Origin of the sequence: Tsukamurella spumae, assembly GCF_012396015.1 — a bacterium.
Lineage (GTDB): Bacteria > Actinomycetota > Actinomycetes > Mycobacteriales > Mycobacteriaceae > Tsukamurella > Tsukamurella spumae.
The window spans coordinates 112967-167853 of record NZ_JAAXOQ010000008.1 but is presented as its reverse complement, the minus strand read 5'-3'; the positions used below and the strand labels follow the sequence as shown (position 1 = coordinate 167853).

Here is a 54887-nt window from a genome sequence, read left to right as displayed (position 1 = left end):
GACCGCACCCGAGGCCTTCAACGCGGCCGCCACATCCGCGGTCGACTCCGCCGACCGCAACCGATCCGCCAGCCCATCCGCGGTCGCCGCAGCAGCCTCAGGCAACTCCTGCTCCACCGTCTCTACCAAGTCCGTCATGCCCTGTGATCCTTCCGTGAGGAGGGCTTACACAGACCATTTGACACGCCCTCGACCAGGTCGTCGTGCACCGGCGGGCCCGGTTTCTTCCCGCCCCGGCCGGGCTTCTTACCGAAGCTCGACCACCAGCCATTGGCGCAGCAGATCCGCCATGCCGTGCGCGCACTCATTGTTTGACCTGCGGCTTCGGCTTCATCGGCGAGGAATCGGTACCCGAACTCCGGGTCATCGCGATGCGCGTCGAACAGGGCATTCGCCCGCTGCGCTTCGACCCGATCGGCGGTGGTGACCGCATCTTTGAGCCAGCGGTAATAGGGCTGACGGGAGAGCTTAAGTACCCGGCACGACACCGCCACGGGGATCCCGTCAGCGGCGAGCTCCTTCACGAGCGGGTAGAACCTTTTCCCGGCAGATTCGCCTGCGACAGATACGCCGCCGCACGTCGCAGAACCTCATTCTCCTGCTCCAGCAAACGGATTCGCTTGTTCGCCTCCCTCAACTCCACGGACTGCCCGCTCGTCATGCCAGGCTTGCTGCCGTCGTCGATGTCGGCGCGACGCATCCACTTCTGCAAGGTCATCGGGTGCACCCCGAAATCCTTCGCGATCTGCTCGATCGTCACACCGCTCTCACGATCCCGGGCAACCCGGACCACATCATCGCGGAACTCTTTCGGATAGGGCTTAGGCACGATGGCCATCCTTCCAGGCTCACCCTCCCAGGCAAGCCAGATCAGATGTCACCTACCCGTGCAGCAGTCCCGAGGATGTTGCAGGGGGCTTCTTGCACCCTGGATACAATCGAACGAACATCCTGGGGAGGAACGAAGATGCGGAGACAGCTGCTGCCGCGCGTGGGAACAGCCGTGGTACTGGCGTCACTGACCGCGTGTGGTGGCACCGTCGATGGATCGCCGCAAGCCGACCCGACAGCAACAGCCGCGAAACTGGACGCCGGAAACTACAAGACCTCCCCCACCGAGGTGAAGGCAGTTGCCCCCGCCGACGCCTGGCAGCAGGAGGCGTTCCTGCTGGCGGACAGCGTTCCTGCGCCCTGGGAGATTGATCCGGCGTTCAGCAAGAGCACGCCCAAGAGTGGATCAACGCCAGTGCTATCGACCGCCCGAACTGGCGGCATGCTGGACACCACCGCAGGAGACAAGCTGACCCTCGCGCCTCAGACCGGATTCGTCGCAACCGCCAGCAGCATCGAAGGCGGCAGGCTCGCAGTCGGTGCGTTCCGGTACGCCACCGAGGATGAAGCCCGCCGTGCCGTCGACCTCATCGCGATCCGAGCGAGCAACGTCGGTGCACCAGACGGATCACCTGACAACACCGAGGTCGTGGTGCTCGGGAACGTCGAGAACCGGCGCTGGACAACGCTTGCAACGGTGCGCGGCAACATGGTGCTACTTGGAGCTGCCGAAGTTGTCGGGGTCGGTGAGTCCTCCAGACTTTCAGCGAAAGCCATTGCCGCACAAGTAGAGAAGATCAAGAACTACAAGCCAACACCGAAGAGCGCGGCTGTCGCAGTGCCAGAGGTGCCGATGGACACCGCCGATTCGATGATGAAATACACGCTGAGCGTTGATCCCGGCGTTGATCGGTCCGTATTGGGGCTTTCTGCCCATGTCGGGTACGGCGACGGCTACCTCAGCCCCCACACCTTCTCCCTGATGATCATGCAGGACAGCACCGAACGAACCAACAAATACGGGATCGAGCAGTACGCCGTGAGGCAAGGCGCAACACTCACCCGCCTGAAATCGGAGCAGACAGCCCGGTTCTACTTCGATGATTTTGTTGCACCGACGACCGACACCAAGGCGACAGTTCCCGGCATCGCCCGCGAGAACGCGCGGTGCTCCGAGCTGACCAGTGGTGGCTTCAGGTGCGGTGTCTGGACGGGCGGGCGGTACACCGCGTCTGTCAGCGGTAAGAACCTTCAGCAGGCGCAGCAGGCAGCCTCAGCGCAGTACCTCATCATGAAGCAGATGCCCTCTTAACCTGCACTTTTCCCACAGCCCAAGGCTCAGTTAAGCGCCATAGGTGAAGCTCTACCCATCACCAGGGAACGACCTGGACACACCACAGGAGAACGAAGTGAAGAAGCTACTCGCAGGTGCCATGATAGCCGGTTCGCTCGCCACCGGAGCCGCAGTCGTCGGCAGCGGAGCTGCCAGCGCGGCACCCGCCTACGAGTGGGTGAGGATCGGACCGTACAGCTCAACATGGACCTGCGAACAGGCGCGCGACAACTACCCGGCGAACTCCCGCAAGTGCTTCACTGCTTCCAATGGCAAGGCGTACTTCTACGGCATCCGTCAGGCGCGTCGCTGACGTTAATCCCCACAGACACCCCCATTCGCCACATCGGCGGATGGGGGTTTCTGTGTGCCCGCTGCAATCCCAGCAAGTCCGCTGTGAGTCCTTTGCCCTCAGCAGATGCCCTCTCAGGCAAAGAAAAACCGGCTCTCACCTGGTGTTTCAGGTGAGAACCGGTCCGTGGAGCCGCCGGGAATTGAACCCGGGTCCTCCGCTATTTCTACGGGGCTTCTCCGTGCGCAGTCCGCTGTGTCTCTACTCGGATCTCCTCGTCTCACGGACGAGCGAGGATGACGATCCCAGTCGCTGTTTGATGTCCCCCGCGATGCCGCGACCGCACCGCGAGGTGAATCCCTCTAGCTGATGCCAGTACCCGGGCCGAGGGCGAACCCGGACTGACAGACTCGCCTGGCTGCTTAGGCAGCGAGAGCGAAGTCGCGCTGATTGGAATCGGCGCTTAATTGGTTGCCGCGACGCTTACGGTGGTCTCCAGCCTGCACCGGCACGCTTCCCCCGCGTCAACAAACGAAGTCGAAACCGATCGGCCCCTCATCGCCGCTTCCGCGGTGCCCACCCCTTGCGGAGTGGAAGCTCCATACTACCGCACCGTCACCGTCGGGTGTCCAACGATCATTCAGACGGTGCGCAGGCGCACGCCTGCGGCGGACGCGTTCATGTTGACCAGCACGGTGAGCAGCACCGCGCCGACCCGATGCGCCAGCGAAACGACCTTCGCCCCGTTCTCGACACTCATGAATCCGCTCCTTCACTCGAGTCCCACAAGTCACATCAGTAACTCGTGCCCCCAGTGAACGCCCGTGACTCGACCGACTCAACGCGCCACGCCGCGCACCGTCGAAAAGAAGCTAGCCGCGCATGCCCTTGACGCGCCGGCCCAGCTCCCGGACCAACTCGCGCTCGGCGGTGCGCCGGGCGATGTCCTGCCGCTTGTCGTAGTCCTGCTTGCCCTTGGCGAGCGCCAGCTCGACCTTGACGCGGCCGTCGTTGAAGTACATCGACAAGGGCACCAGCGTCTGGTTGCCCTCGCGGATCTTCCCGGTCAGCGAGTCGATCTCGCGCCGGTGCATGAGCAGCTTGCGGGTGCGGCGCGGCATGTGATTGGTCCACGACCCGCTGCCGTACTCGGGGATGTGCAGGCCGCGCAACCAGACCTCACCGTCGTCGATGGTCGCGTAGGCGTCCACCAGGGAGGCCTTGCCCTCGCGCAGCGCCTTCACCTCGGTACCGACCAGCACCACGCCGGCCTCGAAGGTGTCGAGGATGGCGTAGTTGTGGCGCGCCTTGCGATTGCTCGCGATCACCGAGCGCCCCTTCTCCTTCGCCATCGCCTGATCCCTTCCTGTACGCCGTGACCGAGTGCCGGTCACGCTGGACAACCACTCCATCGTACGGGGATCCGACGGTGTGCGGAAAGCGACTTATCGCGGGGCTACTCACGCACGTAGAACCGCAGGGTGAGGTAGGCGGTGACGGCGGCGAACCCGGCGCCCACGAGGATCAGCCAGGGCGAGACGAGCAGCACATCGGTACTGGTGATCCTGGCCAGGATGTTCACCCCGTACATCTCCCGGAGAGCCCGGTCGAAGAACAGGGTCTTGCCGGCGAACAGGCCGCCGATCGCGAGCACCGCGCCGATCAGCGCGGCGAGCACCGCCTCCAGCAGGAAGGGCAGCTGCGTGTACCAGCGGGTGGCGCCGACCAGCCGCATGATCGACACCTCCGTCCGCCGGGTGTACGCGGCCACCTGGACCATGTTCGCGATCAGCAGGATCGCGGCCACGGCCTGGATCAGCGCCACGAAGAAGGCCGCGTTGCGCGCGCCGTTCAGCACCGAGAACACCCGCTCCACGAGCTCGCGCTGGTCCTGCACGCCGGACACGCCGGGCTGCCCCTTGACCGCGTCGATCACCGCGGCGAACTTCTTGTCGTCGCCGACCCGCACCTTGAAGGAGGCGGGCAGCACGCCGGGGCGCACCAACTCGGCGAGCTCGGGCTGACCGGCGAAGGTCTTGGTCTTCGCGGTCTCGAGCGCCTTGTCCTGCGAGATGTAGTCGAGCGAGTCCACGCCCGGCTGCGCCTTGATCTTCGATTCGATCGCCTGGCACACGGCCTTCTGGCAGTCCGGATCGTCCGCGGCGACCTTGTCGTCGACGAACACCTGGATCTCGACGCGCTGCAGGAAGATGTCCTGGCTCTTGTCGGCCATCCGCACCACGAGCAGGCCGCCTCCGAACAGGGCGAGCGAGATCGCGGTGGTGAGGATCATGGCGATCGTCATGCTCACGTTCCGGCGCAGGCCGGTGAAGACCTCGCTGGTGATGAAACTGGCACGCACGTGGATTCAGTCCTTCGGTTTCGTTCGTCGGTGGGCGGGCGCGGCGGACGCCGTCAGCGGCCCAGCCCGTACACGCCGGTCGCGTCGTCGCGCACCATCTCGCCCATCCGGAACTCGATCACCCGGCGGCGCATCGAGTCGACGATGTGGCGGTCGTGCGTTGCCATCACCACGGTGGTGCCCGCCCGGTTGATCCGGTCGAGCACGTCCACGATCTCCGCCGAGGTGTCGGGATCGAGGTTGCCGGTCGGCTCGTCGGCGAGCAGCAGCAGCGGGCGGTTCGCGATCGCGCGGGCGATCGCCACGCGCTGCTTCTCGCCGCCGGACAGCTCACTCGGCATGCGGTTCGCCTTGCCACCGAGGTCCACGTAGTCCAGCACCTGCGGCACCGTCCGGTCGATCACGTTCCGCGGCTTGCCGATCACCTCGAGCGCGAAGGCCACGTTCTCGGCCACCGTCTTCTGCTGCAGGAGCCGGAAGTCCTGGAAGACGCAGCCGAGCGACTGCCGCAGCTGGGGCACGCGCCGGCTCGAGAGCTTGTTCACGTGGTAGTCGCCCACGTACACATCGCCCGTCGTCGGCTTGTCCTCCTTGAGGAGGAGCCGGAAGAACGTCGACTTGCCCGAACCCGACGGCCCGATCAGGAAGGCGAACTCGCCCTTGCCGATCTCGACCGACAGGTCATCGAGCGCCGGCCTGGCGGACGCTTTGTACTTCATCGTGACGTTCTGGAGCGTGATCACGGTCGCCCAGTGTACTGACGTCGAGGCTCAGCTCGCGGGAACCGTGGTCGTCGGTGCGCCGCCACTGGTCGGGGCCTCGGGATTCTGCCCGCCCGGCACCGGGAGCGGCACCGTCGCACCGCCGGGCAGGACGATCCCGCCGGGCGTCGTCCCGCCCACCGTCGTACCCCCCGACGGTGCCGCCCCGGGCGCGACGGAGCCGCCGGCCACCGTCGTCGACGGTGCGCCGGAGGCCGGGGGCTGCCCGGAACTGCTCTCCGGAACGGACGACGGTGCGGCCGACGACGGCACCCGCCGCTCCGAGGTGAGCGGAGGCGTGTAGGCGGGCTCGGTGTAGGCGGGTGCGGTCGTCGTCGCGACGGGCTGGCGGCCCTGCTGGACGTCCTTCGGCACGAACTCGTCGTACAACGTGAGATACCACCACATCAGGCCGATGAACAGCACCGAGAAGATCACGGTGCTGGTGCGGGCGCGGGTGTGCGGGATCGTCTTCGGCAAGCGGTCCCAGAAGGGCGGCGCGATGATCTTGGGGGCCGGCTGCGGCTCGGAACCGGCGGGCTCGTCGGGCGTGGACTCCCTCGGGGTCTGGTCGGTCACGTCGGCTCCTTGTCGTCCTCGACGGCGTCCGCGACCGGGTCGACGGCGATCCCCGCTGTCGCCAGGCTGCGAACGATCCGCTCGCGGAGGTTACGACCCACCTCGAACTGCTTGCCCGGCAGTGTCCGCGCGACCATGCGGACGTTCACCTGATCGAGGTCGATGGACTCGACCCCCATCAGCGAGGGCTCGTCGAGCAGCAGCGCCGACATCACCGGGTCGTGGTAAGCCCGCTCGCCCACCCGGTGCAGCAGCGCGTTGACCTTGCCCATGTCCACGTTCTTCGGCAGCGGGATGTCGACGACCGCGCGCGCCCAGTCCTTCGAGAGGTTGGTGGCCTTGACGATCTGCCCGTTCGGCACCGTGATGACCTCGCCGTCGGTGTTGCGCAGCTTGGTCACGCGCAGGGTCACGTCGGAGACGGTGCCCTCCGCCGTGGAGCCGCCCGTGAGCGAGAGGCTGACCACGTCGCCGAAGCCGTACTGCCGCTCGGTGATGAGGAAGAAGCCCGCCAGCAGGTCCTGGACCACGCGCTGGGCGCCGAAGCCCAGCGCGGCGCCGATGACGGTGGCCGGGGCTACCAGGGCGTTGATGGGCACGCCGAGGGCCTTGATCACCTGGTACGCGGCGAACAAGTAGATGGCCGCGATCGCCACCCAGCTCACCACCTGGATCAGGGCGTGCTGGTGCTTCGCGGACTCCGAGCGCACGAGTGAGTCGCTGTTGCGGAACTGGGAATCGATCCGCACGGTCACCCGCGCGGAGGACCAGTTGACGAACCGGTTGGCCAGGATCGCGGCGATGGTCCACAGCGCGATCGGGAGCACGCGCTCGAACAGGAAGAAGCGCCAGCCGGACGATCCCGGCAGGAAGGAGACCGCGTACAGGGCGCTACTCGTCATCGCCACGCATCCGCCAGCGGATGCCGGCCTCGATGAAGCCGTCCAGGTCACCGTCGAGCACCGCCGACGGGTTGTTCACCTCGTAGTTCGTGCGCAGGTCCTTGACCATCTGGTACGGGTGCAGCACGTAGGAACGCATCTGGTTGCCCCAGGACGCGCCCTCGGTCGTGCTGAGCGCATCCATAGCGGCGCGCTCCTCCTGCCGCTTGCGCTCGAGCAGCTTCGCGGACAGCACCTTCATGGCCGCGACCTTGTTCTGCAACTGGCTCTTCTCGTTCTGACAGGTCACGACGATGCCGGTGGGGATGTGCGTGAGCCGCACCGCGGAGTCGGTGGTGTTGACGGACTGCCCACCGGGACCGGAGGAGCGGTAGACGTCCACCCGGACGTCGTTCTCGTTGACGTCGATGTGGTCGGTGGTCTCGACCACCGGCAGGACCTCGACCTCGGCGAAGGAGGTCTGCCGCCGCCCCTGGTTGTCGAACGGGCTGATCCGGACCAGCCGGTGCGTGCCCATCTCCACCGACAACGTGCCGTACGCGTAGTCGGTCTTGACGGTGAACGTGGCGGACTTCAGGCCCGCCTCCTCCGCGTAGCTGGTGTCGTAGACCTCCACGCCGTAGCCGTGCTTCTCGGCCCAGCGGATGTACATGCGCATGAGCATCTCGGCCCAGTCCGCCGCGTCGACGCCGCCGGCGCCCGCACGGATGTTGATCAGCGCATCGCGCGAGTCGTACTCGCCCGACAGCATGGTCTTGACCTCCATGGCCTCGATATCGGCGCGCAGCCGGGCACGGTCCCCGTCGGCGTCCTCGAGTGCGGCGGCGAGGTCCTCGCCCTCCTCGGCCTCGGCGAGCTCGTAGAGGACCGGCAGGTCGTCGAGCCGCTGCCGCAGATCGGTGAGGCGACGCAACTCGGCCTGCGCGTGGGAGAGCTGGCTGGTGACCTGCTGCGCGTTGGCCTGGTCGTTCCAGAGCTCGGGGTCGGAGGCCTTGTGTTCGAGTTCGTCGACGCGCCGACGCAGCTCGTCGAGGTCGATCACCTTCTCCACCGTCTGCAGGGTGGTGGCGAGGCTCTCGATGTCTGCGGCTACGTCAGGATGCACAGTCACTCAGGATACTGGCCGGGCGCGCCGTAGGAGTCCGGTGGCGGGGTTAGGCTGCCCAACTGCCACGAGCTGTCGATCTTCCCCACCTTGTAGTACACCGGCAGCCTGTCGCCCACCTCCGGCCAGCGCTCCGCGAAGTCGACGACGAGCCGCCGGTACACGTGCGTGGGCGCCGTGGTCGGGCCCACGATCGAACCGGAGACCGTGACGAAGGCCTGCCCCTTCTGATCCGCCTCGAGCGGCCGCGGGCTGACCCCGCTGAGCGTGAGCGTCCCGTCCTCCATTCCCGGGCCCGCGGGCGCGGCGCCGAGCGTCCCGCGCTTGGAGCGCTGCCACATGACGACGAGCGCACCCAGCATCGCGGCGAGCATGAGCACCCAGATCCATTCCATATGTCCAGATTACCGACGGGGACCACCCCGCGCCCGTAGTACGACTCCGCTACCGTTCTCGCATGTCGAGCGCACCGTCGAACTCCCCGGATCCCGCCCTGAACCCCGACCTGACGCTGGCCCTGGCGCTGGCGGACGCCGCCGACGCGCTGACCATGGCACGGTTCGGCGCGCTGGATCTGCGGGTGGACGCCAAGCCCGACCTGACGCCCGTCTCGGACGCCGATCTCGCCACCGAGACGCTCATCCGCGAGCGGCTCGCCGCGGAGCGCCCGGGCGACGCGGTGCTCGGCGAGGAGTTCGGCGGCGAGCCGGTCTTCGAGGGCCGGCAGTGGGTGGTCGACCCCATCGACGGCACCAAGAACTACGTGCGCGCGGTCCCGGTGTGGTCCACGCTGATCGCGCTACTCGAGGACGGAGTACCCGTGGTCGGCGTGGTCTCCGCGCCCGCGCTCAAGCGCAGGTGGTTCGCCTCGGCGGGCGCCGGCGCGTTCGTCTCCTTCGACGGTGCCGCGCCCCGCCGGATCTCCGTCTCGGGCGTCCGCGAGATCGCGGACTCGTCGATCTCCTTCTCCGACCTGTCGTACTTCCCCGATGCCGGATCGCGCGAGCGCTTCCTGGCGCTCGCCGCCGATGCCTGGCGACTGCGCGGTTACGGCGACTTCTGGAGCTACTGCATGGTGGCCGAGGGCTCGGTGGACATCGCCGTGGAGCCCGAGGTCTCCCTCTGGGACCTGGCCGCGGTCGAGATCGTCGTCCGGGAGGCCGGGGGCCTGTTCACGGGCACCGACGGTACGCCCGGACCGCACGCGGGCTCGGCCGTCGCGGCGAACCCGGTCCTGCATCCGCAGGTGCTCCGCCGGCTCACCGACTGACACAGCAACACGGCTTTCGTCCCACCCCTTGGCACATATCTTACTGAGGAGTAAGGTCTCATCTGACTGATGAGTAAGTTGGCGGCCAGGGCGCCGGGAACAGCCCCTCGACCTGCGCCGCCACGACGACGAGATGGTGGAGATGAGCACGTCAACCGATCCCCGGGACACCAGCGCCATCGGGAAGAACCCGATCCGGCGGAACCCCACCGGGCAGCTGATCCGCGCCCTGATGGCCGTGGTCCAGACGCCCTTCGTACAGAACCGTGGTCTCCAGGACCTGGTGAACCGCGTCGCCTATGAGGGCACGAGGACCGGTTTCAAGGCGCTGGGCGCCGCGAACCGCACCTTCAAGGTGGTCACCGGCACCGGCAAGCCCCGGCGCCTGACCTCGAGCACCAAGTCGAACTACGACCTCACGCCGGACGACGAGCAGCAGATGATCGCCGACACGGTCAAGGACTTCGCGGCCGAGATCGTCCGGCCCGCGGCCTTCGACGCGGACGCGGCCACCCAGGCCCCCGAGTCGCTGCTCGAGCGCGCCACCGAACTCGGCATCACGATGATCAACGTGCCGGAGGAGCTCGACGGTGCCGGCGCCGAGCGCGGAGTGGTGACCAACGCGCTGGTGGCGGAGGCCCTCGCCTACGGCGACATGGGACTGGCCCTGCCGATCCTCGCCCCGAGCGGCGTGGCGGTCGCGCTCTCGCAGTTCGGCTCCGACGGCCAGCAGCAGACCTACCTCAAGGAGTACGCGGGCGAATCCGTGCCGCAGTCCTCCGTGGTGATCTGCGAGCCGGGCGCACTGTTCGACCCGTTCGCGCTGGGCACCCAGGCGACCCGCACTTCGGGCGGCTACGTCCTGAGCGGCGTGAAGTCGATGGTCCCGCAGGCCGCTACCGCCGAGCTGTTCGTCGTCGGCGCGGAGCTCGACGGTAAGCCCGCGCTGTTCATCGTGGAGTCCGGTACCGACGGGGTCATCGTCGAGGGCGACCCGAGCATGGGCCTGCGCGCCGCGTCGTTGGGCCGGCTCAACCTCAACAACGTCAAGGTCCCGTCCACCGCGTTGCTCGGCGAGGTCGACCTCGACACCGCCGCGCAGAACTACACCGACGTGGTCCGGCTGGCCCGCCTCGGTTGGTCGGCGCTCGCGCTCGGCACCTCGCGCGCCGTGCTCGACTACGTGACCCCCTACGTCAAGGAGCGGGAGGCCTTCGGCGAGCCGATCGCCTACCGTCAGGCCGTCGCGTTCTCGGTCGCGGACATGGCGACCGAGGTCGAGGGCCTGCAGCTGCTCGTCTGGCGCGGTGCCGCGCGCGCGGAGCAGGGCCTGTCCTTCGCGCGTGAGGCCGCGCTGGCGCGGAAGTTCGCCACCGACAAGGGCATGCGCATCGGCCTCGACGGCGTGCAGTTGCTCGGCGGGCACGGCTTCACCAAGGAGCATCCGGTGGAGCGTTGGTACCGCGACCTGCGCGCAGTGGGCATCGCCGAGGGCGTCGTCGTCCTCTAGACGACCTGAACTTCTGACACGAAAGAACCATCATGGCAATCAATCTGGAACTTCCCAAGAAGCTCAAGGCGTCGGCCGAGATGTCGCACCAGGCCGCGGCCGAGATCTTCCGTCCCATCTCGCGCAAGTACGACCTCGCCGAGCACGAGTACCCCAAGGAGCTCGACACCATCGCGGCGCTCTACGACGGGCTCGCCGATGCGGGGCAGGCCCCCTCGGCCGCCTCGGGCGACCGGAAGAAGGGCGAGGACGAGGACAAGCCCAAGCCCGCCGTGGACGTCACCGCGGGCAGCCGCAACGGCGGAACCATGGAGTCGATCGTCAACGCGATCGAGATGTGCTGGGGCGACACGGGCTTGATGCTCGCGTTCCCGTACCAGGGCCTCGGCAACGCCGCCATCGCGGCGGTGGCGACCGACGAGCAGCTCGAGCGATTCGGCAAGGTGTGGGCCTCGATGGCCATCACCGAGCCCTCCTTCGGTTCGGACTCGGCGGCGGTCACCGCCACCGCGGTCCGCGACGGCGACGAGTGGGTCCTCAACGGCACCAAGATCTTCGTCACCTCCGGCTCGCGTGCCGACCACATCGTGGTGTGGGCGACCGTGGACAAGAGCGCCGGCCGCGCCGCGATCAAGTCCTTCGTGGTGCCCCGCGAGCACCCGGGCGTCACCGTCGCCCGACTCGAGCACAAGCTCGGCATCCGTGCCTCCGATACAGCGGAGATCCGCTTCGAGGACTGCCGCATCCCGTTCGAGAACATCCTGGGCAGCCCGGAAGTGAACGTGGAGAAGGGCTTCGCCGGGGTCATGCAGACCTTCGACAACACCCGCCCCCTGGTGGCCGCCATGGCCATCGGCTGCGCGCGGGCCTCGCTCGAGGAGCTGCGCACCGTGCTGGAGAACGCCGGGATCGTCATCGACTACGACGCGCCTGTGAACACGCTGCCGTACGCGGCCGCGGAGTTCATCCGGCTCGAGTCCGATTGGGAGGCCGCGTATCAGCTCACGCTGAAGTCCGGCTGGATGGCGGACAACAAGCTGCCGAACTCGATGAACGCGTCGATGGCGAAGGCCAAGGCCGGCCGGGTCGGCTCGGACGTGACGCTCAAGGCGGTCGAACTGGCTGGCGCTCTGGGTTACTCGGAGCGGACGCTGCTCGAGAAGTGGGCGCGCGACTCGAAGATCCTCGACATCTTCGAGGGTACGCAGCAGATCCAGCAGCTGATCATCGCGCGGCGCCACCTGGACCTGACGAGCTCGCAGCTCAAGTAGACCGGGGGAGGTTCGACGGGGCGTCGTCGCGGCAGGTCCGCGGCGGCGCCCCGCTCGCGTCCCGACGGCGCGCACCTGGACTACCTGGGGTACGCGAGCCGTCGGAGCAGCCATTCTGCGGGGCCGCGGCGGCCCACTAGTTCCAGCCTGGTGGCGAGGAACACGCTCAGGGCCCAGACCGCGACGGCGTACAGCGCGGCGGACCAGCTCGACAGGTGCGCACCGAGGCCCAGACCCCACGCGGCGAGGATCGGCGAGAACGCGACGGATTGGAACATGTAGCCGCTCATCGACCTCTTGCCGAGAGCCTGTACGGCCCAGGGGAAGGAGCCCGCTCGGAGCTTGTCCCGGTGGTTCTCGAGGTGGGCTGCGATCAGGCCGAAGGCCGCCACGTAGCCGAGGCCCCCGAGGAGACCGCCGAGTGTGTGGAGCGGCAGCAGGATCCAGCTCTCGTCGCGGTTGATCCCGAGGGCGTCGAGGTTGAGCAGGGCCAGTGGCAACGCGGTCAGCACGCCGACGGTGATGCCGACGGATGCGACGCGCTTGAGGAGGGGGATGTGATTCCTCGGTCGGTCGAGGACCTGGTGCCGTGCTGCGAGCATGCCGAGGAGGATGGCGGGAAGGATGATGAATCCGAGCAGTGCCGCGGGGAGGATGTAGACGGCCCAGCCTTCGATCCGGGCGAGAACCGCGTCGAGGTATCCGGCGGTCTCGTTGACTCGTTCGGGTCCGGCCGCCGCCCCGGTGCCCGTGCTGGGCGGCGCCGAGTACCCGAGGAGCCCGGCGGTGAGTGATCCGACGGTCAGCAGCGCGGGGATCGAGACGAAGACGCCGATCCAGATCTTCACGGTGCGGTCCGGCCGATCGAGGAAGAGCCACACCAGGAGCAGGCCGGCGATGCCGTAGGCGCCGATGATGTCGCCGAACCAGAGCAGTGCGGCGTGGACGAAGCCGAAGGCGATCATCCACAAATGGCGGCGCCGTAATAGGCGGCGGGCGTCCGTGGGGGTCGTGCCCGAGGCGAGTTGGCGTGTGTACATCTGGACGATGCCGTAGCCGAAGAGGAACGCGAACATCGGGTAGACGCGGCTGTCGATCCCGATGATCGCCAGGGTCTGCGCGATCCGATCGGCCCACGACCCCTCCGCGGCGTGCGCGGCGACGCCGTGCGGACGGTGGAGCACGAAGTAGGGCACGTTCGCCACCGCGATCAGTACCAGCATCAGGCCGCGGGCGAAATCGGGTGCGATGCTGCGCGTGGCTCGTACCGATGTGGGTGCCGCGACGACCTGCCCGGAGGTCTCCGTCTGCCGATTCTCTGTGGACATGCAAGGGAAGGTAAAGCGTGCCCTGGGGGCACGGTCAAGCCCCGACACGTCGATGGCCCCGCAACCGCTGTCTCGACTTGACCGTGCCCCTGGGGCATCGTTTCTACTGGCGCCAGTCAACGCACCGGCCTCAGCGGGAGATCGGGTGCTGCACACGCGGAGGAATTCATGGCGTCGTTTCTGTATCGGATAGGTCGGTTCTCCTACCGACGGTGGTGGGCGGTACTGGGGGTGTGGATCCTCGCCGCCATCGCGCTCAGTGCGGTGGGAGGGGCGATCTCGAAGCCGTTCCAGGACAGCTTCGAGATCCCGGGCAGCGCTGCCGTCACTGCGCAGGAGAAGCTGGTCGAGCGATTCCCCGATCAGGCCGGGCAGCCCGGTGTGCCCGCCACGATCGTCGTGCAGTCCACCGACGGACAACGGCTGGATCAGGGCGCCGGCAACGCCGCGGTGCAGAAGGTGATTGCGAAGCTGCGCCAGATTCCGCAGCTGACCGACGAGACGCGCGCCGCGATCGTCGATCCCACCAGAGGCCCCGCCGCCGCTGAGGGACTGAGCCCCGATGGCACGGTCGCACTGATCAAACTGACCCTGGACGCCAAGCCCAGTGGTGCGGACAACGGTGTCACGCAGGCATCGATCGACACCGTCACCGAGGCCAAGGAGATCGGTCGTGCGGCGGGTCTGACGGTCGAGAGCGCGGGCGGCGCCAACGAGAAGGTCGCCGAGCCGCCCGCCGAGTTGATCGGCGTGGTCGTGGCGATCGTGGTCATGATCATCACCTTCGCTTCGCTGCTCGCCGCCGCGATGCCACTGGTCGCCGCGATCGTGGGAATCATGTTGTCGACATCGGTGATCGCGATCGGCACCGCGTTCATGACACTGGGGACCTCGACCACCGGCCTCGCGACGATGATCGGGCTCGCCGTCGGTATCGACTACTCGCTGTTCGTCATCTCCCGGTACCGGTACGAGGCGACGAGGACCACCGATCGCGCGCACGCCGCCGGTGTGGCGGTCGGTACAGCGGGCTCCGCGGTGGTCTTCGCCGGCGCCACCGTCGTCATCGCACTGGTGGCGCTGAACCTGACCGGCATGTCCTTCCTGGCGCAGATGGGTCTCGGCGCCGCGGTGACCGTGGTGATGGCAGTGCTGGTGGCGCTGACCGTGCTACCGGCGCTGCTGGGGCTGTTCAAGTCGTTCGCGTTCACGCCGCGCCTGCCGCTGCTCTGGACGCCGGAACGTTCGTCCGGCCCGACCATCGGACACCGGGTCGGGGTGGAGCTGACGAAACGTCCACTGCCGTACCTGATCGTCGCCGCGCTCGCGCTGATCCTCGCCGCACTACCGATCTCGCAGCTGCAGCTGGGCCTGGACGCGACGACGCAGTCCGACAAGGCCGCCGCGAAGATCGAGCGGGACGCGTTCGGCGCCGGGAAGTCGTCGCCGCTGCTGGTGGTGATCGCGGCCGATGATGCCGCGGGCATGGCGAAGGCGTCGGTGCTGGTCAAGGATCGTCTGGCCACGATGGATCACATCTCCGATCACGGCGTCATCGGCCCCGTGCCCAACGCCGCGCAGGACGCCGCACAGTTCATCGTCATCCCGGACCACGGCCCCGCGAGCCGCGAGACGGGCGATCTGCTCGCGCAGATGCGATCGATGGCGAGCGATATCGAGTCGTCGACGCATTCCTACGTGGGCATCGGCGGTGCGGCCGCGATCAACGCGGACTTCTCCAGCGCGCTGACCGGCAAGCTGCCGCTCTATCTGATCGTGGTGGTCGGCCTGGCTTTCATCCTGCTGATGATCGTCTTCCGCTCCGTGATCATTCCGTTGATCGCATCGCTCGGCTTCCTGCTGTCGATCGCCGCCACCTTCGGCGCCACCGTGGGGTTCTTCCAGAACGGCTGGCTTGGCTGGATCAAACCCGAGGACCAGGGCCCGATCATGGTGTTCATGCCGATCTTCCTCATCGGCATCGTCTTCGGCCTCGCCATGGACTATCAGGTCTTCCTCGTCAGTCGCATGCGCGAGGAGTACCACCACGGCGCCGCGCCGCTCGATGCGATCCGTACCGGCTACGGCGCCGGTGCCCGCGTGATCACCGCCGCCGCGCTGATCATGATCTCCGTCTTCGCCGGCTTCACGCTCTCGAACGAGACCTTCCTCAAGCTGATGGGCTTCTCGATGGCCGCGGCGATCATCTTCGACGCCTTCCTCGTGCGCATGGTGATCATGCCCACCGCGATGGCCCTGCTGGGCGACCGCGCCTGGTGGATGCCGGGATGGCTCGAGCGGATACTGCCCCGGATCGACGTCGAGGGTGAGAACCTGCGCACCGAGCCCGCCGATGCCGCAGCGGAGTACCCAGGGCACTGAGGGATCCATATGCTTGAACCCGGGTCCGGCACGAGTCCACCGGGCGGACCCGGGGCGGCAGTCCACGCAACCGATAGAGTCGAGGTATCGAGATGGGTTGGAGCACACGGCAGCTCGCCGAACTGTCCGGAACCACGGTGAAGGCGATCCGCCACTACCACGGGATCGGCCTGCTCGATGAGCCGGACCGTGCGCCGAACGGATACAAGCAGTACGGCACCGCCCATCTCGTGCGGGTGCTGCAGATCGCACGCATGAAGGAGCTCGGCGTTCCGCTCGCACAGATCGCCACCATGGAACGAGCGGACGAGAACCCCGCGGCGGCGATCGAGGTCCTCGATGCCGAACTGGCCGCCACGATCGAAAGGCTGCAGAAGGTCCGCGCGGAGCTCGCGATCGTCCTCGAATACCGTGCGCCCCTTGACACACCGTCGCCGTTCCAACAGGTCGCCGAACGGCTCTCCGAGCGAGACCGCAACCTGATCACCGTGCTCGCGCGGGTTTTCGAGCCGGAGGCGCTGGAGGATTTCAACACGCTCCTGAGCGAGGACAATGCCACCGACGAGATGTTCAACGCCCTCACTCCGGAGGCCGAGGACGATCAGATCGACGAGGTCGCGCGCCGCCTCGCCCACGACATCGCGCGCGACCAGAAGCGGTTGCCCTGGATGAAGGACTCACTCACCCAGTCCAAGGGCAGCCCGGGCCTGGCTTCCGCCGCCCTTCGGACCGCGATCATCGAGCTGTACAACCCCGCTCAGGTCAGAGCGCTCGTGGCAGCCTTCGAACTGTCGCAATCCGATTCGGCCTCGACCGAGGTGAGCCGCGACGGATCCGCGTGAGGCGTCAGGATCCGCATCGCCGCCCGCGGCGCCGTTCCGGGGCCGCCATCGTGTGACCGGCGCCACATTCGCCGTGTGATTACGGTCACTTCCCGCAGGTCATTGCCTATGCGAGCTATCGCAGGCGATTCCCATCATGACCTGGACCTACCTTCTTCACAGGCTACCGTGACCGAAGCGTTACCAAACCGCGACCGTCCCGAGGCGGGGGTGACACCGCGCCGATAGCGCCCTAGTGTTCATCTCGACCCGGTCACCGGGACAAAACTGAATCCACGAACCACAGCGTATGTGTGGGCCCGCCGCCGAAACGAGAGCATAGTCCTCGGGCGCCGGACCGCTTCCAGCGCGACGCACCACGTCGCCGAAGCCGGTTGAGTGATCTGCCTCAGCCCACTGCCGTGCCCGACAGAGAAGGCGCGGTCCATGTCTTTCCCCGACACCTCCGCCCCAATCGGGCTGTGTCCTGGCATGCGCACGGCGAAAGGAACCCCTTGAAGAACATCCGCAAGACCCTGGGCATGATGGCCGTCACCGGCGCGATCGTCGCCGCTCCCGTTGCCTTCGGCACCGGTGCAGCGAACGCCGGCAGCGTGAACTGGGACGCCATCGCGGCCTGCGAGTCGGGTGGCAACTGGAGCACCAACACCGGCAACGGCTACTACGGCGGTCTGCAGTTCTCGCCGTCGACGTGGCGTGCCAACGGCGGTTCGGGCATGCCCCACACCGCTTCGCGCAGCGAGCAGATCCGCGTGGCCGAGAACGTTCTCGCCTCGCAGGGCATCGGCGCGTGGCCGAGCTGCGGTGGCCGCGGCTAACCGCTCCCCTTACTGATAGCGCCTGTGGCGGTCGATCCCGATGGGATCGACCGCCACAGGCGTTTTCCGCGTTCGCGCCCTCTGCGATGATCGTGTGCGTGCGAACGCGCGTGCTCCTACTGCTGACGGGCCTGTACTTCGCCCAGGGTCTGCCCTTCGGCTTCTTCACCCAGGCGATCCCCGTCCTCCTCCGGGACGCGGGCCTGTCGCTGACCGCCATCAGCCTCACCTCCGTTCTCTACCTGCCCTGGGGCGTCAAGTTCCTCTGGGCGCCCGCGGTGGACCGGATCGGCACCCGCAGGCAGTGGCTCCTCGCGACGCAGTTGGGCTCCGCCGGCGTCGCCTTCGCCCTCGCCGCCACGGACCTCACCGGATCGCTGCGTTGGTTGTTCGTCGCCATCGCGGCGATCAACCTCCTCTCCGCGACCCAGGACGTGGCCACCGACGGCCTGGCGGTCCACCTGCTCGGCCCCCGCGAGCGCGGCCTCGGCAACGGCATCCAGACGGGTGCGTACCGCCTCGGCATGATCGCCGGTGGCGGCGGGCTGCTCTGGATCTACGCCGACGGCGGCTGGCGGGTCCTCCTGCTCACCCTGGGCGGCCTCATCCTCCTGTGCACGGTCCCCGTCGTATTCCTGGCCCGGGAGGGGGTGCCCGACGGTGCGCCGCCCACCGTCGAGTCCGTGCCCACCGTCGAGCCCGTGCCCACCGTCGAGCCCGTGCCCACCGTCGAGGCCGTGCCCACCGTCGAGGCCGTGCCCGCAGGAGGGCTGAGCGTCGCGTGGTGGCACCGTCTGCGGCGCCCCGGGGTGATCGGCCTGATCGCGCTCCTCGCGGCCTACAAGTTCGGCAACGCCATGGTCTCCGCGATCGCAGGGCCCTTCCTGCACGACGCCGGCCTCGGCCTCAAGGAGATCGCGCTGGTAGCCGGCGCGCTGAGCTCCGCGGGCGCACTGTTGGGCTCGGCGCTCGGGGCGTGGTGGGCGTTCCACTACGGACGTCGCGCCGCGCTGCTCGTCGGCGGAATCGCGCAGACCGTCACGATCGGGCTGTACGTCACGGCGGCGCTCGGTGTGGGCGGGTTCCCGATGGTGGTGGCGGCGAACCTCACCGAGCACGTCTTCGGCGGCGCCGCGACGGTCGCGCTGTTCACCCTGATGATGGACGCCAGCGAGCGGGCGCACGCGGGCGCCGACTACACCCTGCTCGCGTGCGCCGTGGTGGCCGCACAGGGAGTGGCGGGATTCGCCGGCGGCGCGGCGGGTGATCTCCTGGGCTACGCGGCGACCTTCGGGATCGGGATGGTCCTGTCCGGCATCGGCTGTTGGATCCTCGTCCGCGCCCTGGACCGGGGTGCCGGGCCGCGGTCCCTCACGACGTGGTCGCGGAGTCCGGCTCCCACACCATGAGTTCATCCGCCGCCCGGAAACCGTTGCGGTGGAACAGTCCGGCGGCCATGTCACTCGGCGCGACCACGAGGCGGCGGTAGCCGCGCTCGCGCGCCTCCTGCTGTACCGCGTCGATCAGTGCGCGGCCGTATCCCTCCCGCCGCACCGCCGGGAACACGAACAGGTGCCCGACATAGCCCCAGGAACTGGAATCGGCACCGGGCGTGGGCATCCGCCGGTACTCGTGCAACGAGATCATGCCCGAGACGCCGCCGCCCGTGAGCGAGTACTCACCCGCGAGGAACACCGTGCGACGGTCGTACTCCCACCACTCGCGGATCCGGTCCGTGAGGGTGTCGTCGTCGGGCACCGGCCCCTCCCCCGACGTGGCCGACCATGCGGTCCGCAGTGCCGCGACACGCGACGCGTCTCGCGCGGGGTCACCGATCCACACGTCCATGCGCCCACCGTACGGGCATCGCGGGATGCACGTGTGGAGGATCAGGCCGGCACGGGCGCCTTCGCATCCTCGCCGGCACTCGCGTTGCGGGCGGCGAGCTCGCCGATGGAGTCCACCGACTCGAGCACCGCGTCGCGTCGGTACTGCACGAAGGAGTAGGCGAAGGCCGCGATCCACCCCGCCACGATGAGGATGTAGACCGCGCGCTGCACACCGGGGTCCAGGCCCAGGGCGCTCTTGCCCATCAGGGTGCGCGCGTTGGTGAGCACGATCAGTCCGCCGACCGAGGCGCCGAGCAGGCGCGGCGGGAAGTGCCGTACCAGCCAGGCCGCGACCGGCGCGGCGATCACCCCGCCGAGCAGGATGGCTCCCGCATAGGCGAAGTTGACGCCCGCACCACCGAGGTTGGCGAGAAAACCGAGCGATGCGGCGAGCGCGATGAGGAACTCGCTGGTGTCGATCGTGCCGACCACCTTGCGCGGCTCCATCCGGCCCGATGCCAGTAGCGCCGGCGTCCCGACGGGGCCCCAGCCACCGCCTCCGGTGGCATCGACGAAGCCGCCGAACAGGCCCAGCGGCGCGAGGAACCGCGACTTGAGCGGCTTGCCGAGGTTCTTGGTGTCGATGCCGCGGAAGGTGAAGCGCAACAGCACGTACAGGCCGAGCAGCAGCAGGATCACGGCCATCAACGGCTTGGCGATCTCCGTCGACAGGTTGGACAACACCGTCGCGCCGGCGAACGCGCCGATCGCGCCCGGAATTCCGATGCGCCGCACCACCTTCCAGTCGACATTGCCGAACCGCCAGTGCGAGGCGCCGGACACCGCGCTGGTACCGATCTCGGCGAGATGGATCGTCGCGCTGATCGCGGCGGGCGAGAGCGTCGTGAGGGCGACCAGGAAGGTCGTCGCGGTGACGCCGAAGGCCATGCCGAGACTGCCGTCGACGAGCTGACCGAGCAGCCCCACGAGGGCGACGATGACGAGGGTGGGCATGGGAGGGTCTCCTGTGGGCCTGGCGGACGGGCTGTGACGAGTCACTCTGCCGCCGCCGGGCATTCGGCGGAACGGTCCCACTCACGATGATCACAATGGCGACCGGGCGGTGAACGGGACCTGAACGCGAATCCGCAGCCGACCGTGCCTGATATCGTCCGATTCGTTCCTTTACACCGTTGCAGAAGGTCGACCGAACATGCGCGCCCTGACCCGAATCGTCCTCGCCACCACTGCGCTCGCCGCCGCCACCGTCACCGTCACCCCGATGGCCTCCGCCGCGATCGAGCTCAACGGACACGACCAGGTCCGTACCCTGGCGTGCAACGACGACGTGAGGCTCATCGGCACGGACAACTCGATCGTGTTCACGTCGAACTGCAAGCGGGTCGAGGTCAGCGGCCACGACAACACCCTCACCTTCCGCGATGTGACGCGCCTGAAGCTGATCGGCAGCGGCAACTCGATCAAGCTGGGATCGGCCTCGTCCGTCGAGGTGAGCGGTCACGACAATACGATCACCTGCACCGGCGCCCGCAAGCCCACCGTGAAGTCGATCGGCGCGGACAACTCGTACCAGTGCTGACGCCGCGAGCGCGGGGCCACTAGTGCCCGTCGGTCCGCTCACCGAGGAGGAACCACGTCCTTAGGTCCGGCTTGCCCTTGACCGCGATGACGCCGCGCTCCTCGAACGCGAACTCCCCCGCGAGGCGCTCGTGTACGGACGCCGTGACCTGTATCCGGTCGACCACCCCGGTCGACTCCATCCGGGACGCGACGTTGACCGCGTCGCCCCAGACGTCGAAGAAGAACTTCTTCGACCCGACGATCCCGGCCACGACGGGACCGTCGGCGAGCCCGATCCGCAGCGGCGTCGCCCTGCCGTCGGCGTTCGGCACACCGGCCGCAGCGCCCTGCAGCGCCATCGCGAACCGGGCGAGTTCCTGGAGATGATCGGGGCGCGGCTCGGGCACTCCGCTGACCACCATGTAGGAATCGCCCGTGGTCTTGATCTTCTCGAGCCCGTGCCGCTCCACGAGCGCGTCGAGGGTCGTGTACAGCCGGTCGAGGTAGCGCACCACGTCCGCGGGCGCGGTGTGGCTGGACATCTCCGTGAATCCGGCGATGTCGGCGAACAGCACCGACGCATCGTCGTAGGAGTCCGCGACCTCCACGTGGTCCGGCTGCTTGAGCCGCTCCGCGACCGAGCGCGGCAGGATGTTGTTCAGGAGCGCTTCCGACCTGCGCAGCTCCTCCGCGAGCGCCGTCTCCGCGCGCTCGGTCTGGAACAGCCCGGAACCGACGATCGCCACCGCCAGAACCGCGGCCGCGATCACGTTGACGACGAATCCGGTGACGGCGAACCAGTGCGGCACGAGGCCCGTGTCGTCGGGCACGGTGAAGTGCAGGTAGATCATGGCGCCGAGGCACACGACCACGACCACGGCAGCGGCGACGAGCCGCCGGACACCCACGATCATCGGGACGCCCACCGCCATGACCAGGTAGTAGTACAGCAGCCCGACCCCCTCGCCGAGGATCGTGCACAGGGTCCACAGCGTGATCACGGCGACGACGAAGAAGCTCGCGTGCGGCACCCACCGACCGAAGCGGCGCAGGGCCGGGACGACGGCGAGCGCTGCGCCGGAGACGAGGTTGACGATCGTCACCTCGTGCGGACCGCCGAAGACGAACCCGATCACGGCGAACCCGAAGCTCACCGCCGCGGAGGCGTACGCCGCGAGCGACACCAGGCGTAGGCCGCGGCGGTCCCGCTCGGGGATCGACCGCTGGTCGTATCCTCCCGCGGCGCACCACGACCGGAACTCTGCACTGGCCGGCACACGCCGAGCGTAGCCAGGTCGCGCCGTGCACGGCGCCGATCCGCGCGGATGGCCGGTATCGCCGCCGGGCCCGCGGTCGGAGCCTAGGCTCGTCCCATGGACTACTTGCGCCCCGTCGAGTTCGGACTCTTCGTCACCCCGGCCACCGCCGCGCTGGACAACTGCTTCGCATTGGCCGATCTCGCCGACGGCAAGATCGAATTCCTCGGCATCCAGGACCACCCGTACCAGAAGGACTTCGTCGACACCTTCACGCTGATCGGCGCGCTGCTCGACCGCACGGAGGAGGTCCGTGTCTTCCCCGACGTGGCCAACCTCCCGCTGCGCCCACCCGCCGTCATGGCGCAGGCCGCGGCGACGCTGGATCTGTTGTCCGAGGGCCGGTTCGAGCTCGGCCTCGGGGCCGGCGCGGTCTGGCCCGCGATCGCGGCGATGGGCGGGCCGGAGCGCACACCCGGCGAGGCCGCCGGCGCGCTCAAGGACGCCGTCGAGGTCATCCGGCTGATGTGGTCCGGCGAGCGGTCCGTGCGCTTCGCCGGCGAGCACTACCGTCTCGACGGGGTGCACCCCGGCCCGCGCCCCGCCCACGACATCGGTATCTGGTTGGGCGTCGGCGGCCCGAAGCTGCTGCGGTACCTGGGCGGCCACGCGGACGGGTGGGCACCGTCGAACTCCTTCTTCCCGCCCCCGGCCCTGCCCGAACGGCAGGAGGCCATCGACGACGGTGCGCGTGACGCGGGCCGGGACCCCGCGTCGATCCGGCGGCTCTACAACATCTTCGGGTCGATCGACGATGCTCCGTCGGACGAGATGTTCCACGGCACCGTCGACCAGTGGACCGACTGGCTGACCGGCCTCGTCGTGGATACCGGGATGGACACCTTCGTCTTCGGCGCCGAGGACGACGACTACGAACAGTGCCGCCGTTTCGTCGAGGAGGTCGCTCCCGCCGTGCGGCAGCGGGTGGCCGAAGTGCGCGCGTCCCGCTGACCCCGGCGTCACCAGGGAATGCGAAAGGCCCCCGGATTTCTCCGGGGGCCTTTCGACTAGTAGCGGGGACAGGATTTGAACCTGCGACCTCTGGGTTATGAGCCCAGCGAGCTACCGAGCTGCTCCACCCCGCGTCGGTGTGAACACAACGTTACTGGAAGGCTGTCGCGATATGCAAATCGTTTGAACGTGACGTGAGTCTCCCGGGCCGGGCGGGCACCGTCGCACCCGGCCCGGGAGCGGAGATCACTTGCCGCCCCGCGCCTTCGACTCGGCGTCCTGCAGCTTGGTGATGGCGTCACCGAGCTGCTTCATCGCGGTGCCGACGGCGACCTGATCGCCGGAGCGCTGCGCGGACAGCACCGAGCCCCAGGCGTCACCGACGGCCTTCACCGCGGCCTGAACCTCCGGGGTGTCGCCGCCGGGCGTCGTCGCCGCGGCGGGCGGCTGGGCGCCGTTACCGGGCTGCGTGGGCCCGGGCACCGTCTGGCCCTGTGTGGGGCCCGAGACCGTGGGGCCCGAGACGCCCGTCGCGGCGCTGGCGAGCGCCTCGTCCACGCCCCGGTACCCGGCGTCGGACAGCGACGCCGCGACCGTGGTCCGGTAGCCCGCGCCACCCGTGACCGGGTTCAGGCTGAGCACCTTGATCAGCTTCGGCGCGGTGCTCCCACCCTGGCCCTGGGCGTACATCGGCCAGACATAGGTCAGCCCGCCGTTCGCCAGGCTGATCGCCTGCAGGTTGCCGAACTTGGGGCTCAGTGCCTGGATGTTCGCCTTGTCGTTCGCGACCGATTGGGAGCCATTGATCAGGTCGACCGCCCACACCGGGCCGGGCGTCTGCTTGCCGGGCAGCCCGCGGACATCGCGCACCACGAGCCGGCCCGCATCCTCACCGTCCGACGCCACCGACACGTAGGCCGCCATGTACGCCTGATCCTTCTGCTGCAGGATCGACGACAACTGGAACTGTGCGGCCCCGCCGCCCGGCGCCGCCGCCACCGAGTAGTACGGCGACTGGAGGTCGTCCTTATCGGGCGTCTCCTTCGGCGCCGCGGCGATCTGCCACAGGTCGTTCTGCTGGCGGAAGGTGTTCGCATCCGTCGTGTGGTACTTCTGCAGCAGGAACCGCTGCACCTCGAACAGATCCTGGGGGTAGCGGAACTGCTGCGCCACCTCGGTCGGGATCGTGCTCTTCGGCTCGATCACCCCCGGGAAGACGCTCTTCCACGCGTTGAGCACCGGGTCCTTCTCGTCGACCTGGTACAGGTGCACCGTGCCGTCGTAGGCGTCGACGGTGGCCTTGACCGAGTTGCGGATGTAGCCCACCTTCTCGTCGACCTGGCGGCGCTGCGTCTGCTGGCCCGGCGCGACCTGCTGGCGGCTGCCCGTGGCGTCCGACAGCGAGGTCTGCTGCGCGTACGGATACTTGGGCAGCGTGGTGTAGCCGTCCACCATCCACAGGATGCGGCCGGTGCGCGAGTCGACCACCGGGTAGGTCTTGGTGTCCACGGTGAGGAAGGGCGCGAGCTGCTTGACGCGGTCGCGCGGATCGCGCTGGTAGATGATCTTCGAGTCCGGACCGATGTTGCCGTTGAGCAGGATGTTCCGCTCGGTGAACTTGATGGCGTAGGCCAAGCGGGTGAACCAGTTGCCGATCCGCACGCCGCCGGAGCCCTCGTACCGCGAGCGCTCGGAATCGCTGTCCAGCTCACGCGCGTCACCGGTGCTGCCGACCACGGAGTAGAAGTCCGGGTCCGAACCGATGATCTCGCCGAAGTAGATGCGCGGCTGCGTCACGGTGGCCTTGCCCGCGATCCCGTTGCGGGTGAACACTGGCTGGCCGCCGGCGTTCGCGACCGCGTCGCGGCCGCTCTCGCTGACGACCTGGTCGACCTGGCCGGCGGGCGCGGTGATCAGCCCGTTGCCGTGCGTGTAGACCATGTGCCGCGAGGTCCAGTCGGTCGGCGTCTTCCCCGGGTTCAGCTCGATCGGCGCGAGCAGCACGTTGGTGAGGCTGCCGCCCACGTCGTAGCGGTCCACCGACAGCTTGTCGGTGAGCTTGTAGTAGTCCTTGAGCTTGCCGAAGTTGGAGAACGCCGGCGAGACCACGTTCGGGTCGAGCAGACGCACGTTCTGCAAGGACGGCGCGTCCTTGGCCGTGAGGGTCTGCAGCGCCTCGGGTGAGACCTTCGCATCGGCGGTCTCGTACTTCGCGTTCGCCAGCCCGTAGGCCTCGCGGGTGGCCGCGATGTTCCGTGCGATGTAGGGCAGCTCCTTCTCCGCGTTGGGCCCCACGGAGAAGGTCTGGATCGCGGTGGGCCAACCGACGCCGACGACCAGCGAGGAGAACAGCATGAGCACCGTCGCGATGGCGGGCACCCGCAGGTCGCGCAGGACGATGCCGAAGAAGAAGGCCGCGGCGCAGATGATCGCGATGCCCGTGAGGATCGCCTTCGCCGGCAGCATGGCGTGGATGTCGGTGTAGCTGGCGCCGGTGAACATCGGCGACCGGTTCGAGTACACGAGCGCATACCGGTCGAACCAGTAGGCGACGGCCTTGGCGACCAGGAACACCCCGGCGATCGCGGCCAGCTGGATCCGAGCGCCGCGCGAGAGCGAGCCGTCGCGACCCGCGAGCCGGATACCACCGAACACGTAGTGCGAGACGAGGTTCGCCAGGAACATCAGGATCAGGCCCGCGAACAGGAAGCCCAGCACCAATTCGATGAAGGGCAGCGTGAACGCGTAGAAGCCGATGTCCATGCCGAACTCGGCGTCGGTGCTGCCGAAGGGCTGCCGGTTGAAGAAGAGCAGCACCTGCTGCCACGACGCCTGCCCGAAGATGCCCGCGATCAGGCCGATGAGCAGCGCCGGAACGATCGCGAAGGTCTTGAGCCTGCTCGTGACCACGGCGCGATAGCGGACCACCGGATCGTCGGTGGGCGAGGGCAGGAACGCCGGCCGCACCCGATACGCCAGCCACATCCCGGCGAACGTGAACAGGGCGAGGATCAGGCCCGTCACCACGAACAGCGCGAGCCGCGAGAGCAGGACGGTGCGCAGCACCCCCGCGTGGCCCAGCGAACCGAACCACAGGAACGCGGTGTACAGGTCCACCACGCGCGGTCCGATGAGAAGCAGAGCGAGGAGGCCCACGGCGACTGCGATGAGGATCTTTGCCCGGCGGGACAGCGAGGGGATGCCCGCGGCACGAGGTGTCGTCACGACAACCACTGTACGGATTGCCCGAGATCGGACTCACCCGTGCTCGCCGACGACGCCGAGGATGCGATCATGGGGCCGTGAGCTACGACGAGCCCGAGCAGGTCTTCGATGAGGCGGCCCTGGGCCGCGCCGCCCGCGAGGCGATCGAATTCGTCGAACCCCAGGGCTGGGGCCAGCCGCCCCAGCTGTTCGGTCTCGTCCCCACCTCGCTGCTGGCCACCAGCCAGCCGGACTGGGCCGACATCCTCAACGACGGTGCCTCGCTCACGGTGATCGAGCAGGAGCCGCTCCCCGGCGATCCGCGGGGCGGCAGCGCCGAGCTGGACCACGTTCTCGCGACCACGACCTGGCCCGACGAGGTCGTCGGCTGCGCGCTCGTGCAGGAGATCATCGTGCTCCCGCCGAACGCGGAGGCCGACCTCGACGGTGCCCTCGAGCCGCACCTCGCCGACGCGGACGCCGCGGATCGAGCCGGCCGCGCGGCCGCGGAGAACCACCCGGAGCGCAAGGTGGCGCGGATGGTCGCGGCGGTGCTGCGCGACGGCCACCGGATCACGCTGCTCTCGCTCCAGCCCGACGACGAGGACGATCCCTTCGCCGATGCCGAGTTGCTCCGCGCGGATCAGCTCGCGCCCGGGCTGATCCAGGGCCTGCTCGCCACCTTCGACGACGAGGACTAGGACGGGGCACCGTCGGGTACGACGGGCCGGCGCCCGTCAGCACGACGGTGCGGGGCGCCCCTCGCGGACATCGGCGAGCGCCTTGACGGCCCCGTCGAGGTTCTCGACCTTGACCAGCTGGAGGCCCTTCGGCGGGTCGTTCTTGGCCTCCGAGCAGTTGGGCGCGGGCACCAGGAACACGGAGGCACCGTCGCGCTTGGCGCCCTGCAGCTTGTGCGCGATACCGCCGATCGGCCCGACCTCGCCGGTCGCGGCGATCTCGCCGGTCCCCGCCACGTTCTTGCCGCCCGTGAGGTCGCCGGGCTCGACCAGGTCGATGATGCCGAGCGTGAGCATGAGGCCCGCCGAGGGCCCGCCGACCTGCTGCACCCCGAACCCGATGCGGACCTTCGGGTCGGCGGGCACCTGCCCGACGGAGATGCCCAGCCGAGGCTTCCCGTCCGAGTCCCGCAGCGCGACCGGGACCTGCGCGGTGCCATCGGCACGGCGCACGGCGACGGTGACCACATCGCCCTGCTTCTTCCCCTCGAGCGCCTTGGCCACCTGGTCGGCCGCGGTCACGGGCGTACCGTCGACGGACTCCAGGACGTCACCCTCGCGCAGCTTGCCCTCCGACGGTCCGCCGGTGCTCAGTCCGACGACGCCGATCGCCGTGGGGATCTTGAGGTAGTGCAGCGCAGCGATCGTGGCCGCCGACTCGGAGCCGGTGAACTGCTCGCGGTTGCCCTGCTCGATCTGCTCGCGGGTGGCGCCCGGCTGGTAGTAGGCGTCGCGGGGCGCGATCTGATCTCCGGAGATCCACTTCGCGAGGGCGCCGTAGAGGTTGAGGCCGTCGGTCACGGAGATGGTGGTGAACCGCAGCTGTCCGGCCGGCTGGTGCACCGGCAGCCCCTCGATCGTGATGACCTTGCGGTTGTGCGGCTTACCGTTCTTGTCCTTCTCGGTGTACGTGGTCAGGGTGTCGGCCGTGTCGCCCGGGCCGACGGCCACATAGGGCACCGTCACGAACATCCCGAGCAGCGCCAGCACCACCAGGGGCAGCAGCGCGGCGAGTACGGTCGTGATCCTGCGTTCCGTCACGGGCCACAGCGTAGTCGTCGCCCGGCGCACGGCTGTTCGCCCAGAGCGTGACGGACGCGGCGGACGTGCCCCGACCGGGGCAGTACCGTGGAGTCATGAACGACATGCCCTTCGGATTCTCCGCGTCGAACGACGACGGGGACGACAACAACGGGCGCCGTGGGGACCAGCCGTTCGGCGCCGGCCAGCCCTTCGACATGTCGCAGCTCGGCGACATGCTCAGCCAGCTCGGCCAGATGATCTCCGGGATGGGGACGGGCATGACCGCGCCCGGCGGCGCCACCGGCGATCCCGTCAACTACACCGTCGCCGCGCAGCTCGCCCGGCAGACCCTCGGCAAGCACGAGCCCGTCACCGAGGGCCAGCGCAAGGCGGTCGAGGAGTCGACCCACCTCGCGCAGCTGTGGCTCGACGGTGCCACGGTGCTCCCGGCGGGCCCGCAGAAGATCGCCGCCTGGACGCCCGTGGACTGGCAGGAGAAGACCCTGCCCACCTGGAAGCGGCTGGTGAACCCCGTCGCGGAGAAGATCTCCGGGTCGTGGCTGCAGAACATGCCCGAGGAGGCGCGCGAGATGGCGGCCCCGATGATGGGCATGTTCACCCAGCTCGGGTCGATGTCCTTCGGCACGCAGCTCGGCCAGGCGCTCGGCTCCCTGTCCAAGGAGGTGCTCACCAGCACGGACATCGGGATCCCGCTGGGCCCGGACGACACGGCGGCGCTGCTGCCCGCGGCCGTCGAGGCCTTCAGCAAGGATCTCGAGCAGAAGGACCAGGAGATCCTCGTCTTCCTCGCCGCCCGCGAGGCCGCGCACCAGCGCCTGTTCTCGCACGTGCCGTGGCTGCGGTCTCGCCTGCTGGACACGGTCGAGCAGTACGCGCGCGGCATCACGATCGACATGTCCGGCATCGAGGAGCTCGCCCAGGGGCTGGACCCGTCGGCCCTGGCCGACCCGGCCAAGCTCGAGGAGCTGATGGCCGCGCAGGGTGCCGCGCTGCAGCCCAAGGCCACGCCCGAGCAGAAGGCCGCGCTCGATCGGCTCGAGACGCTGCTCGCCCTGATCGAGGGCTGGGTGGAGACGGTGGTGCACGCGGCGATCGCGGAGCGGCTGCCCAGTGCGGCGGCGCTGCGCGAGACCATGCGCCGCCGGCGCGCGTCGGGCGGCCCTGCCGAGCAGACCTTCGCCACGCTGGTCGGCCTCGAGCTGCGCCCGCGCAAGGTCCGCGAGGCCGCCGATCTGTGGGAACGCCTGCTGACGGCAACCTCGATGGAGCAGCGCGACGGCGTGTGGGCCCACCCGGACCTGATCCCGGATGCCTCCGATCTCGACAATCCCGCGGGCTTCATCGACCGCTTCCTCGGCGATGCGACCGGTACGGATCTGTCCGATCTGGACGATCCGATCGCGGCGATCGAGCGCGAGATGCGGCGCGAGTCGGGGACGGACGAGAACTGATCCGTCCGGCGGCACATCGCCGCTGCTCAGCACCGGTTTCACCCTGTGGATAACGGGCCCGTGCGGCGGTGTGCACGCGGCGCGACGTGATCGACTGGGCGCATGCGGCACCGTCTGAGCCCGTTCCTGACCGTCGTGGTGCGTCCGCCCACGCTCGTCCAGCTGGGCGCCGCCGCGACCGGCGCGCCCGTGCTCCAGCCGCCTCCGTGGCTCGCGCCGGACGCCGCGGCTGACCTGCTGCGGTGGTTGCAGAGCTTCCGCAGCGCGCGCGAGCTGGAACGCCGCGCCGCGGACCTCGGCATGACCCCGGCCGATGTCGCCGACCTGCTCGACGCTCTGCGCGACCACGGCCTGTTGGAGGCCGAACCGCCGCGCTCGCCGCTCCGCGTCCACCTGCACGGGCGCGGACCGGTCGCCGACGCCGTGCTCGGCGAGCTCGCCGCCCTCGACGCGGTCCGGGTGAGTGCGGGAACCGCGCGCAGTTGGTCGCCGACGGGCCGCGATGTCGATCTGGTGCTGCTCACGGACCAGCTCTCCCCCGACCCGGCGCTGGTGGCGCGGCTCATGCGCGAGCGCGTGCCGCATCTTCCGGTCGTCCTGCGCGACGGTGCCGGGGTGATCGGCCCGCTGGTCCTCCCCGGCGCGGGGCCCTGCCTGCGCTGCCTGGACCGCAGCCGCTCCGATGCCGACCCCGGCTGGCCGACGCTGGCGTGTCAGCTCTTCGGCAGGTCGGGGCGTGCGTCACCGCAGGTACTGCGGATGACGGCCGCCGTCGCGGCCCAGCAGGTCGACGCAGTGGCCTCCGGGCGATGGGACTGCGCTCCACCGCCGGATGTCCTCAGCTGTACGTTGGAGATCGAGGGCAGCGCTATCGCCGTCCGACGATGGTTCATGCACCCCGGGTGCGGATGCGGGGTCTCCATTCCCTCCGCTGCCGAGGCTGCTGGTTGACTCCAGGGGGCCCGATGTCCGAGATCACCCGCGGTGGCGCGAAGCGCACCGCGAAGTTGGCCGGTCTGCCGCTGGGCATGGCCGGGCGCACAGCGGTGGGCTGGGGCAAGCGACTCGCCGGCGCGGACAAGGACGAGGTCAACGCCGAACTGCAGGCCAAGGCGGCGGAGCAGCTGTTCGAGGTGCTGGGCCAGCTCAAGGGTGGCGCCATGAAGCTCGGGCAGGCGATGAGCGTGATGGAGGCGGCCGTGCCGCCCGAGTACGCCGCGCCGTACCGCGACGCACTCGCGAAGCTGCAGAACGAGGCGCCGCCGATGCCCGCCGCCACCGTGCACAAGGTCCTCGACCAGCAGCTCGGCACGGGCTGGCGCGATCGATTCAGCTCCTTCGACGACGATGCCGCAGCGTCCGCGTCGATCGGGCAGGTGCACCACGGCGTCTGGGCGGACGGTCGGGAGGTGGCCGTCAAGGTGCAGTACCCCGGCGCCGACGAGGCCCTGCGCGCCGACCTCAAGGCCCTGGGGCGGCTCAGTTCCGTGCTCAAGCCGCTCACGCCCGGCGCCGACGTGAAGTCACTGGTGCAGGAGCTCACCGACCGCACCGAGGCGGAACTGGACTACCGGTACGAGGCCACCAACCAGCGCAAGTTCGCGAAGGCCTTCGACGGTGACCCGAACGTCAAGGTGCCCAAGGTGTTCGCGAGCGCCCCCACGGTGATCATCAGCGAATGGGTGAACGGCCGCCCGCTGCGCGAGGTGATCAGCGGTGGTTCGCAGGAGGAGCGGAACGACGCCGCGTCCAAGCTCACCGAGTTCGAGGTGTCCGCGCCGGCGCGCACCGGTCTGCTGCACGGCGACCCGCACCCGGGCAATTTCATGATCGCCCCCGACGGACGGCTCATCGCGCTCGATTTCGGCGCCGTGGCCGAGTACCCGGGCGGCATCCCGCCCGCCGTCGGGAAGATCCTGCGGCTCGCCCGCGACGAGGACTACGACGCCCTGTTCCCGCTGCTGCGCAGCCAGGGCTTCATCCCCCCGCGCCTGGAGATCACGCCCGAGGACATCCGCAGCTACCTCGCGCCCTATGTCGATCCGTTGCGGTCGGAGAGCTTCCACTTCACCCGCAAGTGGCTGATGCAGGCCGCCTACACCGCCACCGACGTGCGCGGCGAGCAGTTCCAGACCGGCCGCAAACTGTCGCTCCCCGCCGAGTACGTGATGCTCTTCCGGGTGCTGCTCGGCATGGTCGGGATCTGCTCGCAGATGGAGGCGGAGGCGCCGTACCGGTCGATCGTCGAGCATTGGATCCCGCTGCTCGACGGCGACGACTAGAACACCTCCCCCGAAAACGAGTGAGCCCCGATCCTCTCGGATCGGGGCTCACTGCGCTCAGGCCGCATTCTTCCGCGGCCGGCCGCGCGGGCGCTTGCGGGCGATCACGACCCCCTGGTCGAAGATCTGCCCGCCCCACACGCCCCAGGGCTCGGCGCGGTCCAGCGCGGCAGCCAGGCAGGCGCGCTGCAGGGGGCAGCTCTCGCACAGGGTCTTGGCCCGTTCGAGGTCCGACGGGGCCTCGGCGAACCACAGGTCGGGATCGCCGGCGCGACAGGGCACGCGGCTCTCGATGCTGATACTGACGGAATCGATGCTGCGGACGTTCCCCTCCATGGGGCGTTCGTCCAGGATGGTCGGCACTTCTGGTCACCTTTCCACCTGTGGTTCAGGTGGCCTCGGTAGCGGCGCCGGGCAGGCGCACGGGATGTTTCTTCCGGGTGAGTGCGCGAACCGTGTGGCGGTCCTCGATCCCCGACGGTGCGGGGTGGACGAGAGACCGTGAATCCACGGGTTCCGCGCGGCTGCGGGTCCCGTGGTGAGTGTGCGGAGGTGGGTCGTAGGACCTAACCTCGTTGCACGGAACACACGGGGCGCGTAAGCGGTTCGTGATCGACGTCGCGAATCGGCGTCTGCGGGCGTAGGCGCCAGGAACTGGGCGACATGCCGTGCAGGCCGGGGGAGACACCGTCACGAACCGCTACTGCTGCGAACACTCCACCCTCTGCTGCGGTGAACTGCTTGGCTGCGTAGATAACTGCGTTGTTCATTTCGTATGCCTCCTTTCGCGTGCTGGTCAATCACGTTCCGGCGGGCGAGGACGTACCTCGCGCGTCATCCCGTGCGGTCGAGATACACAGTATGCGGACGAAACTATCCGCACAAGTTATTTTTGACCTGCGCTTATGCGGTCAGGCGTGCTCGGAGACGATGGCGAGGACCTCGTCGCCGTACTTGTCGATCTTGGTGGACCCGATGCCGTTGATCCGCATCAACTGGGCCCGCGTGCGCGGTTCGTGCTCCGCGATCGCGAACAGCGTGGCGTTGGAGAAGATCGTGTAGGGCGGGATCTGCTGATCGCGAGCCTGCCCGGTGCGCCAGATCTTCAGCGCCTCGACCAGGGCGTCATTGAGGTCGGACGGGCAGTCCTCGCAGCGCGAGCGCAGCTTCTCCTCGCGGGTGTCGAGGATGCCGCCGCACACGCGGCACATATCGGAGCTGCGGCGCTTGCCCTTCGACGGTCCGCTCTCGGCCGCGCGGGGCCTGCCGGCGTCGGCCTGGCCGGCCACGACATCGAGGAAGCGGGTGCGCTTGCGCGTCTTGCGGCCGCCCTCGTTGCGGGCCAGCGCCCACGACAGGTGCAGGTGCTCGCGCGCGCGGGTGACGCCCACGTACAGCAAGCGCCGCTCCTCCTCGATCGGCTCCGGATCGCCCTTGGCGATGGCCTGCGAGATCGGCACCGACCCCTCGGTGAGTCCGACGAGGAACACCGCGTCCCACTCCAGGCCCTTCGCGGCGTGCAACGACGACAGCGTGACGCCCTGCATCGTGGGCGGATGTTTGGCCTCGGCGCGGGCGCGCAGCTCGCCGATGAGCTCGGCCAGGGTGAGGCCCGGCCGCTCCGTGGACAGGTTCTTCGTGAGGTCGACCAGCGCGTCGAGGGCCTGCCACCGTTCGAGGGCACGGGCACCGTCGGGCTGCGCTTCCGTGAGGCCCAGCGGCTCGAGCGCGCCCCGCACCAGGGACAGCAGCTCCTCCCCCGCGACACCGCCGAACTGGCCGGCGCGATCCATCAGCGCGCGGACGGCCTGGCCGATCTCGGGCCGCTCGAAGAAGGCGCTGCCGCCGCGCACCTGGTAGGGGATGCCCGCCTCGGTGAGCGCGGCTTCGTGCACGGCTGACTGCGCGTTGATCCGGTAGAGGATCGCGATCTCGCTGGCGGGGACGCCCCTGGCCAGCAGCTCCCGGATCCGCTTGGCGACGAGTTTCGCTTCCGCCGGTTCGTCGTCGACCTCGGCGTAGATCGGGGCCGGGCCCTCCGGGCGCTGCCCGATGAGCTCGAGGCGCGTCCCGGCGACCCTGCCCTGGGCCGCGCCGATCACCTTATTGGCCAGCGCCACGACCTGCGGCGTAGAGCGGTAGTCGCGCTGCAGCCGTACGATCGTTGCGTCCTCGAAGCGGCGCGTGAAGTCGAGCAGGTAGCCCGGGGTCGCGCCGGTGAAGGAGTAGATGGTCTGGTTCGCGTCGCCGACCACCGTGAGGTCGTCGCGGTCACCGAGCCAGGCGTTGAGGAGTTGCTGCTGCAGCGGCGTGACGTCCTGGTACTCGTCGACGACGAAACTGCGGTACCGGTCGCGGAACTCTTCCGCGATCATGTGGTTGTCCTCGAGGATCGCGGCCGTGACCAGGATCAGGTCGTCGAAGTCGAGCAGGCGGTTGCCGTCCTGATCGGTCTTGCGCCGCTCGTACGCCGCGTACACATCGGCGACGGTGCCCGGCGCCATCGGGGCGGTGCGCCCCGTCTCCTCGACGGCTTTCGCGTAGGTCTCCGGGGTGACCAGTGAGGCCTTGGCCCAGTCGATCTCGCTGAGCAGGTCGCGGATCGTGTCGGTCTCCGGGCGCAGGTCGCAATCCCGGGCGGCGCGGCCGATCACGGGGAATTTGTTGTCGAGCAGCTCCCAGCGCGTGTCGCCGATCGCGCGGGGCCAGAAGTAGCGCAGCTGCCGCATCGCGGCGGCGTGGAAGGTGACGGCCTGCACGCCCGGCTGCCCGTCTCCCCCGCCGATCCCGAGCCCGCGCAGCCGCGCCCGCATCTCCCCCGCCGCGCGCGAGGTGAACGTGACGGCCAGTACCTGGCCCGCGGCGACGTGCCCCGTGGACACCTGGTGCGCGATGCGGTGGGTGATGGTGCGGGTCTTGCCCGTGCCCGCGCCCGCCAGCACGCACACCGGTCCGCGCGGCGCGAGAACCGCCTCCTGCTGCTCCGGGTCCAGTGCTTCGATCACAGAGTCGAGTATTCCAGTCCGGGCTGACAGGTCCGGGGTCGACGGTGCCCGGCCCGGCACCCCGGTCCCGTTACTCGGGGTCGACGGTGCGCCAACCGGAATCCCCTCGCAACCCACGCGCCTTCATCAGTTGAGGGCATCCGGGTCGAGCCGCAGGATCAGTTTTCCGAGTTTGGTGTACGCCGAGTTCATGTCTGCAGCGGCATCGAGGATCGCCAGCGACGGCGGTGGTGCTTCACCGCCTGCACTCGATGTCGCGCCTTCGCCCGCCGCAGCATCCCGATACACCGTCATCAGGCGGTTGTGGGCGTCGACCGCCTGATTGAGAATCTCTTTGAGTCCAGCAGCCAATTCACTCATAGCATCCCTCCGTAACTGACCTGGTAGTTGAGCTGGGCCCAAGCAGCGTCTCACGCCCGTCGCATCCGACTCCGCTGAACGGCCCCAGCCCACGCGACGTGCAGGAGAAGCGCGGGAAGAACCAGCATGGCGGCGTGGTTGAGTTGTCTTATGAGCCAGCTGACTATGTACACGACCACGTGGTGCGGATACTGCAACCGCCTCAAGACGGGCCTCAAGGCCAACGGGATCTCCTGGACCGAGATCAACATCGAGGAGGATCCCACCGCGGCGGCCTTCGTCGAGGGCGTCAACGGCGGCAACCAGACGGTCCCCACCGTGAAGTACGAGGACGGCAGCACCGCCACGAACCCTTCGCTCGCCGACGTCAAGCGCAAGCTCGGCGTCTGACCCCCGGCCGGCCGCCGAAAGTCCGGTCATTCGTCTCAAGGATCCTCGAGACGAATGACCGGACTGTCTTCATTCTCCGCGCACGGCCCGCGCCGCGGTGGCCGTCTTCATCACCAGTCGCCCGGGCCGCCCGCGTACCGGGACGAATCCGTACCGCCGGTAGAACTCGTGCGCGGCATCGTCGATCGCGTCCACGACGATCACGCGTCCGCCACTGATCTCCGAGGCCTCCACGGCCTTCTCCAGCGCGTCCAGAAGCAGTTGCCCGCCAAGGCCACGCCCCTGGTGATCCCGGCTCACCGCCAGCCGCGCGAGCAGGTATCCCGGGATCCGCGACACACCACCGGCGATCGGCGACGGCACACCGTCCGCGGCGCGGTCCACCTCGGTCGGGCAGAGCGCGTAGTAGGCCACCACTCGCCTGTCACCCGGCGCGGTCCACACGTACGTCCGCGCGATCCCCGTGGAATCCGCCCGTCGCGCGAACGCATGGAGCCAGGAATCCAACCATGTGTTGCCCGAGTCGAATTCCTCCACCTCGTGCGTCTCGTTCAGGCGCTCCGAATCGAACATCAGGGCCGGCGGTAAGCCCGGGGCCGCCGTGCCAGCTCCGCCAACGCCGGTGCCTCGTCCGCACGATCGAGGCCATCGAGCAGTTCGTCGAATTGATCTGCGGGCATCGACGTGGTCAGCGCGTCTTGGAGCACCTCCTCCGCGCGGGACAACGCGGCCTTGCGCACGAACTCGGACGCGGGCTCAGCAACGATGCTCGCCGCGCGGTTGATCCGCGCAACGGTCTCCTCGTCGACTCGTACTTCCAACCTGCGGGTCTTCGCAGCAGTCATGGTCGGTCACCTCTCCTACGGCCAGTGTACGGACACTGTCCGTACACTGGCCAGAGGATTCTGCCTCGGTCTTACGCCGCTGCGAGCGCGGCCCGCCGCTCCCCGATCCGGGCGACGTAGGTCTTCGTGAACAGCGCCGGCACCGCGAACGCCGCGACCTGCACCGCGATCCGCACCGGCTCCGACTCGCCCGTCGCGACGCACACCGCGCCGAGCAGCGCCGCCGCCGCGAAGGACACTGTCCACACCGCGGTGATCACCATGTTGACGTGCAGGAACATCGGATGCCGCGCGGTCTCCTCGTCGACGGAGCGGCGCGCGATGGCCAGCGTGAACGGCCGGCCCGTCGCCAGCCCCACACCCGCGATCACCGCGAGCCACCCGGAGGAGAGGGCACCGTCGTACGCCTCGAGGGGCGAGTGCGGCGCCGCGAAGGCGAGCACGGCCAGCGCGGCGAAGTACACGGCGCCGCCGAACTCGAGGGCACCGGCCCGAATGCCCGCACGCCGATCGAGATGCAGCACCACCGCGGTCGTGGCCAGCGCGCCGAGCGCGCCCCACTGCCAGCCGACGGTCGACGACGCGACCGCCAGGACGATCCAGGGAAGGAAACCTCGTACGTAGCTCACGGGAAGAAAACTACGAGCATTTCGCGCGGGAGCCCTCGTCCCGCGGGTGGAGATCCGGGTGGAGACCTACTGCGCCGCCCACGCCTCCGTGATCGCGCGGGCGATGGAGATGGAGTTGGGCAGCAGGAGTGGCGCCTCCGGGGCGTCGGTGCTCCAATCCCCCGCCTCCAGCGCCTCCCGGACCTGCGTCCGACTGAACCAGTGCGCCTCGGCGATCTCGCCGTCACGGAAGTCGAGCACCGCATCCCGCGACGCGCGGGCCGTGAAGCCCAGCATCAGCGACCGCGGGAAGGGCCAGGGCTGGCTCGCGACATAGGTGATCTCGTCGACCGCGATCCCCGCCTCCTCGTGCAGCTCGCGCGCGACGCACTGCTCCAGCGACTCCCCCGGCTCCACGAACCCCGCGAACAACGAGAACAACCGCTCGGGCCACTGATGCTGCCGGCCCAGCAGGACGTGGTCGCCGCCGTCGTGGACCAGCGTGATCATCGCGCCGTCGGTGCGCGGGAACTCCTCGCGCCCGTCGGCGGTGGTGCGTACCCAACCCGCCTTCCCGGGGACGGTCGGCGCACCGTCGACCGGCGAGAACCCTGCCGTGGCATGCCAATTGAGGATGCCGAGGGCCTCGCCGAGCAGCGCGGAGTCGACCGGGGACAGCAGGTGGCCGCGCATCCGGAGGTCGGCACCGTCGAAGTGCTCGACGCGCAGCGCGAAGACCGGCACACCGTCGACCCGGCCCAGCAGCACCGCGTCCGCCGGGCGCGACGACGCGACCTCGTGGCCGCGCGCGAAGACGAGGTCGGTGCCGTCGAGGTCGAAGCGGCCGCGCGGGTCGATGCGCAGCACCTTCGCGGTCGCCCAGGCGGCGTCGAGCGCGGATTCGTCGGCGCGCAGTTCGTCGGCGCGGTCGACGTGGAAGCGCGACAGGAGCGGGGGCACGGTCAGACTGAGCTTCGCCACACTCATCATCGTAGGCTGACGACATGATCGAACCGTTCGTGGACGCCGCCTGGGTGCGGGCCAACCCCGGCGTGATCCTCGCCGACACCCGGTGCTACCTCGACGGGCGCTCCACCCGCGAGGCCTACGACGCCGGACACCTCCCCGGCGCGGTGTACGTGGACCTCGACGGATACCTCGCCGCGCCGGCGACCCCGGAGGCGGGCCGACACCCTCTCCCGACGCCGGAGGCCTTCGCCGCCGGACTCTCCGCGGCCGGCATCGGCGACGGCGCGACGGTCGTGGCCTACGACGACGCCGGCGGCGTCATGGCGGCGCGACTCGTCTGGCTGCTCCGGTCGATCGGCGAGTCGGCCGCGCTGCTCGACGGTCCGCTCGGCCCCCTCGACGACACCGGCACCGTCGTGCCCGCGCCCGCGACCTTCACGCCCAGGCCCTGGCCGGCGGACCGTCTGGCGACGATCGACGAGGCCGCCGCGGGCGCCGTCCCCGTCATCGACGCGCGCCCCGCGGACCGGTTCCGCGGCGAGAACGAGACCATCGACCCTCGCGCCGGGCACATCCCCGGGGCCGTCAGCGTGCCGTGCCGGGACAATGTGTCCGACGGTGCGCTGCTCCCCGTCCCGGAGCTCCGGGCCCGGTTCGAGGCGGCCGGCCTACGGGCCGGCGAGGACTTCGTCGCCTACTGCGGTTCCGGCGTCTCCGCGTGCCACAACCTGCTCACCGCTGAGCACGCCGGTTTCGACGGCGGCCGTCTCTACCCCGGCAGTTGGTCGCAGTACGCCTCCACCGACCGCCCCGCGGCGACCTCGATCTGACCTGCAAGGGCCGGAGATATCCATAGCTCAGGTGTGGATAAATCCACACATGACCTATGGATTTATCCACACATGATGTTGTCATTACTCCAGACGTGGACTACCGTCAGAGAATGAGTTCGTACCTTCCGCGCGTCGTCGACGAGGTACTCGAGCGGCGTTTACGCACGTCGGGCGGACTCCTGATCCGCGGCCCGAGGGCGTGCGGGAAGACCGAATCGGCACGAAGACTAGCCCGCTCGGAGATCCGCCTCGACTCCTCGTCACCGGAGGTCGCGCTCGCGCGAACCGATCCGATGCTGGCGCTCGTCGGCGCTACTCCGCGTCTTCTCGACGAGTGGCAGGAGATTCCGGAGATCTGGAACGCCGTCCGGCACGAGATCGACGATCGACGCGAGCGCGGCCAATTCATCTTGACGGGTTCGGCGACGCCACCCGACGATGCGCGCCGCCATCCCGGCGCGGGCCGCATCTCGTCCGTCGCGATGCGCACGATGACCTTGGGCGAACGCCGCGCTCCGGGCGCGGATGCGTCACTGGCAGCACTGTTCGACGGCACCCTGCTAGCCAACAGTGGAACGTCCGCGAGCGTCGCCGACTACGCCGACTGGCTGGTGTCGGGCGGCTGGCCGGGCTGGATCGACTTGCCTGCAAGCGACGCCCGGACCAATGTCCGGTCGTACATCGAGGAGATCAGCGAGCACGACTATCCGGAAGTCGCCGGCGCTCGCCGCGACCCGCGCCGGATGATCGCGTTCCTCACCGCCTATGCAGGCGTGATCGGGCAACCTGCCTCGTACGCCGCCATTGCGCGCCGGATCGGCGAGATCAGTGGCGTCGAACCGTCGGCTGCGCTCGTCCCCGTGCTCCACGACTTCGCAGCCCGACTGTTCCTCATCGAGGACCAACCGGCATGGGCCACACGGTTACGATCCCGGACCTCCTTGCTCCAGACACCGAAGCGGCACCTCGCGGACCCGTCGCTCGCTCTGTCGCTCCTCGGCGCCACGCCCGGCCGGCTCCTGATGGACCTGGAGACGCTCGGGATCGCGTTCGAATCTCAGGCCGTGCACGATCTGCGCGTGGTCGCGGACGCGATGGGCGCACGCGGCGTGTTCCACCTCCGCGATACGAAGGGGCGCGACGAGATCGATGTCGTCGTCGAGGCCGAGGACGGCGCGTGGGCGGGTTTCGAGGTCAAGCTCTCGCACCGGCACCTCGACGCCGCCGCGGCCAACTTGATCCGGGTCGCGGCCAAGGTGGAGCGCCCACCGACCGCTCTGGCCGTCATCATTCCCACAGGCCCCGTCGCGCGTCGTCCGGACGGCGTCTGGGTGATCCCGCTCGCATGCCTGCGCCCCTGACCCACGGACCAACCGAAGGCCATCGGACGCGGATCAGCGCGCGGACGTCAGTTCGGGACCTTGGCGTCCGCGTTGCGGACGAACAGCAGGCGATCGCCGGCCTCGACCACGGCGACGGCGGGCGAGTCGACGCGGTAGAGATGGCCCTTGCGGACCACGCCCAGCACGATGTTCGGCAGGTGCCGTGGCGAGCGGCCCACCTCGACGCGGGTGACCTCGCGCTCGGCGATGTTGAAGCCGTCGCCGGGTGAGAGCAGGTCCTCGATCATCTCCACCACCGATGGGGTGGTGGTGGCCATCCCGAGCAGCCGGCCCGCCGTCTCCGAGGAGACGACCACCGAGTCCGCGCCGGACTGGCGCAGCAGATGCGTGTTCTCGGACTCGCGGATCGACGCGACGATCTTGGCGCGCGGCGCGAGCTCGCGGGCGGTCAGTGTGACCATCACCGCGGCGTCGTCGCGGTTGGCGCCGATGATGATCGACGCGGCGCGCGGCGCGCCCGCGAGCCGCAGCACGTCGGCCTTCGTGGCATCGCCGCGGACCGTCACCAGCCCGTCGATCTCGGCGAGCTCCAGTGCGGCCTGGTCCGTGTCGACGACGACGATCTTGCCCGGCTCCATGCCGTCGTTGATCATCGCGCTCACCGCGGTCCGGCCCTTCGTGCCGTAGCCCACGACGATCGTGTGGTTGTGCACAGCTGACCTCCAGCGTTGGATCTTGAACGCCTGGCGGGACCGCTCCGTGAGCACCTGGAGCGTGGTTCCGACCAAGACGATGAGGAAGAGGATGCGCAGTGGTGTGATCAGCAGGACGTTGATCAGGCGCGCGGATTGGGTCACCGGCGTGATATCACCGTAGCCCGTGGTCGAGAGGGAGACCGTCGCGTAGTACAGGCAGTCGAGGAAGCTCAGCTGCGTCTCGTCGCTGTACTTGCCCTCGATCGCGGCGTCACGGTAGCCGCCGCGCTCGAGATAGACGACGAACACGGCGACGAACAGCGCGCCGAGCGCGACCAGGATGCGAACACCGATGGCGCGCCACGGGTTCGTCGAGTCCCCCGCGGGTATGCGCAGGACGCTGACGAGCGCGTGGTCGGGGAGATCCGTCAGCTCGGATTTGCTCCGACGGCGGAACTTGCTGCGTGCAGTCATACCTGTCCTGGACGATCCTTCGCACGAACGCTGGTCAATACCCGTCCGGTCTAGCACGTCGCCGGAGCCGACGTGCAATCTGCCACAATCTTGAGATGGTGTCCACAGACCATCCCGCCCGTCGCACCGATAAGGCCGCGAAGGGCATGGCGCTCTCCCTGGCGGGGATGGGCGTCGCGCATTTCGTCGCGCCGAAGCCCTTCGACGCGATCGTTCCGCCGAACCTGCCGCTGGGCCTGTCACCCCGTCGGGCCACCCGGCTCTCCGGCGTCGCGGAGCTGACCACCGCTGCGCTCCTGGCATCCCCGACGACGCGCCGGCTCGGCGGCGTTGCGGCCGCCGCCCTGTTCACGGCGGTGTTCCCGGCGAACGTCTACATGGCGCAGCAGTGGTCCGACAAGCCCCTGCCGCTGAAGCTGGGCGCCTACGCCCGGCTCCCCCTGCAACTTCCGATGGTCGTCACGGCCGTCAGGATCGCGCGCGACAGCGGCGGGCCCGCCTGACCTTCAGCGCTCCCCGGCGCTCGTGATCAGGTCTGCGAGACCGGCGTGGTCCAGCAGGTCCGACGGTGCCACCGTCTCCGCCGAGCGCACGTAGAAGAACGCCGCCCGCACATCGTCGACGGGTACGTCCCGCAGCCGCGCCCAGGCCAGGCGGTACGCCGCCAGCTGCACGGCGGCCGCCCGCTCGTCGGCGGGCTCGGTGGGCCGTACTCCCGTCTTCCAATCGACCACCGTGAACCCGCCGCCGGGGTCGCGGAACACCGCGTCCATCCGGCCGCGGACGACGGTGCCGGCCGCGGCGATCTCGAAGGGCACCTCGATATCGACGGGGGTGCGCGCCGCCCACTCGCTCTCCTCGAACCGCCGCTGCAGCAGGGCGAGGTTCTCGTCCGCGCCCGCGTCACCGTCTGCGGCGCCGGGCAGCTCGTCGAGGTCGAGCAGCCGTGATGCCCCGTACCGGCGCTCGAGCCACGCGTGGAACGCGGTGCCGCGCCGCGCGTACGGATTCGGCTTGAAGGGCACCGGGCGCCGCAGCCGGCTCGCGAACGTGGCGGGGCTGCGCCGCAGCTCGACGAGCTGGCTCACCGACACCTCGCGCGGCACCGCTACCTCGAGCTCCGCCTCCGCCTGCCGCGCGCGCTCGGCGAGCAGCGCGGTCACCTCGGCCGCCCAGCCGTACGGGTCGTCCTCGTCCGGACCGGGCTCGGCGGGCGCCTGCGCGAGCGCCGCCAGGACGCGCTCGGCCCCGGCGTCGATCGCCGGACGGTGCGCCGCCAGGAAGTCGCGCGGCCACGGTGCCTGCACCGGCTCCGCCTCGAGCGGATTGGGCGCGTCCTCGAGCGGCTCGCCGGCCCACTCCCGCACCGCGTCGGGCGCGTGATCGCGGGCCGCCACGAGGAACCTCGACGGAGCCTTCGGCGTCTTCACGTCCTCGCTCCAGTAGTGACCGGAGAGCAGGAGCACCGACTGCGTGCGTGTCACGGCGACGTAGAACAGCCGCTCGTCCTCGTGCATGTTCATCGCCTTGAGTGCCTTGCGGTGCGCCTCCAGCGCGTCCTCGAGGTCCTTGCGGTTGTTGCAGTCGGACAGGTCCGGTCGCGGCACTCCATCCGTCTCTCCCGGCTCCGCGACGTCCCCGCGCAAGGTGGGCGGCAGTTCTGCCGCGCTGGAGAGCCAGGTGGGCATCGCGCGGCCCGACGGGAAGATGCCCTCCGACAGGTGCGGCACCGCGACGACGTCCCATTCCAGGCCCTTCGCCGAGTGCACCGTCAGCACCTGGACGCGGTCGGTGGCGACCTCCACGTCCCCCGGCGTCAGGCCGCCCTCGACCCGTTCCGCGGCGGCGAGGAAGCCGAGCAGGCCCGGCAGCGTCGCGGTCGGCCGCTCGGCGTAGGAGACGACCACGTCCGCGAAGGCATCGAGGTGCTCGCGGCCGGTGGCGCGCCCGCCGAGCTGACGCGCGGCGCGGATCCGGGTCTCGATGCTCACGCCCAGCACCCGCTCGGCCTCCGCGACGACCTCCGGCAGCGGGTGGCCGAGCCGCTCGCGGACGTGCCGGACCTCCCGGTCCAGCGAGCGGATCTTCGCCAGTCCCGCGGGCGAGTAGTTCGCGTCGGGGCCCGGGTCGGCGATCGCGTCGCCGAGGCCCGCCGCATCGAGGGACTCGGACGGCAGCGTCGCGTCCAGCGCGGCGTCGAGTTGATCCGACGTGGAGACCAGGCCCGTGGCCGCGCGGCCCGTGGTGTGCGCGATCCGCCGCGCACGGTCCCACAGCGCGCGCAGATCGGCCGCGCCGAGCTGCCAGCGCGGCCCCGTGAGCAGGCGCATGGCGGCCGTGCCGGCCAGCGGCTCGACCGCGAGCCGCAGCAGCGCGACCACGTCCTGCACCTCCGGGGTGTGCAGCAGGCCGCCGAGGCCCACGACCTCGACGGGCACGCCCCGCTCGCCGAGCGCGGCGGCGAGCCCGGCGGAGTCCGCGTTGCGACGGACGAGCACGGCCACCGTCGGCGGCTCCTCCCCCGCCTCGATCCGGCCGCGCCACTGCTCCGCGATCGCGTCGGCGACCCAGTCCCGCTCGTCGATCACCGTGGGGTGCAGGGCGATCCGCAGGTCTCCGGGCGGCGCATCGGGCCTGGCCTTGAGCTCGGAGACGGGGACGCCACGGCTGCGCAGGTCCTCGGAGACCGCGTTGGCGAGATCGAGCGCACTCGTCGGGTTGCGCCAGCTGGTGAGCAGCTCCCGGCGCGGCGCGGGGGTAGCGCCCGCGCGCGGAAAATCCGTGGCGAACCGGGGCAGGTTGGCCGCCGAGGCACCGCGCCAGCCGTAGATCGACTGGATCGGGTCACCGACCGCCGTGACCGCTGCGGCCCCCGCCGGGCCGCCGAACAACGACGCGAGCAGCATGCGCTGCGCGTGCCCGGTGTCCTGGTACTCGTCGAGCAGCACGGCGCCGAACCGCGCGCGCTCCAGCGCCGCGACATCGGGATTCGCCAGCGCGAGCTGCGCCGCGAGCCCCATCTGGCTACCGAAGTCGAGCACCTCCCGCGCCCGCATCTCGGCCGCGACGCCCCGCACCAGCGGGATGAGTCGCCGCCGTTGCTCCTGGATCTCCGCCGCCTTGAGCAGCGCCGCGTTGGGCGCGGCCTTCTGCCGCGGGCCGGGCGGCAGCAGCCCGATGAGCCGTTCCAGCTCATCGTCGTCGGCCTCGAGCCGATCGGGCGTCACGAGGTGGTCGGCGAGCGCTCCGGCCAGACCCAGCACCGCCTCGGTCAGACTCGTCGGATTCTTGTCGACCTCGATCGCACCGTCCCACCCGGTGACCACGTCGTACGCGATCTGCCAGCGCTCGGTCTCCGAGACGAGCCGCACCGACGGCTCGACCGGCAGCAGCATGCCGTAGTCGCCGAGCAGCCTGCCCGCGTAGGCGTGGTACGTGCTGATCTCGGGTTCGACGGTGCGCAGCGACGCCCGGAGCTCGCCCGACGGGTCGATGCGATCGACCACCCCCGCGCCCGCGAGCCGGGCGAGCCGCTTGCGCACACGGATCATCAACTGCTGCGCGGCCTTGCGCGTGAAGGTCAGCCCCAGCACCTGGTCGGGTGTGACATAGCGGTTGGCGATCAGCCACACCACACGGCCGGCCATCGTCTCCGTCTTGCCCGCCCCGGCGCCCGCGACCACCAGGCACGGGCCCAGCGGCGCCTCGATGACCGCGCGCTGCTCCTCGGTGGGCGCGAAGGCCTGGCCCAGCTCGTGCGCCAGGTCGACCGCCGAGATCAGCGGCGCGTGCGGGAACCCCTCAGTCATCGGTGACCGCCCTTCCCTTGTCCACCACCGGGCAGCACGAGGCCACCGCGCAGTGCTGGCACGAGGCGTTGAGCGTGGCCGGGAACACGGGCCCCCGGGTGCGCCGCGCCGCCTCCCGGATCACGCCGAGCCACTCGTCCACATCCTCGGGCGCCAGCGCGTCCTGCTCGCGGACGGTGGCCCCGGTCTTGTTGTGCGACTTCGCCACGTACACCAGCTTGCCGCCGCCCGGGATCTCCGGGACGCCGCCGATGCCGCCGTGCGCCAGCGCCACCTGATAGGTGCGCAGCTGGGCCTGCGCCTGTCCCTCGGCCTGCGTCGGCACGGTGCGGCCCGTCTTCACGTCGACCACCACCGCCCGCCCGAGGGCGTCGCGCTCGAGCCGGTCGATCCGGCCGCGGAGCCGAACATCGGGCTCGTCGCCGCCCGCGGCGGCGTCTGCGGGAATGACCGCGTCGACGCCGATCTCCACCCCCGCCTCGGTGAGCTCGCCGCGGCTCCCGGCCAGCCACGCGCGGAAGGACTCCAGCATCTCCTCGGTGCGCGCGAGCTCCCGCTGCGCGAACCAGTCGGCCTCGAGATCCACCCGGTCCCAGACCTTCTCCAGCGAGCGGGTGACCTCGTCCTTCGGGATCCGCCCGGCGACCGCCTGCACCAGGGTGTGCACCAGGTTGCCGGTGGCCTGCTTGGCCGAGTCTCCGTCGCTCCCGCCGAACCGCTCGAGCATCCACCGCAGCGCGCACGCCGACAGCGCCTCGACGTTCGACGGGGACAGCGCCACCGGCCCGTCATCGGGCTGCCACAGCGGGTCGTCGGTGCTCGCGCCGGCCAGGCCGTACCAACTGTCGGGATGGGCGCCGGGCACCCGGTCCGCCGCGAGCCGCGCGAGCTGCCGGGCGGCGTGCTCGCGCTCGGCCTCGCCGCGCTCGGGGTCGCAGGCCGCGGTGCGCAGGACCGCCACCAGGGTGCGTAGGTCCAGGGAGGCCGACGGTGCGCTCTCCACCGCGGGGGTGTACGTCTCCGGGTCCTCGTCGCCCGACGGTGCGATGCCCTGCAGGAACCGCGAGGGCACCAGGTCACCCTCCCCGTCCGCGGTGTCCACCGCCGTGATGAGCAGGATGCGCCGGGCCCGCGAGCACGCCACCAGCAGCAGACGCCGCTCCTCCGCGAGCATCGGGAGCGAGCGGGACACCGTCGGCAACGCGGACGGATCCATGCCGTCGAGCGCGTCCAGCAGCTCGTCGGTGCCGAGCAGCCCGCCGCGGCGGCGCAGGTTGGGCCAGCGCCCCTCCTGCACCCCGGCCACGGCGACCACGTCCCACTCGCGCCCCACGGCGCTGTGCGCGGACAGCAGCGTCACGCCCGGGACGGTGGCCTGACCACCGCGGCCGCGCGCGCGGTCGGACCGCGGGATCTGCAGTTGCTCCAGGTATTCGATGAAGGCGGCGACCGAGGCGGTGGGCAGCGTGTCGGTGAAGTCGGCCGCCGAGTCGAACAGGCCCATCACGGCGTCGAGATCGCGGTCGGCCTGGTCGCCGAGGGTGCCGCCCCGGAGCGCGAGCGCGCCCCACCGGGCCGCCAGCCCGGTGGCGGCCCACGCGGCCCACAGCACCTCCTCGACCGTGCCGTGCTCGGCGGCCGCGCGGGCGGCGCGGATCGCCGCGAGCACCCGCTCCACCGGCTCGGCCTCGAGTTCGGTCAGCACCGCGCGGTAGGGGGCGAACTCGGACGACTCGGTGAGCACCGCGGCGAGGATCTCGGCCGAGCCGCGCTCCTCCACCGGATCCGCCCGGCGCACCGCGCGGCGCACCCGCCGCAGCGTGAGCGGATCGCCGCCGCCCACCGGGCCGGAGAGCAGGGTGACCGCCTCGGCCGGGTCGATCCCCTCGGGAGCGACGGCGGCCCGCAGCACGAGCAGCAGCGCGTGCACGGCGCGCTGCCGCGCCAGCGGCACGTCGTCGGCCGGGACGGTGACGGGAACGCCGGCGTAGGCGAGCGCGCGCCGCAGCGGCGCGACCGATGCCGACACCGAGCGCACGACGATGGCCATGTCCTCCCACGGGACGCCGCCGAGGACGTGCTCGCGGCGCAGCATCGCGGCGATGGCATCGGCCTCCTTGGCCGGGGTGGAGAACAACCGCACCGCGGCCGACCCCGGGCGCGGGCGCTCGGGCGCGATGGCCCCGAACCGGTGCGGCAGCCGGGCCGAGACCCGGTTCACCGCGGCCGCCACCTCCTCCCCGAAGCGGAAGCTGCGCTCGAGCAGCACGTCCCGCTCCGGCGGGACCTCCATGTTCTGCAGGAACCGCGTGCTGGCCCCCCGGAAGGAGTTCACCGCCTGGTCCGGATCTCCGGCGATCACCGTGAGCTCCGTGCCCGTGCCCAGCAGCCGGATCAGCGCCGACGCCAGCGGGTCGAGGTTCTGCGCGTCATCGACCAGCAGGAACCGGATGCGCTCGCGCTGCTGCGCGAGCAGCGCATCGTCGGTGGCCAAGGCCGTGACCGCGGCATCGATCAGCTCCGCCGCATCGACCGCCGGGGCCACCGCCTGGGGCCCGGCGAGCCCGACGGAGCCGCGCAGCAGTGTGGTCTCCTGGTACTCACGCAACGCGTTCGCAGCCGCCAGCCACTCGCCGCGGTTGTACCGGCGGGCGAGTGCCTCGATCTCCTCCGGCCCCGCCCCGCGCTGGGCCGCCTGCGCGAACAGGTCGCGCAGCGCGCCCGCGAAGCCGTTCGTGACGAGCGCCGGCCGCAGCCGTTCCGGCCAGAACGCGCCGCCGTCGTCGAGGTTGCCGCGCAGCAGCTCCCGGACCACGGCGTCCTGCTCCGAACCGGTGATGAGCCGCGGCGGCGGGCTACCGGTGCCGGCGGCCTGCAGCCGGAGCACCGCGAACGCCAGCGAGTGCACGGTGCGTACCAGCGGCTCGCCGGAGGCGTGCACGCCCTCGCTCCCCGCGAGCACCCGTGCGGAGAGCTCGCTGCGCAATGCCCCCGCCGAGCGCTTGTTCCCCGCGAGGATCAGCACGGACTCCGGATCGACGAACGGGTCGGTGAGCTTGGCGACGGCGATGTCGATCACCGCGGCGGTCTTGCCCGTGCCCGGCCCCCCGCGGATCCGGTACGGGGACCACCCGCCCATGTCCAGGGGCAGTGCGCCCGACGCGGGTGCGGCGAGCTCGGCGATCGGCCCCACCCACTCGCGGACCGGGGGCGGCTCCGGGGCCGTGTACTGCAGCCGCAGGCGCGGCCGACGGTGCCTACCCGCACCGTCGGCCCGGGAAGCGTCCCCGCGGGAACCGCCCGCTCCACCGCCGACCATCACGCACCCCCTTCCGCTCGCGTTCGTCGATCACATCACAGCCCACCGACATGTCCGCGGCAGGGCAGAATCGGGACATGCTCAACACCCACGTCTACGGCCCCGACTCCCCCGACACCGCCACGGTGCTCGCGATCCACGGCGTCACCGGGCACGGCGCCCGGTGGCGGCGATTCGCCGACGACGAGTTGCCCGGCGTCCGGGTACTCGCGCCCGACCTGCGCGGGCACGCCCGGTCCACCTGGGCGCCGCCGTGGCACTTCGAGCAGCACGTCGCCGACCTCGTCGGTGTGCTGGAGCGCCACGCCGTGACGGCCGCGCGCCCCGCCGTGGTGATCGGGCACTCGCTGGGCGGCGCGCTGGCCTGCCGCCTCGCGACGGCGCGCCCGGACCTGGTGCGCGCGCTGCTCCTGCTCGATCCGGCACAGCAGTTGGACCCGCGGATGTGCGAGACGATCGCCGGGCAGAGCATCGAGTTCTTCGACTTCACCTCGCCCGAGGAAGCCAAGCAGGACAAGATGTCCGGCGCCTGGGAGCGGGTACCTGCGGCGGTCCTGGACGACGAGATCGCCGAACACCTGGTGCGCCGCGACTCCGGCCGCTGGGAGTGGGACATCGGTCTGCCCGCGATGGTCGCGCTGTGGGGCGAGCTGGCCCGGCCGGCCGTCGGCGCACCGTCGGACGTGCCGACGGTGCTGCTGCGCGCCGAGCGCGCCCAGTACGTGAACGACGCGCAACTCGCGGTGCTCCCGCACGCGGAGGTCGTCGACGTGCCGTCCGATCACATGGTGGCGCAGGAGGTCCCGCACCTGGCCGGCGAGTACGCCCGACGATTGATCGGCTGACCTCGCCGCAGTTGTCAGTGGCCTCGCTTAGGAAGAACCCAGTCGGTTCGGGGGGACCGAGAAGGGGGAACGACATGCCCGCACAGGCATGGATGACACTGCTGGGAGCTGTCGTCACTTTCGCCGCAGCGATGACTGCGCTCGGGATCGCCTCGGCGACCATCCGGCAGAAGCGCGAGGCCGACGATCGTCGGGAGTGGTGGACGAGACTGCAATGGGCGCTGTCGGCGACATACGCCGACAGCCATGAGCAGCGGCGTGACGGATGGGCGATCGTGCTCGAACTGAGTCGATCCCCGCTGATCACAGCGACGGAGGTAGGGATCGCGTTGCACGTTGCCGAGAGGACCTACAACCGTGACAATGGAGGGAACACGACGGAGGGAGAGTCATGAGCACGTATCGCACGGAGCTCCGTGAGCCGCCGCTGTGGGAGCGGCAGGCCGCCGCACGGGTTGCGGTGGCCGGCCTTGACAGGCTCGGTATGCCAGTGCCGGATCAGTTTCGCGAGTTCGCGGCAGGCAACCGGGACGAGCCCGGTCCACTGCCCGAACTTCCGCCCCTGTACTAGCTTCGTTTCTGTGGCGAGGGTGACCGAGGAACAGGTGGAGGCGGTGCGGGCGCTCATCGCGGCGATCCCGCCGGGCAGGGTGCGCACGTACGGCGACATCGCCGACGAGCTGGATTTGAGCTCGCCGCGGATCGTGGGCTGGGTGATGCGCACCGACGCGTCCGACCTGCCCTGGCACCGCGTGGTCCCCGCGAGCGGACGCCCCGCGGAGCACATCCGCACCCGCCAGCTGGAGAACCTCCGCGCGGAGGGCGTGCTCGCCGACGGCGACCGGATCCCGTTGCGCCGCTACCGAGTCTGATCGAGCTGGGCGGTCCCGGCCGCGAACCGCGCGACCAGCAGGTCGATCACCTCGGGCGCGAGCCCCAGCGGCGCCGCGACCGCGTCGGCGCCCGCTTCCTCGAGCCGCGCGTGGAACAGGCCGTCCGCCAATTGGTAGGCGGCGATCACGACGCGGGTGCCGGGAGTGCGGATCCGGGCGACGGTATCGGCCACCGTCGGGCTGCCGGCCGCGAGGAAGCCGACCGGCACCTCCCGTCCCAGTCCCGCGCCGAGGTGGCCGGCCATGGTCCGGACGTCGTCGCGGGCGCCGGCGTCGGAGGATCCGGTCGCCCCGAGTACGACCGCGTCGCCGGGCCGCAGGCCCGCACGGCCCAGCCCGCGCACCAGCGCGCCCACGAGGGCCGGGTCCGGACCGAGCGGCGCGGTGACCACGACGCGGGGGTGGCCACTGCGCTCGACGTGCCGGGGGACGTCGGTGTGCACGTGGTAGCCCGCCGCGAGGAAGGCGGGCACGAGCACCGTTGGAATGTCCGACTCGCGCAGCAGGTCCGACGGTGTCGGCCCCAGCACGTCGACGAAGGCGAGGTCGAGCGGGCCGGTCCGGGCGGCGACGGCGTCCGCGAGTGCGCGGACCATCGCGACGCCGTGCCGAGAGCGCGTGCCGTGGGCGACGAGGATCCGCCGGACCGGGCCGGGCTCGCTCAGAGGAGCCACCGTCCGATCTCGGCGATGTGCTCCAGGCCCGGCAGCGCCTCGGCCTCCGAGCGCGGGTGCAGGGCGTGCACCGCGAGCCGGAAGATGAGCGCCCGCAACACCATCTGGGGCCACTCGGGCAGGTCGTTCCAGCGCATGAGCAGGCCGTCATCGGCACCGCCCCAGGAGAGCCCGTCGACCGCGACGACCGCGGCCGCCCAGGCGGCGGGGCGCCAGTAGGGCGTGAAATCGGTGATGCCGGGGGCCGCGGCACCGGCGAACAGGACCGAGCTCGCGAGGTCGCCGTGCACCAGCTGGGACTTCGACTCGACAGGGGTGCGCAGCGCCGCGAGCTCGCCCACGAGCTCGACGGCGCGGACGCGGTGCTCCTCGGTCTCGTCGAGCGCGCCGAGCTTGCGCGCCATCGCGAGCGGCTTGTCCTCCCACGCCGCGCGGTCCGCGAAGCCGAAGTAGTCGACGTCGGTGTACGGGGCGACCGCGGGAGCCGCGAGGAACCGCGGCCGCTCGAACTTCTCCGTCACCTCGTGCAGCCGGTTCGCCATCGAGATGATCTCGTCGTACCGCGGTTCGGGCGATCCCGCGATGAAAGTGTCGGCGCGCCACGAGGACACGACGTACCGGCCGTCGGTGGCGCGGAACGGGCGCGCCAACCGCATGCCCTCGACGTAGATGTCCTCACGGACCTTGGCCGACCACGCCGCGCGGGCGTGATCGGCGATGAGCGAGAGCACGACCTCGCCGCACCGCCAGCCGCCGTCCCACTCCGCGCCCAGGGCGATGGGTTCGGCCTCGTCCAGTCCGAAGGTGGACAGGACGTGCGCGGGGGGTTCGACGGGGCTCACACCTGCGAATCTACCCGTGCGGCCGCGGCGACGGCGCTAGGCGCGGCGCGGCTCGACCAGGAGGATCGGGATCTGCCGATCGGTCTTCTCCTGGTACTCGGCGTACGGCGGGTATGCGGCGACGCCCCGCGCCCACCACTCCTCGCGCTCGGCGCCGTGGATCTCGCGCACCGGCCCGGAGACCACGACGCTGCCGTCCTGCACCTCGACCTCGTCGTTGGCGAGCAGCGCCGAGTACCAGACGGGGTTGTCGGGGGCACCGCCCTTCGATGCGAACGCGGCGTAGACGCCGTCGTGCTCGACCCGCATGAGCGGGCGGCGGTAAAGCTTGCCGGACTTGGGGCCGCGGTAGGTGAAGACCACCACCGCCATCCCCGCGACCGCCACTGACGCGGTGGTTCCGGTCTCATCGATCTTCGCCAGCTGGTCCGCCACCCAGCCGGCCTTCTCGGTTGCGTATTCACCTTCGAGGGCCATGCCCCCACCCTAGAACGATCTTCGGGACAATGGAGGGCGTGCCGCACTCCCGCCCCGTCGTGACCGTCTCCGTCCAGTTCCCCGACCTCTCGGCCGCTGAGTTCGACGGTGTCCGCACCCGCCTCACGGCCGATCGGCCGGACCGGCTCGTGGTGCCGCACGAGGCGCACCGGTGGTACGCGGCATCGTCGGACCCCGAGACCGTGCAGGGCCTGGTATCGGCGCTGCGCGCCGCGGTCGAGGGGCGCGAGCTGTCCTTCGACGACGAGGAGGTGCTCGACGACCTGAGCCAGGAGTACGCCGACTGGCTCGAGGAGTCCACGGAGGTCGACGACGCCGATGCCGGGCCGGTCATGAGCTTCTCGGTGCACCTGCCCGCGCTGGAGCACGACGAGTTCGACGCGCTCGCGCGGGCGCTGCGCGCGGATCATCCGCGCCGGATCGTGCTCGGCGAGCAGCGCGGGCTCAGCCACCACGAGCTCTCCGAGCGCGACCGGATCGCGGCCCGCCTGCCCGGGATCCGCAGGGCCTTGCGGGGCGAGCCGGTCGGTACCGTCGACGCCCTGCCCCTGGTGGCGCTCCTCAACGACTACGCGTCCTGGCTGTCCGCGAATCCCGTGGACTGACATCGGCGCTCCGACAGTCGCACTGGTGCCTGCGACTTCGCGTGAACGCCTTCGCCGGACGCGGACCCGGCGCTACCGTGGAGCCACCGACAAGTTAGAGGTGGTTCTCATGTATCCCGGAGCGTTCGCAGAGCTCACCCCCGACAAGCCCGCGGCGATCGACGCCGACACCGGCGACACCCTCACCTACGCCCGGCTGAACGACGAGTCCACTCGGCTGGCACACCATCTTCATGCGCTCGGGCTACGGCGCGGCGACACGATCGCGATCGTGGCGAGCAACGACCTGCGCATCTTCTGCGCCTACCTCGCGGCGATCCGCAGCGGCCTGTACGTGGCGGCCGTCAACCACCACCTCACCGCCGGCGAGGTGAACTACATCCTCGAGGACTGCGACGCACGGGCGCTGTTCGCCGGAGCGGATGTGGCGGAGGCGGTCTCACAGGCACGGGAGCTGCCCGGGCTCGCCGGCGCGGGACACGCGATCGCCTGGGGCGGTGCCATCGCGGGCTTCGCCGACTACGACGAGGTCCTCGCCGCGGCGGACGCGACGCCGCTGACCGATCAGCCGCGCGGCATCGACATGCTCTACTCGTCGGGCACCACTGGCCGCCCGAAGGGCATCCGCATCCCGCTTCCGGAGGGCCAGGTGGACGAGATCCCCGACGCCTACACCGCGATCTTCGCGCCCACGTACGGCATGGACGAACACACCGTCTACCTCTCTCCCGCGCCGCTGTACCACGCTGCGCCACTGCGCTTCTGCGGCGTCGCGATGTCGGTCGGCGGCACGGTGATCATGATGCACCGGTTCGATCCCGAGGAGGCCCTGGCGCTCATCGAGAAGTACCGCGTCACACACAGCCAATGGGTGCCCACCATGTTCGTGCGGATGCTCAAGCTCCCCGAACAGACCCGCGCGCGATACGACACGAGCAGCCTCAAGGTCGCGATCCACGCCGCCGCTCCGTGCCCGGCGGAGGTGAAGCGGTCGATGATCGACTGGTGGGGCCCGGTGATCCACGAGTACTACGCGTCGACCGAGGCGGCCGGAGCCACCTTCATCAGCCCGCAGGAGGCGCTCGAGCGCCCGGGATCGGTGGGCAGGGCGGGGCTGGGTGTCGCCAGGATCTGCGGGGACGACGGTGCCGTCCTCCCCGCCGGGGAGATCGGCACGATCTACTTCGAGCGCGAGACGATGCCGTTCCAGTACCACAACGCTCCCGAGAAGACCAGGGCCGCACAGCATCCCGAGCACGAGAACTGGGCCACCACCGGCGATGTCGGCTATCTCGACGAGGACGGGTACCTTTACCTCACCGACCGCAAGGACTTCATGATCATCACGGGCGGGGTGAACATCTACCCGCAGGAGTCGGAGAGCGCCCTGATCATGCACCCCGCCGTCGCCGATGTCGCGGTGATCGGCGTGCCGGACGCAGACCTCGGCGAGACGGCACTGGCCTGCGTGGAACTGGCGCCCGGCGCCGCTCCGTCGGACGAGCTGGCGCGCGAGCTGATCGCGTACGCGGGGCGCGACCTCGCCCGCTACAAGCTGCCGCGCGCGGTCCGGTTCGTCGATTCCCTCCCCCGCACGCCCACCGGCAAACTGGTCAAAAGGTTGATCTCGCTCGATTGACCCGGATTCGTCCGGCGCGGCGCCGTCCCGGATGCGATCATCAGGGGTGGAGGTCGTCATGAGCAACGAGTCTGAGCGCCCACGGGTGCTCGAGTACCCCGGAGACGGATTCGTCATCACCTGGGAACCGACGCGGTGCCGGCACGCGGCGGAGTGCGTTCACGGGCTCCCCGGAGTCTTCGACAGTGCACGCCGTCCGTGGATCGCGACCGACGGCGCGAACGCCGACGAGGTCGTCACCGTCGTCGACCGTTGCC

Annotated in this window: 53 protein-coding genes, 1 tRNA gene and 1 other RNA gene (1 of these 55 cut by a window edge); 25 read left to right on the top strand and 30 right to left on the bottom strand. The window is 70.0% G+C overall.

Annotated elements, in window-relative coordinates; all coding sequences use genetic code 11:
* Positions 1 to 134 precede the first annotated feature (134 nt).
* Positions 135 to 524 carry a hypothetical protein gene (locus HF999_RS08345; RefSeq protein ID WP_210733589.1) on the bottom strand — a complete coding sequence of 130 codons (390 nt, stop codon included), beginning with the start codon at positions 522 to 524 and terminating at the stop codon, positions 135 to 137.
* On the bottom strand, positions 521 to 838 hold the full coding sequence (locus HF999_RS22180; protein WP_210733588.1) for a transposase: 318 nt from the start codon (positions 836 to 838) through the stop codon (positions 521 to 523). The genes HF999_RS08345 and HF999_RS22180 overlap by 4 nt, the downstream gene beginning before the upstream one ends.
* Positions 839 to 967: 129 nt before the next feature.
* Between HF999_RS22180 and HF999_RS08335 the strand changes: the two genes are divergently transcribed.
* Both HF999_RS08335 and HF999_RS08330 read left to right on the top strand, forming a co-directional pair.
* A complete protein-coding gene (locus HF999_RS08335) occupies positions 968 to 2143 on the top strand; it encodes a DUF7373 family lipoprotein (protein ID WP_168545423.1) in 1176 nt (391 codons plus the stop codon).
* Between the two features lie 43 nt (positions 2144 to 2186).
* Positions 2187 to 2477: a hypothetical protein gene (locus tag HF999_RS08330; RefSeq protein ID WP_168545422.1), complete on the top strand. Its 291-nt coding sequence runs from the start codon at positions 2187 to 2189 to the stop codon at positions 2475 to 2477.
* Positions 2478 to 2640: 163 nt separating this feature from the next.
* Here the strand turns inward: HF999_RS08330 and ssrA are convergent.
* From ssrA to HF999_RS08290, 8 genes are all read right to left on the bottom strand, one after another.
* Positions 2641 to 3011: a transfer-messenger RNA gene (gene ssrA, locus HF999_RS08325) on the bottom strand.
* Positions 3012 to 3328: 317 nt separating this feature from the next.
* Positions 3329 to 3808, bottom strand: a complete 480-nt coding sequence (gene smpB / locus HF999_RS08320) for an SsrA-binding protein SmpB (protein WP_168545421.1) — start codon at positions 3806 to 3808, stop codon at positions 3329 to 3331.
* Between the two features lie 104 nt (positions 3809 to 3912).
* Positions 3913 to 4818, bottom strand: coding sequence for a permease-like cell division protein FtsX (gene ftsX, locus HF999_RS08315; RefSeq protein WP_168545420.1), 906 nt, complete (start codon positions 4816 to 4818; stop codon positions 3913 to 3915).
* Between the two features lie 53 nt (positions 4819 to 4871).
* Positions 4872 to 5561 carry a cell division ATP-binding protein FtsE gene (gene ftsE, locus HF999_RS08310; protein ID WP_168545419.1) on the bottom strand — a complete coding sequence of 230 codons (690 nt, stop codon included), beginning with the start codon at positions 5559 to 5561 and terminating at the stop codon, positions 4872 to 4874.
* Between the two features lie 27 nt (positions 5562 to 5588).
* Positions 5589 to 6158, bottom strand: a complete 570-nt coding sequence (locus HF999_RS08305; RefSeq protein ID WP_168545418.1) for an Rv3103c transmembrane domain-containing protein — start codon at positions 6156 to 6158, stop codon at positions 5589 to 5591.
* Positions 6155 to 7060: a mechanosensitive ion channel family protein gene (locus tag HF999_RS08300; RefSeq protein WP_168545417.1), complete on the bottom strand. Its 906-nt coding sequence runs from the start codon at positions 7058 to 7060 to the stop codon at positions 6155 to 6157. The genes HF999_RS08305 and HF999_RS08300 overlap by 4 nt, the downstream gene beginning before the upstream one ends.
* A complete protein-coding gene (gene prfB, locus HF999_RS08295; protein ID WP_168545416.1) occupies positions 7050 to 8165 on the bottom strand; it encodes a peptide chain release factor 2 in 1116 nt (371 codons plus the stop codon). Before prfB ends, HF999_RS08300 begins: the two co-directional genes overlap by 11 nt.
* Before the next feature lie 2 nt (positions 8166 to 8167).
* Positions 8168 to 8560 carry a hypothetical protein gene (locus tag HF999_RS08290; protein ID WP_168545415.1) on the bottom strand — a complete coding sequence of 131 codons (393 nt, stop codon included), beginning with the start codon at positions 8558 to 8560 and terminating at the stop codon, positions 8168 to 8170.
* A 62-nt stretch (positions 8561 to 8622) separates the two neighbouring features.
* On the opposite strand from HF999_RS08290, the gene hisN reads away from it, so the two are divergent.
* The 3 genes from hisN to HF999_RS08275 all read left to right on the top strand — a co-directional run bounded on the left by hisN (position 8623) and on the right by HF999_RS08275 (position 12216).
* On the top strand, positions 8623 to 9435 hold the full coding sequence (gene hisN / locus HF999_RS08285; protein ID WP_168545414.1) for a histidinol-phosphatase: 813 nt from the start codon (positions 8623 to 8625) through the stop codon (positions 9433 to 9435).
* A 133-nt stretch (positions 9436 to 9568) separates the two neighbouring features.
* The gene (locus tag HF999_RS08280) at positions 9569 to 10945 is read left to right on the top strand and encodes an acyl-CoA dehydrogenase family protein (protein ID WP_168545413.1); all 1377 of its coding nucleotides are present in this window, start codon (positions 9569 to 9571) and stop codon (positions 10943 to 10945) included.
* Between the two features lie 32 nt (positions 10946 to 10977).
* Positions 10978 to 12216, top strand: a complete 1239-nt coding sequence (locus HF999_RS08275) for an acyl-CoA dehydrogenase family protein (protein ID WP_168545412.1) — start codon at positions 10978 to 10980, stop codon at positions 12214 to 12216.
* Between the two features lie 80 nt (positions 12217 to 12296).
* On the opposite strand, the gene HF999_RS08270 is transcribed toward HF999_RS08275, so the two are convergent.
* The gene (locus HF999_RS08270; protein ID WP_168545411.1) at positions 12297 to 13544 is read right to left on the bottom strand and encodes a DUF418 domain-containing protein; all 1248 of its coding nucleotides are present in this window, start codon (positions 13542 to 13544) and stop codon (positions 12297 to 12299) included.
* A 168-nt stretch (positions 13545 to 13712) separates the two neighbouring features.
* On the opposite strand from HF999_RS08270, the gene HF999_RS08265 reads away from it, so the two are divergent.
* The 4 genes from HF999_RS08265 (at position 13713) to HF999_RS08250 (ending at position 18995) form a co-directional block, all read left to right on the top strand.
* A complete protein-coding gene (locus HF999_RS08265) occupies positions 13713 to 15926 on the top strand; it encodes an MMPL family transporter (RefSeq protein WP_168545410.1) in 2214 nt (737 codons plus the stop codon).
* A 92-nt stretch (positions 15927 to 16018) separates the two neighbouring features.
* Positions 16019 to 16768 (top strand): helix-turn-helix domain-containing protein, encoded by a 750-nt coding sequence (locus HF999_RS08260; protein ID WP_168545409.1) that lies wholly within the window; start codon positions 16019 to 16021, stop codon positions 16766 to 16768.
* 494 nt (positions 16769 to 17262) lie between these two features.
* Complete coding sequence (locus HF999_RS08255; RefSeq protein ID WP_168545408.1) at positions 17263 to 17586, top strand: transglycosylase family protein; 324 nt, start codon at positions 17263 to 17265, stop codon at positions 17584 to 17586.
* Between the two features lie 98 nt (positions 17587 to 17684).
* Complete coding sequence (locus HF999_RS08250; RefSeq protein ID WP_312854064.1) at positions 17685 to 18995, top strand: MFS transporter; 1311 nt, start codon at positions 17685 to 17687, stop codon at positions 18993 to 18995.
* On the opposite strand, the gene HF999_RS08245 is transcribed toward HF999_RS08250, so the two are convergent.
* A complete protein-coding gene (locus tag HF999_RS08245; protein WP_168545406.1) occupies positions 18958 to 19434 on the bottom strand; it encodes a GNAT family N-acetyltransferase in 477 nt (158 codons plus the stop codon). The genes HF999_RS08250 and HF999_RS08245 overlap by 38 nt on opposite strands.
* 41 nt (positions 19435 to 19475) lie before the next feature.
* Complete coding sequence (locus HF999_RS08240; protein ID WP_168545405.1) at positions 19476 to 20429, bottom strand: sulfite exporter TauE/SafE family protein; 954 nt, start codon at positions 20427 to 20429, stop codon at positions 19476 to 19478.
* Positions 20430 to 20628: 199 nt separating this feature from the next.
* On the opposite strand from HF999_RS08240, the gene HF999_RS08235 reads away from it, so the two are divergent.
* Complete coding sequence (locus HF999_RS08235) at positions 20629 to 21015, top strand: DUF3060 domain-containing protein (RefSeq protein ID WP_168545404.1); 387 nt, start codon at positions 20629 to 20631, stop codon at positions 21013 to 21015.
* A gap of 19 nt (positions 21016 to 21034) precedes the next feature.
* Here the strand turns inward: HF999_RS08235 and HF999_RS08230 are convergent, their stop codons facing one another.
* Positions 21035 to 22273, bottom strand: a complete 1239-nt coding sequence (locus tag HF999_RS08230) for an adenylate/guanylate cyclase domain-containing protein (protein ID WP_312854063.1) — start codon at positions 22271 to 22273, stop codon at positions 21035 to 21037.
* A gap of 96 nt (positions 22274 to 22369) precedes the next feature.
* On the opposite strand from HF999_RS08230, the gene HF999_RS08225 reads away from it, so the two are divergent.
* Positions 22370 to 23263, top strand: a complete 894-nt coding sequence (locus HF999_RS08225) for an LLM class flavin-dependent oxidoreductase (RefSeq protein ID WP_168545403.1) — start codon at positions 22370 to 22372, stop codon at positions 23261 to 23263.
* 60 nt (positions 23264 to 23323) lie between these two features.
* Here HF999_RS08225 and HF999_RS08220 read toward each other — a convergent pair.
* Positions 23324 to 23397: transfer RNA gene (locus HF999_RS08220), tRNA-Met, on the bottom strand.
* 112 nt (positions 23398 to 23509) lie between these two features.
* The gene (locus tag HF999_RS08215) at positions 23510 to 26488 is read right to left on the bottom strand and encodes a UPF0182 family membrane protein (RefSeq protein WP_168545402.1); all 2979 of its coding nucleotides are present in this window, start codon (positions 26486 to 26488) and stop codon (positions 23510 to 23512) included.
* Between the two features lie 77 nt (positions 26489 to 26565).
* Here HF999_RS08215 and HF999_RS08210 point away from each other — a divergent pair, with 77 nt between their 5' ends.
* Complete coding sequence (locus HF999_RS08210) at positions 26566 to 27168, top strand: PPA1309 family protein (RefSeq protein ID WP_168545401.1); 603 nt, start codon at positions 26566 to 26568, stop codon at positions 27166 to 27168.
* A gap of 36 nt (positions 27169 to 27204) precedes the next feature.
* Here the strand turns inward: HF999_RS08210 and HF999_RS08205 are convergent, their stop codons facing one another.
* Entirely contained in the window at positions 27205 to 28248 is a 1044-nt protein-coding gene (locus HF999_RS08205; RefSeq protein WP_168545400.1) for a YlbL family protein, read from the bottom strand.
* 95 nt (positions 28249 to 28343) lie between these two features.
* Between HF999_RS08205 and HF999_RS08200 the strand changes: the two genes are divergently transcribed.
* The 3 genes from HF999_RS08200 (at position 28344) to HF999_RS08190 (ending at position 31984) form a co-directional block, all read left to right on the top strand.
* The gene (locus tag HF999_RS08200) at positions 28344 to 29702 is read left to right on the top strand and encodes a zinc-dependent metalloprotease (protein ID WP_168545399.1); all 1359 of its coding nucleotides are present in this window, start codon (positions 28344 to 28346) and stop codon (positions 29700 to 29702) included.
* A gap of 102 nt (positions 29703 to 29804) precedes the next feature.
* On the top strand, positions 29805 to 30653 hold the full coding sequence (locus HF999_RS08195) for a hypothetical protein (protein ID WP_168545398.1): 849 nt from the start codon (positions 29805 to 29807) through the stop codon (positions 30651 to 30653).
* Between the two features lie 14 nt (positions 30654 to 30667).
* On the top strand, positions 30668 to 31984 hold the full coding sequence (locus tag HF999_RS08190; protein WP_168545397.1) for an ABC1 kinase family protein: 1317 nt from the start codon (positions 30668 to 30670) through the stop codon (positions 31982 to 31984).
* A 57-nt stretch (positions 31985 to 32041) separates the two neighbouring features.
* Here HF999_RS08190 and HF999_RS08185 read toward each other — a convergent pair whose 3' ends face one another.
* From HF999_RS08185 to HF999_RS08175, 3 genes are all read right to left on the bottom strand, one after another.
* Positions 32042 to 32320 (bottom strand): WhiB family transcriptional regulator, encoded by a 279-nt coding sequence (locus HF999_RS08185; protein ID WP_168545438.1) that lies wholly within the window; start codon positions 32318 to 32320, stop codon positions 32042 to 32044.
* A 575-nt stretch (positions 32321 to 32895) separates the two neighbouring features.
* The gene (locus HF999_RS08180; RefSeq protein ID WP_168545396.1) at positions 32896 to 34989 is read right to left on the bottom strand and encodes an ATP-dependent DNA helicase UvrD2; all 2094 of its coding nucleotides are present in this window, start codon (positions 34987 to 34989) and stop codon (positions 32896 to 32898) included.
* Positions 34990 to 35115: 126 nt separating this feature from the next.
* Positions 35116 to 35349, bottom strand: a complete 234-nt coding sequence (locus tag HF999_RS08175; RefSeq protein ID WP_168545395.1) for a hypothetical protein — start codon at positions 35347 to 35349, stop codon at positions 35116 to 35118.
* 150 nt (positions 35350 to 35499) lie between these two features.
* Here HF999_RS08175 and HF999_RS08170 point away from each other — a divergent pair, with 150 nt between their 5' ends.
* Positions 35500 to 35739: a mycoredoxin gene (locus HF999_RS08170; protein WP_068743841.1), complete on the top strand. Its 240-nt coding sequence runs from the start codon at positions 35500 to 35502 to the stop codon at positions 35737 to 35739.
* A 69-nt stretch (positions 35740 to 35808) separates the two neighbouring features.
* Here the strand turns inward: HF999_RS08170 and HF999_RS08165 are convergent, their stop codons facing one another.
* The 4 genes from HF999_RS08165 to nudC form a co-directional block, all read right to left on the bottom strand.
* Positions 35809 to 36312: a GNAT family N-acetyltransferase gene (locus HF999_RS08165; protein ID WP_168545393.1), complete on the bottom strand. Its 504-nt coding sequence runs from the start codon at positions 36310 to 36312 to the stop codon at positions 35809 to 35811.
* Entirely contained in the window at positions 36312 to 36584 is a 273-nt protein-coding gene (locus HF999_RS08160; RefSeq protein WP_168545392.1) for a type II toxin-antitoxin system TacA family antitoxin, read from the bottom strand. The genes HF999_RS08165 and HF999_RS08160 overlap by 1 nt, the downstream gene beginning before the upstream one ends.
* Before the next feature lie 71 nt (positions 36585 to 36655).
* Positions 36656 to 37213: a hypothetical protein gene (locus HF999_RS08155; protein ID WP_168545391.1), complete on the bottom strand. Its 558-nt coding sequence runs from the start codon at positions 37211 to 37213 to the stop codon at positions 36656 to 36658.
* 66 nt (positions 37214 to 37279) lie between these two features.
* Entirely contained in the window at positions 37280 to 38182 is a 903-nt protein-coding gene (nudC, locus tag HF999_RS08150; RefSeq protein ID WP_168545390.1) for an NAD(+) diphosphatase, read from the bottom strand.
* A gap of 14 nt (positions 38183 to 38196) precedes the next feature.
* On the opposite strand from nudC, the gene HF999_RS08145 reads away from it, so the two are divergent.
* Both HF999_RS08145 and HF999_RS08140 read left to right on the top strand, forming a co-directional pair.
* Positions 38197 to 38991 (top strand): sulfurtransferase, encoded by a 795-nt coding sequence (locus tag HF999_RS08145; RefSeq protein ID WP_168545389.1) that lies wholly within the window; start codon positions 38197 to 38199, stop codon positions 38989 to 38991.
* A 56-nt stretch (positions 38992 to 39047) separates the two neighbouring features.
* Positions 39048 to 40355 (top strand): ATP-binding protein, encoded by a 1308-nt coding sequence (locus HF999_RS08140; protein ID WP_312854062.1) that lies wholly within the window; start codon positions 39048 to 39050, stop codon positions 40353 to 40355.
* Positions 40356 to 40402: 47 nt separating this feature from the next.
* On the opposite strand, the gene HF999_RS08135 is transcribed toward HF999_RS08140, so the two are convergent.
* Entirely contained in the window at positions 40403 to 41506 is a 1104-nt protein-coding gene (locus HF999_RS08135; RefSeq protein WP_168545387.1) for a potassium channel family protein, read from the bottom strand.
* 95 nt (positions 41507 to 41601) lie between these two features.
* Here HF999_RS08135 and HF999_RS08130 point away from each other — a divergent pair, with 95 nt between their 5' ends.
* On the top strand, positions 41602 to 42009 hold the full coding sequence (locus HF999_RS08130) for a DoxX family protein (RefSeq protein ID WP_168545386.1): 408 nt from the start codon (positions 41602 to 41604) through the stop codon (positions 42007 to 42009).
* 3 nt (positions 42010 to 42012) lie between these two features.
* Here HF999_RS08130 and HF999_RS08125 read toward each other — a convergent pair whose 3' ends face one another.
* Together HF999_RS08125 and HF999_RS08120 are read right to left on the bottom strand one after the other, a co-directional pair.
* The gene (locus HF999_RS08125) at positions 42013 to 45315 is read right to left on the bottom strand and encodes an ATP-dependent DNA helicase (protein WP_168545385.1); all 3303 of its coding nucleotides are present in this window, start codon (positions 45313 to 45315) and stop codon (positions 42013 to 42015) included.
* On the bottom strand, positions 45308 to 48634 hold the full coding sequence (locus HF999_RS08120) for an ATP-dependent helicase (RefSeq protein ID WP_168545384.1): 3327 nt from the start codon (positions 48632 to 48634) through the stop codon (positions 45308 to 45310). Before HF999_RS08120 ends, HF999_RS08125 begins: the two co-directional genes overlap by 8 nt.
* 77 nt (positions 48635 to 48711) lie before the next feature.
* Between HF999_RS08120 and HF999_RS08115 the strand changes: the two genes are divergently transcribed.
* The 3 genes from HF999_RS08115 to HF999_RS08105 all read left to right on the top strand — a co-directional run bounded on the left by HF999_RS08115 (position 48712) and on the right by HF999_RS08105 (position 50351).
* Entirely contained in the window at positions 48712 to 49479 is a 768-nt protein-coding gene (locus HF999_RS08115; RefSeq protein ID WP_168545383.1) for an alpha/beta hydrolase, read from the top strand.
* Between the two features lie 74 nt (positions 49480 to 49553).
* The gene (locus HF999_RS08110) at positions 49554 to 49874 is read left to right on the top strand and encodes a hypothetical protein (RefSeq protein ID WP_168545382.1); all 321 of its coding nucleotides are present in this window, start codon (positions 49554 to 49556) and stop codon (positions 49872 to 49874) included.
* A gap of 186 nt (positions 49875 to 50060) precedes the next feature.
* Positions 50061 to 50351, top strand: a complete 291-nt coding sequence (locus HF999_RS08105; protein ID WP_168545381.1) for an MGMT family protein — start codon at positions 50061 to 50063, stop codon at positions 50349 to 50351.
* Here the strand turns inward: HF999_RS08105 and HF999_RS08100 are convergent.
* From HF999_RS08100 to HF999_RS08090, 3 genes are all read right to left on the bottom strand, one after another.
* Positions 50339 to 50968, bottom strand: coding sequence for a sirohydrochlorin chelatase (locus tag HF999_RS08100; protein WP_210733607.1), 630 nt, complete (start codon positions 50966 to 50968; stop codon positions 50339 to 50341). The two genes, HF999_RS08105 and HF999_RS08100, sit on opposite strands and share 13 nt — an antisense overlap.
* Before the next feature lie 65 nt (positions 50969 to 51033).
* Positions 51034 to 51888 carry a TIGR02569 family protein gene (locus HF999_RS08095; RefSeq protein ID WP_168545379.1) on the bottom strand — a complete coding sequence of 285 codons (855 nt, stop codon included), beginning with the start codon at positions 51886 to 51888 and terminating at the stop codon, positions 51034 to 51036.
* A gap of 36 nt (positions 51889 to 51924) precedes the next feature.
* Positions 51925 to 52365: a nitroreductase/quinone reductase family protein gene (locus tag HF999_RS08090; RefSeq protein WP_168545378.1), complete on the bottom strand. Its 441-nt coding sequence runs from the start codon at positions 52363 to 52365 to the stop codon at positions 51925 to 51927.
* A 38-nt stretch (positions 52366 to 52403) separates the two neighbouring features.
* On the opposite strand from HF999_RS08090, the gene HF999_RS08085 reads away from it, so the two are divergent.
* The 3 genes from HF999_RS08085 to HF999_RS08075 form a co-directional block, all read left to right on the top strand.
* Positions 52404 to 52991 (top strand): hypothetical protein, encoded by a 588-nt coding sequence (locus tag HF999_RS08085; RefSeq protein ID WP_168545377.1) that lies wholly within the window; start codon positions 52404 to 52406, stop codon positions 52989 to 52991.
* A 109-nt stretch (positions 52992 to 53100) separates the two neighbouring features.
* Positions 53101 to 54630, top strand: coding sequence for an acyl-CoA synthetase (locus HF999_RS08080; RefSeq protein WP_168545376.1), 1530 nt, complete (start codon positions 53101 to 53103; stop codon positions 54628 to 54630).
* A gap of 58 nt (positions 54631 to 54688) precedes the next feature.
* Positions 54689 to 54887, top strand: partial view of a (4Fe-4S)-binding protein gene (locus tag HF999_RS08075; RefSeq protein WP_168545375.1) — the 5' portion only. The gene runs 74 nt beyond the window's last position; only the first 199 of its 273 coding nucleotides appear in the window; its start codon is at positions 54689 to 54691; its stop codon lies beyond the right edge, outside the window.

Excerpts from the sequence above, each read along its gene's own strand:
- HF999_RS08130 (WP_168545386.1), top strand. The coding sequence starts at position 41,602 with ATGGTGTCCACAGACCATCCCGCCCGTCGCACCGATAAGGCCGCGAAG.
- HF999_RS08190 (WP_168545397.1), top strand. The coding sequence starts at position 30,668 with ATGTCCGAGATCACCCGCGGTGGCGCGAAGCGCACCGCGAAGTTGGCC.
- HF999_RS22180 (WP_210733588.1), bottom strand. The coding sequence starts at position 838 with ATGGCCATCGTGCCTAAGCCCTATCCGAAAGAGTTCCGCGATGATGTG.
- HF999_RS08090 (WP_168545378.1), bottom strand. The coding sequence starts at position 52,365 with ATGGCCCTCGAAGGTGAATACGCAACCGAGAAGGCCGGCTGGGTGGCG.
- HF999_RS08235 (WP_168545404.1), top strand. The coding sequence starts at position 20,629 with ATGCGCGCCCTGACCCGAATCGTCCTCGCCACCACTGCGCTCGCCGCC.
- HF999_RS08175 (WP_168545395.1), bottom strand. The coding sequence starts at position 35,349 with ATGAGTGAATTGGCTGCTGGACTCAAAGAGATTCTCAATCAGGCGGTC.
- HF999_RS08290 (WP_168545415.1), bottom strand. The coding sequence starts at position 8,560 with ATGGAATGGATCTGGGTGCTCATGCTCGCCGCGATGCTGGGTGCGCTC.
- hisN (WP_168545414.1), top strand. The coding sequence starts at position 8,623 with ATGTCGAGCGCACCGTCGAACTCCCCGGATCCCGCCCTGAACCCCGAC.
- HF999_RS08135 (WP_168545387.1), bottom strand. The coding sequence starts at position 41,506 with ATGACTGCACGCAGCAAGTTCCGCCGTCGGAGCAAATCCGAGCTGACG.
- HF999_RS08160 (WP_168545392.1), bottom strand. The coding sequence starts at position 36,584 with ATGACTGCTGCGAAGACCCGCAGGTTGGAAGTACGAGTCGACGAGGAG.
- HF999_RS08225 (WP_168545403.1), top strand. The coding sequence starts at position 22,370 with ATGGACTACTTGCGCCCCGTCGAGTTCGGACTCTTCGTCACCCCGGCC.
- HF999_RS08240 (WP_168545405.1), bottom strand. The coding sequence starts at position 20,429 with ATGCCCACCCTCGTCATCGTCGCCCTCGTGGGGCTGCTCGGTCAGCTC.
- HF999_RS08115 (WP_168545383.1), top strand. The coding sequence starts at position 48,712 with ATGCTCAACACCCACGTCTACGGCCCCGACTCCCCCGACACCGCCACG.
- HF999_RS08280 (WP_168545413.1), top strand. The coding sequence starts at position 9,569 with ATGGTGGAGATGAGCACGTCAACCGATCCCCGGGACACCAGCGCCATC.
- HF999_RS08170 (WP_068743841.1), top strand. The coding sequence starts at position 35,500 with ATGAGCCAGCTGACTATGTACACGACCACGTGGTGCGGATACTGCAAC.
- HF999_RS08145 (WP_168545389.1), top strand. The coding sequence starts at position 38,197 with ATGATCGAACCGTTCGTGGACGCCGCCTGGGTGCGGGCCAACCCCGGC.
- HF999_RS08100 (WP_210733607.1), bottom strand. The coding sequence starts at position 50,968 with ATGGTCCGCGCACTCGCGGACGCCGTCGCCGCCCGGACCGGCCCGCTC.
- HF999_RS08335 (WP_168545423.1), top strand. The coding sequence starts at position 968 with ATGCGGAGACAGCTGCTGCCGCGCGTGGGAACAGCCGTGGTACTGGCG.
- HF999_RS08270 (WP_168545411.1), bottom strand. The coding sequence starts at position 13,544 with ATGTCCACAGAGAATCGGCAGACGGAGACCTCCGGGCAGGTCGTCGCG.
- smpB (WP_168545421.1), bottom strand. The coding sequence starts at position 3,808 with ATGGCGAAGGAGAAGGGGCGCTCGGTGATCGCGAGCAATCGCAAGGCG.
- HF999_RS08140 (WP_312854062.1), top strand. The coding sequence starts at position 39,048 with ATGGATTTATCCACACATGATGTTGTCATTACTCCAGACGTGGACTAC.
- HF999_RS08185 (WP_168545438.1), bottom strand. The coding sequence starts at position 32,320 with ATGGAGGGGAACGTCCGCAGCATCGATTCCGTCAGTATCAGCATCGAG.
- HF999_RS08265 (WP_168545410.1), top strand. The coding sequence starts at position 13,713 with ATGGCGTCGTTTCTGTATCGGATAGGTCGGTTCTCCTACCGACGGTGG.
- HF999_RS08125 (WP_168545385.1), bottom strand. The coding sequence starts at position 45,315 with ATGACTGAGGGGTTCCCGCACGCGCCGCTGATCTCGGCGGTCGACCTG.
- HF999_RS08260 (WP_168545409.1), top strand. The coding sequence starts at position 16,019 with ATGGGTTGGAGCACACGGCAGCTCGCCGAACTGTCCGGAACCACGGTG.
- HF999_RS08165 (WP_168545393.1), bottom strand. The coding sequence starts at position 36,312 with ATGTTCGATTCGGAGCGCCTGAACGAGACGCACGAGGTGGAGGAATTC.
- HF999_RS08080 (WP_168545376.1), top strand. The coding sequence starts at position 53,101 with ATGTATCCCGGAGCGTTCGCAGAGCTCACCCCCGACAAGCCCGCGGCG.
- HF999_RS08245 (WP_168545406.1), bottom strand. The coding sequence starts at position 19,434 with ATGGACGTGTGGATCGGTGACCCCGCGCGAGACGCGTCGCGTGTCGCG.
- nudC (WP_168545390.1), bottom strand. The coding sequence starts at position 38,182 with ATGATGAGTGTGGCGAAGCTCAGTCTGACCGTGCCCCCGCTCCTGTCG.
- HF999_RS08120 (WP_168545384.1), bottom strand. The coding sequence starts at position 48,634 with ATGGTCGGCGGTGGAGCGGGCGGTTCCCGCGGGGACGCTTCCCGGGCC.
- HF999_RS08200 (WP_168545399.1), top strand. The coding sequence starts at position 28,344 with ATGAACGACATGCCCTTCGGATTCTCCGCGTCGAACGACGACGGGGAC.
- HF999_RS08195 (WP_168545398.1), top strand. The coding sequence starts at position 29,805 with ATGCGGCACCGTCTGAGCCCGTTCCTGACCGTCGTGGTGCGTCCGCCC.
- HF999_RS08275 (WP_168545412.1), top strand. The coding sequence starts at position 10,978 with ATGGCAATCAATCTGGAACTTCCCAAGAAGCTCAAGGCGTCGGCCGAG.
- HF999_RS08110 (WP_168545382.1), top strand. The coding sequence starts at position 49,554 with ATGCCCGCACAGGCATGGATGACACTGCTGGGAGCTGTCGTCACTTTC.
- HF999_RS08300 (WP_168545417.1), bottom strand. The coding sequence starts at position 7,060 with ATGACGAGTAGCGCCCTGTACGCGGTCTCCTTCCTGCCGGGATCGTCC.